General features: G+C 32.2%; 55 protein-coding genes (2 of these 55 cut by a window edge). 28 read left to right on the top strand and 27 right to left on the bottom strand.

Annotated elements, in window-relative coordinates; translation table 11 throughout:
- Positions 1 to 1,497: the 3' portion of a GumC family protein gene (locus tag H8K90_RS02080; RefSeq protein WP_186844282.1), read on the top strand. It extends 846 nt beyond the left edge of the window; the window shows 1,497 of its 2,343 coding nt (coding positions 847-2,343); its start codon lies beyond the left edge, outside the window; it ends in the stop codon at positions 1,495 to 1,497.
- An 8-nt stretch (positions 1,498 to 1,505) separates the two neighbouring features.
- On the opposite strand, the gene rpe is transcribed toward H8K90_RS02080, so the two are convergent.
- The 6 genes from rpe to rpsO form a co-directional block, all read right to left on the bottom strand.
- The gene (rpe, locus tag H8K90_RS02075; RefSeq protein ID WP_186844281.1) at positions 1,506 to 2,168 is read right to left on the bottom strand and encodes a ribulose-phosphate 3-epimerase; all 663 of its coding nucleotides are present in this window, start codon (positions 2,166 to 2,168) and stop codon (positions 1,506 to 1,508) included.
- A 191-nt stretch (positions 2,169 to 2,359) separates the two neighbouring features.
- A complete protein-coding gene (locus H8K90_RS02070; RefSeq protein WP_026755111.1) occupies positions 2,360 to 3,223 on the bottom strand; it encodes a sigma-70 family RNA polymerase sigma factor in 864 nt (287 codons plus the stop codon).
- Between the two features lie 92 nt (positions 3,224 to 3,315).
- Positions 3,316 to 3,690, bottom strand: coding sequence for a hypothetical protein (locus tag H8K90_RS02065; RefSeq protein WP_186844280.1), 375 nt, complete (start codon positions 3,688 to 3,690; stop codon positions 3,316 to 3,318).
- 44 nt (positions 3,691 to 3,734) lie between these two features.
- Positions 3,735 to 5,165, bottom strand: coding sequence for a glycosyltransferase (locus tag H8K90_RS02060; protein WP_186844279.1), 1,431 nt, complete (start codon positions 5,163 to 5,165; stop codon positions 3,735 to 3,737).
- A 241-nt stretch (positions 5,166 to 5,406) separates the two neighbouring features.
- A complete protein-coding gene (locus tag H8K90_RS02055; RefSeq protein ID WP_186844278.1) occupies positions 5,407 to 7,653 on the bottom strand; it encodes a polyribonucleotide nucleotidyltransferase in 2,247 nt (748 codons plus the stop codon).
- 253 nt (positions 7,654 to 7,906) lie between these two features.
- The gene (gene rpsO, locus H8K90_RS02050) at positions 7,907 to 8,176 is read right to left on the bottom strand and encodes a 30S ribosomal protein S15 (protein WP_169674765.1); all 270 of its coding nucleotides are present in this window, start codon (positions 8,174 to 8,176) and stop codon (positions 7,907 to 7,909) included.
- 190 nt (positions 8,177 to 8,366) lie between these two features.
- Here rpsO and H8K90_RS02045 point away from each other — a divergent pair, with 190 nt between their 5' ends.
- Both H8K90_RS02045 and H8K90_RS02040 read left to right on the top strand, forming a co-directional pair.
- Positions 8,367 to 9,473, top strand: coding sequence for a sensor histidine kinase (locus tag H8K90_RS02045; protein ID WP_186844277.1), 1,107 nt, complete (start codon positions 8,367 to 8,369; stop codon positions 9,471 to 9,473).
- A 74-nt stretch (positions 9,474 to 9,547) separates the two neighbouring features.
- A complete protein-coding gene (locus H8K90_RS02040) occupies positions 9,548 to 10,417 on the top strand; it encodes a hypothetical protein (RefSeq protein ID WP_186844276.1) in 870 nt (289 codons plus the stop codon).
- Positions 10,418 to 10,499: 82 nt separating this feature from the next.
- On the opposite strand, the gene accD is transcribed toward H8K90_RS02040, so the two are convergent.
- The 3 genes from accD to tamL all read right to left on the bottom strand — a co-directional run bounded on the left by accD (position 10,500) and on the right by tamL (position 15,366).
- Positions 10,500 to 11,360 carry an acetyl-CoA carboxylase, carboxyltransferase subunit beta gene (accD, locus tag H8K90_RS02035; protein ID WP_186844275.1) on the bottom strand — a complete coding sequence of 287 codons (861 nt, stop codon included), beginning with the start codon at positions 11,358 to 11,360 and terminating at the stop codon, positions 10,500 to 10,502.
- Between the two features lie 223 nt (positions 11,361 to 11,583).
- Positions 11,584 to 12,651, bottom strand: a complete 1,068-nt coding sequence (fbaA, locus tag H8K90_RS02030; protein WP_186844274.1) for a class II fructose-bisphosphate aldolase — start codon at positions 12,649 to 12,651, stop codon at positions 11,584 to 11,586.
- 123 nt (positions 12,652 to 12,774) lie between these two features.
- The gene (tamL, locus tag H8K90_RS02025; protein ID WP_246457482.1) at positions 12,775 to 15,366 is read right to left on the bottom strand and encodes a translocation and assembly module lipoprotein TamL; all 2,592 of its coding nucleotides are present in this window, start codon (positions 15,364 to 15,366) and stop codon (positions 12,775 to 12,777) included.
- Positions 15,367 to 15,513: 147 nt separating this feature from the next.
- Here tamL and H8K90_RS02020 point away from each other — a divergent pair, with 147 nt between their 5' ends.
- Positions 15,514 to 16,251, top strand: coding sequence for a TrmH family RNA methyltransferase (locus H8K90_RS02020; RefSeq protein WP_186844272.1), 738 nt, complete (start codon positions 15,514 to 15,516; stop codon positions 16,249 to 16,251).
- Here the strand turns inward: H8K90_RS02020 and porT are convergent.
- Entirely contained in the window at positions 16,238 to 16,954 is a 717-nt protein-coding gene (gene porT / locus H8K90_RS02015) for a type IX secretion/gliding motility protein PorT/SprT (protein ID WP_186844271.1), read from the bottom strand. The two genes, H8K90_RS02020 and porT, sit on opposite strands and share 14 nt — an antisense overlap.
- A 1-nt stretch (position 16,955) precedes the next feature.
- Complete coding sequence (gene ubiE / locus H8K90_RS02010) at positions 16,956 to 17,687, bottom strand: bifunctional demethylmenaquinone methyltransferase/2-methoxy-6-polyprenyl-1,4-benzoquinol methylase UbiE (protein ID WP_186844270.1); 732 nt, start codon at positions 17,685 to 17,687, stop codon at positions 16,956 to 16,958.
- A 189-nt stretch (positions 17,688 to 17,876) separates the two neighbouring features.
- On the opposite strand from ubiE, the gene trkA reads away from it, so the two are divergent.
- The 5 genes from trkA (at position 17,877) to H8K90_RS01985 (ending at position 21,831) form a co-directional block, all read left to right on the top strand.
- A complete protein-coding gene (trkA, locus tag H8K90_RS02005) occupies positions 17,877 to 19,226 on the top strand; it encodes a Trk system potassium transporter TrkA (RefSeq protein WP_186844269.1) in 1,350 nt (449 codons plus the stop codon).
- Between the two features lie 11 nt (positions 19,227 to 19,237).
- On the top strand, positions 19,238 to 20,731 hold the full coding sequence (locus H8K90_RS02000) for a TrkH family potassium uptake protein (RefSeq protein ID WP_186844268.1): 1,494 nt from the start codon (positions 19,238 to 19,240) through the stop codon (positions 20,729 to 20,731).
- A 163-nt stretch (positions 20,732 to 20,894) separates the two neighbouring features.
- Entirely contained in the window at positions 20,895 to 21,143 is a 249-nt protein-coding gene (locus tag H8K90_RS01995) for a hypothetical protein (protein ID WP_186844267.1), read from the top strand.
- Positions 21,144 to 21,276: 133 nt separating this feature from the next.
- Complete coding sequence (locus H8K90_RS01990; RefSeq protein ID WP_186844266.1) at positions 21,277 to 21,558, top strand: hypothetical protein; 282 nt, start codon at positions 21,277 to 21,279, stop codon at positions 21,556 to 21,558.
- Positions 21,559 to 21,570: 12 nt separating this feature from the next.
- Positions 21,571 to 21,831: a hypothetical protein gene (locus tag H8K90_RS01985; RefSeq protein ID WP_186844265.1), complete on the top strand. Its 261-nt coding sequence runs from the start codon at positions 21,571 to 21,573 to the stop codon at positions 21,829 to 21,831.
- 67 nt (positions 21,832 to 21,898) lie between these two features.
- Here H8K90_RS01985 and H8K90_RS01980 read toward each other — a convergent pair whose 3' ends face one another.
- Both H8K90_RS01980 and H8K90_RS01975 read right to left on the bottom strand, forming a co-directional pair.
- A complete protein-coding gene (locus H8K90_RS01980; protein WP_186844264.1) occupies positions 21,899 to 23,083 on the bottom strand; it encodes a pyridoxal phosphate-dependent aminotransferase in 1,185 nt (394 codons plus the stop codon).
- A gap of 31 nt (positions 23,084 to 23,114) precedes the next feature.
- A complete protein-coding gene (locus tag H8K90_RS01975) occupies positions 23,115 to 24,209 on the bottom strand; it encodes a fatty acid desaturase family protein (RefSeq protein WP_186844263.1) in 1,095 nt (364 codons plus the stop codon).
- A gap of 147 nt (positions 24,210 to 24,356) precedes the next feature.
- Here H8K90_RS01975 and rsmG point away from each other — a divergent pair, with 147 nt between their 5' ends.
- Entirely contained in the window at positions 24,357 to 24,983 is a 627-nt protein-coding gene (rsmG, locus tag H8K90_RS01970) for a 16S rRNA (guanine(527)-N(7))-methyltransferase RsmG (protein ID WP_186844262.1), read from the top strand.
- Between the two features lie 44 nt (positions 24,984 to 25,027).
- On the opposite strand, the gene H8K90_RS01965 is transcribed toward rsmG, so the two are convergent.
- On the bottom strand, positions 25,028 to 26,707 hold the full coding sequence (locus H8K90_RS01965) for a T9SS type A sorting domain-containing protein (RefSeq protein ID WP_186844261.1): 1,680 nt from the start codon (positions 26,705 to 26,707) through the stop codon (positions 25,028 to 25,030).
- Between the two features lie 146 nt (positions 26,708 to 26,853).
- The gene (pruA, locus tag H8K90_RS01960; RefSeq protein ID WP_186844260.1) at positions 26,854 to 28,479 is read right to left on the bottom strand and encodes an L-glutamate gamma-semialdehyde dehydrogenase; all 1,626 of its coding nucleotides are present in this window, start codon (positions 28,477 to 28,479) and stop codon (positions 26,854 to 26,856) included.
- 141 nt (positions 28,480 to 28,620) lie between these two features.
- On the opposite strand from pruA, the gene H8K90_RS01955 reads away from it, so the two are divergent.
- On the top strand, positions 28,621 to 29,628 hold the full coding sequence (locus H8K90_RS01955; RefSeq protein ID WP_186844259.1) for a DUF6695 family protein: 1,008 nt from the start codon (positions 28,621 to 28,623) through the stop codon (positions 29,626 to 29,628).
- A 32-nt stretch (positions 29,629 to 29,660) separates the two neighbouring features.
- Here the strand turns inward: H8K90_RS01955 and apaG are convergent, their stop codons facing one another.
- The 3 genes from apaG to H8K90_RS01940 form a co-directional block, all read right to left on the bottom strand.
- Positions 29,661 to 30,047, bottom strand: coding sequence for a Co2+/Mg2+ efflux protein ApaG (apaG, locus tag H8K90_RS01950; protein ID WP_186844258.1), 387 nt, complete (start codon positions 30,045 to 30,047; stop codon positions 29,661 to 29,663).
- A 74-nt stretch (positions 30,048 to 30,121) separates the two neighbouring features.
- Entirely contained in the window at positions 30,122 to 31,486 is a 1,365-nt protein-coding gene (locus tag H8K90_RS01945; protein ID WP_186844257.1) for a pyridoxal phosphate-dependent decarboxylase family protein, read from the bottom strand.
- 71 nt (positions 31,487 to 31,557) lie between these two features.
- The gene (locus H8K90_RS01940) at positions 31,558 to 32,808 is read right to left on the bottom strand and encodes a type IX secretion system plug protein (RefSeq protein WP_186844256.1); all 1,251 of its coding nucleotides are present in this window, start codon (positions 32,806 to 32,808) and stop codon (positions 31,558 to 31,560) included.
- Positions 32,809 to 32,972: 164 nt separating this feature from the next.
- On the opposite strand from H8K90_RS01940, the gene H8K90_RS01935 reads away from it, so the two are divergent.
- The 6 genes from H8K90_RS01935 to nqrF all read left to right on the top strand — a co-directional run bounded on the left by H8K90_RS01935 (position 32,973) and on the right by nqrF (position 39,091).
- Positions 32,973 to 34,322: a Na(+)-translocating NADH-quinone reductase subunit A gene (locus tag H8K90_RS01935; protein WP_186844255.1), complete on the top strand. Its 1,350-nt coding sequence runs from the start codon at positions 32,973 to 32,975 to the stop codon at positions 34,320 to 34,322.
- A complete protein-coding gene (locus H8K90_RS01930; protein WP_186844254.1) occupies positions 34,322 to 35,548 on the top strand; it encodes an NADH:ubiquinone reductase (Na(+)-transporting) subunit B in 1,227 nt (408 codons plus the stop codon). Before H8K90_RS01935 ends, H8K90_RS01930 begins: the two co-directional genes overlap by 1 nt.
- A 2-nt stretch (positions 35,549 to 35,550) precedes the next feature.
- Positions 35,551 to 36,300 (top strand): Na(+)-translocating NADH-quinone reductase subunit C, encoded by a 750-nt coding sequence (locus H8K90_RS01925; RefSeq protein WP_186844253.1) that lies wholly within the window; start codon positions 35,551 to 35,553, stop codon positions 36,298 to 36,300.
- A 3-nt stretch (positions 36,301 to 36,303) separates the two neighbouring features.
- Positions 36,304 to 36,936, top strand: coding sequence for an NADH:ubiquinone reductase (Na(+)-transporting) subunit D (locus tag H8K90_RS01920; RefSeq protein ID WP_186844252.1), 633 nt, complete (start codon positions 36,304 to 36,306; stop codon positions 36,934 to 36,936).
- A gap of 73 nt (positions 36,937 to 37,009) precedes the next feature.
- Positions 37,010 to 37,765: an NADH:ubiquinone reductase (Na(+)-transporting) subunit E gene (gene nqrE, locus H8K90_RS01915; RefSeq protein ID WP_186844251.1), complete on the top strand. Its 756-nt coding sequence runs from the start codon at positions 37,010 to 37,012 to the stop codon at positions 37,763 to 37,765.
- A 12-nt stretch (positions 37,766 to 37,777) separates the two neighbouring features.
- On the top strand, positions 37,778 to 39,091 hold the full coding sequence (nqrF, locus tag H8K90_RS01910) for an NADH:ubiquinone reductase (Na(+)-transporting) subunit F (RefSeq protein ID WP_186845239.1): 1,314 nt from the start codon (positions 37,778 to 37,780) through the stop codon (positions 39,089 to 39,091).
- A gap of 133 nt (positions 39,092 to 39,224) precedes the next feature.
- On the opposite strand, the gene H8K90_RS01905 is transcribed toward nqrF, so the two are convergent.
- Together H8K90_RS01905 and H8K90_RS01900 are read right to left on the bottom strand one after the other, a co-directional pair.
- Complete coding sequence (locus tag H8K90_RS01905) at positions 39,225 to 39,605, bottom strand: cupin domain-containing protein (protein WP_186844250.1); 381 nt, start codon at positions 39,603 to 39,605, stop codon at positions 39,225 to 39,227.
- Between the two features lie 3 nt (positions 39,606 to 39,608).
- Positions 39,609 to 42,764 (bottom strand): S41 family peptidase, encoded by a 3,156-nt coding sequence (locus H8K90_RS01900; RefSeq protein WP_186844249.1) that lies wholly within the window; start codon positions 42,762 to 42,764, stop codon positions 39,609 to 39,611.
- 149 nt (positions 42,765 to 42,913) lie between these two features.
- Here H8K90_RS01900 and H8K90_RS01895 point away from each other — a divergent pair, with 149 nt between their 5' ends.
- Genes H8K90_RS01895 through H8K90_RS01885 form a run of 3 tightly spaced genes read left to right on the top strand, consistent with a single transcriptional unit; the run spans position 42,914 to position 45,158 of the window.
- Positions 42,914 to 43,780 (top strand): DUF4846 domain-containing protein, encoded by an 867-nt coding sequence (locus H8K90_RS01895; protein ID WP_186844248.1) that lies wholly within the window; start codon positions 42,914 to 42,916, stop codon positions 43,778 to 43,780.
- 21 nt (positions 43,781 to 43,801) lie between these two features.
- Positions 43,802 to 44,179 carry a Na(+)-translocating NADH-quinone reductase subunit F gene (locus H8K90_RS01890; protein WP_186844247.1) on the top strand — a complete coding sequence of 126 codons (378 nt, stop codon included), beginning with the start codon at positions 43,802 to 43,804 and terminating at the stop codon, positions 44,177 to 44,179.
- A gap of 1 nt (position 44,180) precedes the next feature.
- Positions 44,181 to 45,158, top strand: coding sequence for an FAD:protein FMN transferase (locus tag H8K90_RS01885; RefSeq protein ID WP_186844246.1), 978 nt, complete (start codon positions 44,181 to 44,183; stop codon positions 45,156 to 45,158).
- A gap of 100 nt (positions 45,159 to 45,258) precedes the next feature.
- Here the strand turns inward: H8K90_RS01885 and H8K90_RS01880 are convergent, their stop codons facing one another.
- From H8K90_RS01880 to gpmI, 5 genes are all read right to left on the bottom strand, one after another.
- Positions 45,259 to 46,023, bottom strand: coding sequence for a class I SAM-dependent methyltransferase (locus tag H8K90_RS01880; RefSeq protein ID WP_186844245.1), 765 nt, complete (start codon positions 46,021 to 46,023; stop codon positions 45,259 to 45,261).
- A gap of 36 nt (positions 46,024 to 46,059) precedes the next feature.
- Entirely contained in the window at positions 46,060 to 46,440 is a 381-nt protein-coding gene (locus H8K90_RS01875) for a GxxExxY protein (protein ID WP_186844244.1), read from the bottom strand.
- 68 nt (positions 46,441 to 46,508) lie between these two features.
- Complete coding sequence (gene map / locus H8K90_RS01870) at positions 46,509 to 47,327, bottom strand: type I methionyl aminopeptidase (RefSeq protein ID WP_186844243.1); 819 nt, start codon at positions 47,325 to 47,327, stop codon at positions 46,509 to 46,511.
- 20 nt (positions 47,328 to 47,347) lie between these two features.
- Entirely contained in the window at positions 47,348 to 47,746 is a 399-nt protein-coding gene (locus H8K90_RS01865) for a BT0820 family HAD-type phosphatase (protein WP_186844242.1), read from the bottom strand.
- A 42-nt stretch (positions 47,747 to 47,788) separates the two neighbouring features.
- Positions 47,789 to 49,306 (bottom strand): 2,3-bisphosphoglycerate-independent phosphoglycerate mutase, encoded by a 1,518-nt coding sequence (gpmI, locus tag H8K90_RS01860; protein WP_186844241.1) that lies wholly within the window; start codon positions 49,304 to 49,306, stop codon positions 47,789 to 47,791.
- A 263-nt stretch (positions 49,307 to 49,569) separates the two neighbouring features.
- Here gpmI and H8K90_RS01855 point away from each other — a divergent pair, with 263 nt between their 5' ends.
- On the top strand, positions 49,570 to 49,965 hold the full coding sequence (locus H8K90_RS01855; RefSeq protein ID WP_186844240.1) for an ankyrin repeat domain-containing protein: 396 nt from the start codon (positions 49,570 to 49,572) through the stop codon (positions 49,963 to 49,965).
- A 42-nt stretch (positions 49,966 to 50,007) separates the two neighbouring features.
- Here the strand turns inward: H8K90_RS01855 and H8K90_RS01850 are convergent, their stop codons facing one another.
- Complete coding sequence (locus tag H8K90_RS01850; protein ID WP_186844239.1) at positions 50,008 to 50,781, bottom strand: M48 family metalloprotease; 774 nt, start codon at positions 50,779 to 50,781, stop codon at positions 50,008 to 50,010.
- 152 nt (positions 50,782 to 50,933) lie between these two features.
- Between H8K90_RS01850 and H8K90_RS01845 the strand changes: the two genes are divergently transcribed.
- Positions 50,934 to 51,359, top strand: coding sequence for a GNAT family N-acetyltransferase (locus H8K90_RS01845; protein WP_186844238.1), 426 nt, complete (start codon positions 50,934 to 50,936; stop codon positions 51,357 to 51,359).
- A gap of 1 nt (position 51,360) precedes the next feature.
- On the opposite strand, the gene pepE is transcribed toward H8K90_RS01845, so the two are convergent.
- On the bottom strand, positions 51,361 to 52,068 hold the full coding sequence (pepE, locus tag H8K90_RS01840) for a dipeptidase PepE (protein WP_186844237.1): 708 nt from the start codon (positions 52,066 to 52,068) through the stop codon (positions 51,361 to 51,363).
- Positions 52,069 to 52,198: 130 nt separating this feature from the next.
- On the opposite strand from pepE, the gene H8K90_RS01835 reads away from it, so the two are divergent.
- The 6 genes from H8K90_RS01835 to H8K90_RS01810 all read left to right on the top strand — a co-directional run.
- Complete coding sequence (locus H8K90_RS01835) at positions 52,199 to 53,017, top strand: carboxypeptidase-like regulatory domain-containing protein (protein WP_186844236.1); 819 nt, start codon at positions 52,199 to 52,201, stop codon at positions 53,015 to 53,017.
- Entirely contained in the window at positions 53,004 to 53,801 is a 798-nt protein-coding gene (locus H8K90_RS01830; protein WP_186844235.1) for a peptidase associated/transthyretin-like domain-containing protein, read from the top strand. The genes H8K90_RS01835 and H8K90_RS01830 overlap by 14 nt, the downstream gene beginning before the upstream one ends.
- 48 nt (positions 53,802 to 53,849) lie before the next feature.
- Positions 53,850 to 54,356 carry a DUF6702 family protein gene (locus tag H8K90_RS01825; RefSeq protein ID WP_186844234.1) on the top strand — a complete coding sequence of 169 codons (507 nt, stop codon included), beginning with the start codon at positions 53,850 to 53,852 and terminating at the stop codon, positions 54,354 to 54,356.
- Between the two features lie 150 nt (positions 54,357 to 54,506).
- Positions 54,507 to 56,804, top strand: coding sequence for a M1 family metallopeptidase (locus H8K90_RS01820; protein ID WP_186844233.1), 2,298 nt, complete (start codon positions 54,507 to 54,509; stop codon positions 56,802 to 56,804).
- A 94-nt stretch (positions 56,805 to 56,898) separates the two neighbouring features.
- On the top strand, positions 56,899 to 57,189 hold the full coding sequence (locus H8K90_RS01815) for a Sec-independent protein translocase subunit TatA/TatB (protein ID WP_186844232.1): 291 nt from the start codon (positions 56,899 to 56,901) through the stop codon (positions 57,187 to 57,189).
- Between the two features lie 115 nt (positions 57,190 to 57,304).
- Positions 57,305 to 57,671, top strand: partial view of a S8 family peptidase gene (locus tag H8K90_RS01810; RefSeq protein ID WP_186844231.1) — the beginning only. The gene runs 1,136 nt beyond the window's last position; 367 of the gene's 1,503 nt are visible here — the first part of the coding sequence; it begins with the start codon at positions 57,305 to 57,307; the stop codon falls past the right edge of the window.

The raw sequence follows: 57,671 nt of genomic DNA, 5'->3' as shown, positions 1-57,671 counted from the left end.
GACTCAGTAGAAATAGATAGAAAGGATTTTAAGCTAAAAAATAATCTTGTTGATTTAGCAGCTGATGCTGAACTAGGGCTTCAACAAAGAACTAAATCCGACGAAGAAGTTTTTCAGGTTGAGACGCAAATAGCTTTGGCAGAACTCATACAAGAAGCTTTAAATAATAATATTAGTAATGGACTGTTGCCATCTAATATAGGTTTAGATAATAGTGGTGTTAATGGATTAATAAATGCTTATAATACTGCCATATTAGAAAGGGATAAATTGGCAAGTAGTGCAGGTGAAAATAATCCTACTGTTTTAGTTGTAGAATCTAAAATAAATGATTTAAGAAAAAACCTCAAACAGTCACTAAATTCTTATAACCAACAGCTTAAAATTTCGCAAAAGCAATTAGAATCTAGAAATAGAAAATTTGTAGGACAAGTTGCTCAAATACCAGAAAAAGATAGATTGTTAAGAGCAATAGAACGTCAACAGAATATTAAAGAAAGCTTATATTTATTATTGCTTCAAAAAAGAGAAGAAGCTTCGATAAACTTGGCGATAACAGAACCATCAATTAAAGTTGTAGATTTTGCCATTTCCGGTTCAGGACCTATATCTCCAAAATCTAATATTGTATATGCAGGTGCAATTTTAGGAGGATTACTAATTCCGTTTGGAATTTTGTACCTCATTTTTATGTTAGATACCAAATTGCATAGCAAAGAAGATATTGTAAGTGTGAATGCTAATATTCCTGTTATTGGTGAAATTCCAAATATTAAAAAAGGAAACGAATCGATGTTTTCAGACCCTAATGATAGAACAGCTTTAGCAGAATCATTTAGGATTTTGAGTTCTAACGTTGATTATATTTTACCTGCAAAAGAGGATGACGGAAAAGCTAAAGTAATTTACTGCACCTCAACCATTAAAGGCGAAGGTAAAACCTATATAAGCCTTAATTTATCTTTAGCATTGTCAAGTATAAATAAGAAAGTATTATTGATTGGAGCCGATTTACGAAACCCGCAAATACATACACATATTCACCAAGATAAGCATAAACCTGGATTGTCTAATTATTTACATGATATAGATTATAATTGGAAAGATGCTTTAATAAGAGGGTTTGATAAGCATCCTAATCATCATATCATATTATCTGGAAGTATTCCTCCAAACCCAGCACATTTATTAACTAATGGGCGTTTCAAAAAGTTAATTGAAGAAGCCAAAACTGAATATGATTATATAGTTGTTGATACCGCACCAACGATTTTAGTAACTGATACAATGTTAATATCTCAATTAGCAGATGCCACTATATATTTAGCTCGAGCAAACTATACTGAGAAAAACTTGTTGAAATTCTCTAAGGAATTATCCGAGTCTGGTAAATTAAAAAATATGGCTTATGTAGTTAATAGCGTTGGAGCAAGTAAGTCTTATGGCTATAGTTATAATTATGGTTATAATTATGGTTATGGATCTAAATCTAATTAATTTAGAGTTTAAGAATTAGCAAGATTTTTTAAATTTTTTATAGTTGAAGTTGGATCTTCACTTTTAAAAACATGACTTCCGGCTACAAATGTATCAGCGCCAGCTTCAACAAGAGCTTTAATATTTTTGTCTGTTACACCTCCATCAATTTCAATTCTCGTGTCTAAGCCTTGCTCATCAATCATTTTACGAAGATTTTTAATACGCTTATAAGTAATTTCTTCAAATTTTTGGCCACCAAATCCTGGGTTTATAGACATTAATAAAACCATATAACACTCGGGTAAAATATCTTCGAGTACAGTTAATGGGGTTGTAATATTTAGTACAATACCAGCTTTACAACCTGCATCTTTAATTTGTCTTAAAGTTCTATGTAAATGAATAGTTGATTCGTAATGTACAGTAATAATATCAGCTCCAACTTTGGCAAATTCTTCAATATAACGTTCTGGCTTCTCAATCATTAAATGAACATCTAATGGCTTAGTTGCGTGTTTTTTAATGGCAGCAATAACTGGCATGCCGTATGATATATTTGGCACAAAATGGCCATCCATAACATCAATATGAAACCAGTCAGCATCACTATTATTAACCATTTCAGTATCACGTTGAAGGTTACCGAAATCGGCAGCTAACATTGAAGGTGCAATTAATTTTGAAGCCATTTTAAGATGTTGTTTTAATTTGCGCAAAGGTAATTAAAAAAAGAAGTTTCTATTCCTTTAGGAGGATAGAAGATATAAAAAAGTGAACCCACGGTAATCAGCCGTGGGTTCTTTCATCAATCAAAAAACGAACAGTTATGTTTTGTAACTGTTGTTACCTTTATTAGGTTGGTCGTTAAATATACAAAAAACTAACCTAAATATGTCTTTAATATTTTACTACGAGAAGTATGTTTTAACCTTCTAATAGCTTTTTCTTTAATTTGTCTTACACGCTCACGTGTTAAGTCGAATGTTTCTCCTATTTCTTCGAGGGTCATAGGGTGTTGATTTCCTAGACCAAAATATAAACGTATTACATCTGCTTCACGTGGAGTTAATGTCTCTAATGCACGCTCAATTTCAGTTCTTAGAGATTCGTGTAACAAATCTCTATCAGGATTTGGTGATTCTCCACTACGAAGTACATCGTATAAGTTAGAATCTTCCCCTTCAACTAAAGGAGCATCCATACTTACGTGACGACCAGAATTTTTCATAGACTCCTTAACATCGTTAATCGTCATGTCTAATTCTTTTGCAATTTCTTCTGCAGAAGGTGGACGCTCATGACTTTGCTCTAAAAAGGCAAAAGTCTTATTAATTTTATTAATAGATCCAATCTTATTTAGTGGTAAACGCACTATACGAGATTGTTCTGCTAATGCTTGTAATATAGATTGTCTAATCCACCATACAGCATAAGATATAAATTTAAAACCACGAGTCTCATCAAAACGCTGAGCTGCTTTAATTAAACCTAAATTACCTTCATTAATTAAATCTGGTAATGTTAATCCTTGGTTTTGATATTGTTTAGCTACAGAAACTACAAAACGTAGGTTCGCTTTTGTTAATTTCTCTAAGGCTAGTTGATCACCGGCTTTTATACGTTGAGCCAATTCAACTTCCTCGTCAGCAGTAATAAGATCTACCTTACCAATTTCTTGTAGGTATTTGTCTAATGAAGCAGTTTCTCTATTGGTTACCTGCTTGGTAATTTTAAGTTGTCTCATTTAATTTTGATTTGAGCAATGTTTCTAATACAACAACGTGTTGCTTTTATTATACGTATAGAAGTTTAGAAATGTTACAAAATCTTGAAAAATTAAATTTTTAATAGCTTAACAGAATCTAAATTAATGTCATCTATGATTTCATTAGTGAATTTATAGTGACCTCGAGTTGTAATTAATCTAAATCTATACGATTTAATTTGGCTCAATGTATTTAGAAACAACCATTTAGATTTTAGCAATCTAGGTTTTTGAGATTTTAAACTTAAATCAAAAATGTGTTTTCTGCCTTCTTTTTCTGCTACAATATCTGGAGTTACCTCAATTCTGCTGCCTTTTTTTATATAGGATTTAGGTGTTTCATAACCTTCAATATCTGCTTTTATATTGTCGTATCCAAGATTTTGAAGGTAAGAAATGGAATGATTTAACTCTTCAGCGTATTTGTCTTTATCTTGTGTTATCATAGTTAATAACTTACAAAAAAATTATGAAAAATCCAAATATTTAATTACTTATTATCAGTTAATTCACGTGTTAACCAACCTCTTCTATTTGCGGTAGCAATGGCATAAGGAGTAATCCAAAACAAAGCAAATGTGTATAAAATACTATATGAATAGGCCCAAATACCTTCTGTGGTTTTATATTGATTTGCAAAAAATAATACAGAAAATGTTGACGCTATTAAAATACTGACCAATGTAGAGCCTAAAAAGAGTAGTGGATGTACTAAAACAAAAAACAGCATAGAAATTAATAGAGGGTAACTCATTAATATCTTTAAGAACTGGCTTATAAATAATATACGTGTTCCTGACTTGCCTTTATCTCTAAAATCGGTAAAAACATATTTCGCCATTTCTAGATTCTCTCTAACATTACTTCGCCCCCAACGAATAAACATTTTATATAAACCTAAGTACTGATCTGGCACATTAGTATAGGCGACTGCATTTTTTTGAAATAAAACGTGTTTACCTTGTTTCAATATCATATTAGTCATGGCTCTGTCTTCTCCAATATCACTAGGTTGTCCCATAAATGTTTGATTAATCCATTGCGGTAAACATTCATGTACAGCTGTACTTCTATAGGCTGCAAGAGCACCTGGTGTACATAAAACCGAATTTAGATTACTTTCAGCAGAACGAACAAATTCAAAACTCATTACAAAGCTGACATCTAACATTTTAGGAAGCATTTCCTTTTTATTATTTAAAACTCTAATATTACCTGCAACTGCACCGCATTGGTCATCTTTAATAAATGGACTCAATAAGTTTCTTAGAGTATCTTCAGTAACGATAGAATCACTATCCACAGTTACATAAATATCTCCGTTACCTAAATTAAAACCACGATATAAGGCATGGCGTTTACCTTTGTTTTCTGGTTGTTGGTAAATTTCTAAGCGCTCACCAAGTTTGTTTTTGGCATCAAGCATCCAATTCCAAGTGTTGTCTTTACTACCGTCATCAATAGATATGATTTGTAATTTATCTGCTGGGTAATTACTGTTTGCTAAACTCATTAGTGTATCCCAAACTTGTTTTCCTTCGTTGTATGCTGGTACAATTACAGTACAAGTTGGTAGTTCTTTATCAGTAACGGAAGCTATAGGTTTGTATTTATAATAATTATAAGCTTTATATAGAAAAAAGGCCGTTTTAAATGCTAGTAAACCAGTAGCTATAATCATAAATGCATAACCGACACTAGTGCTTGTCTTGTTAGTACTGAATTGTTCAAAATCATTATGAAATACAGAAAGAAAATAAATACCAATTATGAGAAGTAAGAAGGAACTGAATAAAACAATTTTATTGTAAGGACTTTCAATTTTACTTTTACTGGTTAAAAAAAGATTAATGTTGTTAGTTATTTTTTTAGTTCTATTTTTAATTTTAGAAGAATTTGAAGGTGCTTTTTTTAATTTCATAAATCTATTTGTGATTAAATAATTAATTGATACTAGATTTACGTAAGCATTTTAAATTTAGACTTTTTTTGATTTTTATTTAACAGTTATTGATAATTTTTAGGCAATGAAAAAACATGTTGCAAAAATTGTAACTAGGCTGTTATACAATTTTTTATAGTACTTGTGTTCTTATAAATTATAAACAAAAAAAAGCCTAACAATTTTGTTAGGCTTTCTATTAAATTTAAGATTAAAAAAATTAATCTTCGCTTTTGTTTTCTCTAGGTTTACGATCATCACGTCTGTTATCACGTCCACGATTATCTCTTCCTCTATTATCACGTCCACGATTGTTATCTCTTGGTGGACGTTCTACATAACCTTCTGGTTTTGGTAAAATAGCTTTACGAGACACTTTCTCTTTACGAGTACGTTTGTCTATACCAAAGTATTTTACATCAAAAACATCTCCCATGTTTACAACATCGCTTACATTTTCAGTACGTTCCCAAGCTAATTCACTTACGTGTAAAAGAACTTCGTTACCAGGTGCTTCTGTATATTCTACAACGGCACCAAAATCTAACATTTTAATAACTTTTACTTCATAAATGCTTCCAACTTCTGGTTTAAATAATAAAGAATCTATTTTAGCTAAAACAGCATCAATACCTTTTTTGCCAACACCAAGAACCTCTACAATACCTTCTTCGGTAACTGGATCTTCGTTAATAACAATAGTAGTTTCAGTTTCTTTCTGTAATTCTTGTATTACTTTTCCACCAGGACCAATTAAAGCTCCGATAAATTCATTAGGAATACGTCTTGTCACCATTGTAGGCGCATGCTCTTTAACATCTGCATTTGGAGTAGCAATAGTATCTGTTAATTTTCCTAAGATATGTAAACGACCTTCTCGTGCTTGTTTTAGTGCATTTACTAAAATTTCATAAGAAAGACCTTTTACTTTAATATCCATTTGGCAAGCTGTAATACCATCTGCAGTACCTGTAACTTTAAAATCCATATCTCCTAAGTGATCTTCATCACCTAAAATATCAGATAATACAGCGTACTTTCCAGAATCTGCATCCGAGATTAATCCCATAGCAATACCAGAAACAGGTTTTGTTAGTTGTACACCAGCATCCATAAGTGCCATTGTACCTGCACAAACAGTTGCCATAGAAGAAGAACCATTAGATTCTAAAACTTCAGATACAACACGTACTGTATAAGGACAATCATCTGGTACCATACCTTTTAAAGCACGTTGTGCTAAATTACCATGACCTACTTCTCTACGAGACGTTCCGCGGATTGGTCTAGCTTCACCAGTTGAAAATGGAGGGAAATTATAATGTAAATAGAAACGTTCTTCACCTTCTTGAGAAGGCATGTCTATTTGGTTAGCATCTCTAGATGTTCCTAAAGTTACAGTTGCTAAAGCTTGTGTTTCTCCACGAGTAAAGATAGAAGAACCGTGTGTAGATGGCAAATAATCTACCTCACACCAAATTGGTCTAATCTCATCAGTCTTACGACCATCTAATCGTAACCCTTCATTTAAGGTTAAATCGCGAATAGCAGCTTTTTCAGCTTTGTAATAATATTTTGAAATTAAATCTCCGAATTCTTCTTGTTCTTCTTCAGAAAACGTTGCAATAATTTCTTCTTTAATTTCAGAGAAGGCATTACTTCTTTCATGTTTAGCAGATCCAGCTCTTGCAATTGCATACACTTTATCATAAGCCATATCATGAACCTTCTTTGCTAAATCTTCATCTGCTCTTTCTGGCTCATATTCGCGCGTTTCTTTCTTTCCAAATGCTTCAGCCAATCTTACTTGTGCAGCACATTGTACTTTTATAGCTTCGTGAGCAAACTTAATAGCTTCAGCCATTTCTTCTTCAGAAATTTCGTCCATCTCACCTTCTACCATCATTACAGAATCAGCAGAAGCACCAATCATCATATCGATATCAGATTCTTCTAATTGTGCTAGTGTTGGGTTAATGATAAATTCACCATTAATACGACCAACTCTTGCTTCTGAGATTGGGCATTCAAAAGGAAAATCTGATAACTGAATGGCTGCAGAAGCAGCTAAACCAGCCATAGCATCTGGCATAACATTATCATCATGAGACATTAATTGAATCATTACCTGAGTTTCAGAATGATAATCTTTTGGGAATAGTGGACGTAAAACTCTGTCTACTAAACGCATTGTTAATACTTCACCATCACTTGGTCTTGCCTCTCTTTTAAAGAAACCGCCAGGATAACGACCTGCTGCAGCAAATTTCTCTCTGTAATCTACTGTTAATGGTAAAAAGTCTACTGGACTTTGTTTGTAATTGGAAACAACTGTACATAACAGCATACATTTTCCAGATTGCACAACAACGCTACCATGCGCTTGTTTTGCTAATTTTCCGGTTTCGATAGAAATCTCTCTACCATCACCAAGGTCAATGACCTCTTTGTAAGTCTTTGGAATCATAAATTTTTTTAATTCGTGCTGATATGCAACGCATAATCAGTACTGTTAAACAATGGTCGCTGTGTTGTTGTGTGTAGTAGTTGTTGTGTGACCAATGAAAAACCGCTAGTCCTATACTTGTTTTAGGATCTCATGCTTAATTTCAATTTTGGTTTTTATACTCGTCCAAAATCGAGTTGTTATTTATCACTTTGGCTTTGCTCAGTGAACAGAACAAAAAACCACGCTGTTAGGCGTGGTCTTTTTATTAAGGTTATTTTCTTAATCCTAATTCTTTAACTATGGCACGATATCTTAAGATATCTTTCTTAGTTAAATAGTCTAATAAAGCTCTACGCTTACCAACTAATTTCACCAATGAACGCTCAGTATTAAAATCTTTACGATTGTTTTTTAAGTGTTCTGTTAAGTGGTTAATTCTGTAAGTAAATAGTGCAATCTGTCCTTCTGCAGAACCAGTATCCTTTGCACTTTTGCCATGTTTTTTAAAGATGGCCTCTTTTTCTTTTTGATCTAAATACATGCTAATATTATTGTAAATGATTTTTATGTACACGAAAGGTTTTCTTTCGAGCGGCAAATATAGTCTTTTTTTGTGATTTGAGATTTTTTTTGTAACTTTTTGAGGTAGATTATTAAAATTGTAATGTTTTAATAATTAATCCCCATACTAACCTGTAGCTTTCAATAATTAACCCTGTTAAATTATATGTATGAAAGTCTCAAATCTTCAACGAAATTTTTTTAATGCAAACGATGTCTTAGAACGCATCTTTAATAATACATACAATGGTATTGCAATTGTAAACTTAGATGGTGATTGGTTAAAAGTAAATGAAAGTGTCTGTGACATTTTTGGTTACACAAGATGGGAGCTCTTTAATATGGATATTAATAACATTATCTATATTGAAGATCTTGGTGTGCATGAAAAAAAATATGACAAGCTAATCCAAGGTGAAATAGATAAATACCGCGTAAAACAACGGTATTTTCATAAAGATGGTTCCATAATTTGGGTTTTAATATATGTTTCCTTGGTCTATTTTAAAGAAGGCAGACCACATATGATTTGGCAATTCTCCGATATTACAAATAGGCAAAAAAATCAGGATAAGTTAAAAGCCATGCTTAGTGTAGCAGAAGATCAAAATGAGAGGTTAAACGCCTTTGCAAATATAGTAACACACAATTTAAGAACCCATTCGGGTAATCTATCGGCAATAGCTGATTTCTTAGAAGATGATTTTTCTGAAATAAGTAATAATGATTACTTTTTACTTTTAAAAAAGGCGATAGTTAATCTTCAAGAAACTGTTTCGCATTTAACTGAGGTTGCCAAAATAAAAGTGATTGAAGATTCTAAAATGGAATCTCTTAATTTATACGACTTTGTTGAAAAAGCTATGTATAATATTATTGCTATGGCTCAAAATGCGGAAGCTACAATCTATAATGAAATTGATGAAAACCATTGCGTTAAGGCCATTCCTGCTTATTTAGATAGTATTGTGCTTAACTTTTTAACAAATGCTATTAAATATAAATCTGAAAAAAGAACACCTATAATAGAATTGTCCTCACAAATTGAAGGTGACTATGTCGTTTTTAAAGTGAAGGATAATGGATTAGGGATTGATATGAAAAAATTTGGTGACAAAATTTTTCAGATGTATAAGACATTTCACAATAACGAAGACTCTATAGGTGTAGGTCTATTTATAACCAGAAACCATATTGAATCAATTGGCGGAAAAGTTCTGATATCTAGCGAGGTAGATGTTGGTACTGAGTTTTCAATATACTTTAAGAAAGCATAAGTTGTTTTTCATGATTTTAAACCTTTTGTAAATCTGTTGGTCTTAACAATATATTAACAGTAAAAAAAGTAATCATGAAGAATTTCAATTTATTAAAAAAAGGAATTTTAGGCCTTGTGGTTTTAGGTTTAACTTTCACATCTTGTAGTAAGGATGAAACTACTGAGCAAGAAAACCAATTAGAAGATACCCAAGAAGTACAGCGTTCTGCTGAAATCGACCAAATTGATAATGTATTAGGTGATCTTATTATCGATGCTTATGAAGAACAAGAATTAACTGCAGGTAGAAGTACTAAATTAGAAGGCAATTCAAACACTGTGGATTATTCTAAAGACATACCTGATTGTGTAACGATAACAGTTGTTGCTGAACAAGGCTACCGACAAGTCACTTTAGATTTTGGTACAGATGGTTGTGTAGTTAATGGACACTTATTAAAAGGTCAAATTGTATTTGATTATACAAGAGATCCTGAAGCGCAACAGATTATGATTAATTATAATTTGGTAGATTTTTATTTTGATGCTAAAAATATCATTGCTAGTCGTTCTATTCTTAAAGAACTATCTAATGTCAATGGAAACCCACAATTTACTCACGATTTAAGTATTACTGTCATTTGGCCAAATGGTGTACAAGCATCTAGAGAAGGTACTCGAATAAGAGAGTGGGTAGAAGGTTTTGGTTCAGGTATTTTTAGTGATAATGTGTTTGAAGTAACAGGAAATTGGACTGCAACTTTTGTTAATGGCAATACACATACTTACGAGGTATTAACTCCATTACGTAGAGAAGTAATTTGCACCTATTTTGTTAGTGGAACTTTTAATGTACAGCGCACTAACTTTGGTGGTGTATTTGATTATGGTGAGGGAGATTGCGATAACCAAGCATCATTTACCTTTAATAACGGACAAGAAATAACAATTACACTCAATTAGTAATTGTTAGTTTATGGTTGATTGGAGAAAAGCGAGCACTTCGGCTACTTTGCGAGCGTAACCGAAGTTGTCTTGCTTTTTTTTATGCTCTTAATGGTTGATTTGTAATTAAATCAATATATAAATTCACTTTTTTCTTTAAATCTTTACGATGGGTTATAAAATCTAAAAACCCATGTTCTAGTAAAAACTCAGACGTCTGAAACCCTTCAGGTAATTCCTTACCAGTAGTATCTCTTACAATTCTTGGACCGGCAAAACCTATTAATGCTCCTGGTTCTGATATATTAATATCTCCTAACATAGCAAATGATGCTGTAGTTCCTCCTGTTGTGGGATCTGTACATAAAGAAATATAAGGAATACCAGCATCTGCTAATTGAGCTAATTTTACAGAAGTTTTTGCCAATTGCATTAAAGATAATGCTGCTTCCATCATACGAGCACCACCAGATTTACTAATAATCATAAATGGTGTTTTCTTTTTTAGAGCATATTCTGCGGCTCTAGCAATTTTCTCACCAACAACACTTCCCATAGAACCACCAATAAAACTAAAATCCATACATGCAACAACTAAATCTTTACCATTAGATTTACCAACGGCAGTGCGCACTGCATCTTTAAGGTTTGTTTTTGCCTGTGCTGCCTTTAGGCGCTCAGGATATTTTTTTGTGTCTACAAATTTTAGTGGATCTTTAGAAGTTAGGTTTGCATCTAATTCCTTAAATTTATTATCATCAAATAAAATTTGAAAATACTCATTACTTCCAATTCTTACGTGGTAACCATCTTCAGGACTTACATAAAAATTTTGTTCAAGTTCTTTAGTGTCTATAATTTTTCCTGTAGGAGATTTATACCAAAGTCCTTTGGGAGTATCTTTCTTTTCTTCAGTTGAGGTCTGAATACCTTTATCTTTTCTTTTGAACCAAGCTGTCATATAAAATTATATTTTTTTGGATTCGCGATTAAAGTTAGTAAACTTTTTAATCGATATTTTAGTTAGTTGTAGTGCAAATGTATAACATATAAAATTACTACATTCTATCTTAAACTCAAAAATCTACATTTAAAGCCTAAGAGGTATCGTTAAAAATAAAACCCATTAGAACAAAAAATGTTCTAATGGGTTGATTTTATACTTTTTATATAAGGATGCGATACTATAGCGTATCTACATTATTTAAATCTTCAAATGCTTTCTTAAGTCTCTCAACAAAGGCATCTTCTCCTTTACGTAACCAAACACGAGGATCATAATACTTTTTGTTAGGCACATCTTCTCCATCTGGATTTCCTATTTGAGTTTGTAAATAATCCTTTTTTTCCTGTACATAATCTCTAACTCCACTCAAAAAGGCATATTGCATATCTGTATCAATATTCATTTTAATAACACCATAGCTAATACCTTCTCTAATTTCTTCTACCGTAGAACCAGATCCACCATGGAATACAAAATCGATATGATTGTGGCCAACACCATATTTTTTAGAAATATAGTCTTGAGAATTCTTTAAGATTTTTGGTGTTAATTTTACATTACCAGGTCTATAAACACCATGAACATTTCCAAAAGCTGCAGCAATTGTAAATTGATCGCTTACTTTGCTTAATTCTTCATAAGCATAAGCTACTTCTTCTGGTTGTGTATATAATTTAGAAGCATCAACATCACTGTTATCTACACCATCTTCTTCACCACCTGTAATACCAAGCTCAATTTCTAAAGTCATACCCATTTTGCTCATACGCTCTAGGTAAGTCTTACAAATTTCTATGTTTTCTTCGATTGGTTCTTCAGATAAATCAATCATGTGAGAACTATATAGAGGCTTTCCAGTTTCTTTAAAATGCTGTTCACTAGCATCTAATAAACCATCAATCCAAGGCAATAATTTTTTAGCACAATGATCTGTATGTAAAATTACTGGCACTCCATAAGCTTCAGCCATTTGGTGTACATGTTTTGCTCCAGCAATAGCACCATTAATAGCTCCTATTTGATTTTCGTTACCTAATCCTTTGCCAGCATTAAATTGTGCTCCACCATTTGAAAATTGAATAATAACAGGTGCGTTTAATGCTTTAGCGGTTTCTAAAACACCATTTATAGTGTTAGAACCAATAACATTTACAGCTGGTAAGGCAAAGCCTTTCTCTTTAGCTAATTTAAAAATATCTTGAACTTCTCTACCTGTAGCAACACCAGGTTTAATATTATGACTCATAGTTTTATGGTTGAAAATTAGTTATCAAAAATACATAATTTTGAAGATAAAGAGGGTTGGTTTAGAAGATAAATATCATTTAAAATACCGAAAACGATATAGTTATAAGAGAGGAAATATTAATTAAAAAGGATAATTAATACCAATATTATAAACTGCATTTCTGAAGTTATAATTTTTAAACCAACGATTGCCTTCGCTTTGTGATGGGTCGTAGGTTTTAAAGCCAGTATCAAAACGTAACACAAAAAAATCGAAATCGTATCTTATTCCAAAACCAGAACCTACGGCAATATTTTTTAGAGAATTAAAACCTGTAAACGTAGCAGCTTCATCTTCGACATTGTCTAATACATTCCAAATATTACCAGCATCTACAAAAAGAGCACCTCTAAAATCACCAAATAGACTAAAACGTTGTTCTGCACTCAAATGAATTTTAAAGTTAGCTTCATTAAACTCATTAATGGTATTAGAGCTTCCTGGTCCTAAGTTATAAGCTGTCCACGCTCTATTGTCATTGGGTCCACCTGCAAAGAAACTTTTAGCAAAAGGAATACTGTTAGAGTTACCATAAGGAATGGCGATACCAGTATACGCTCTAAATGCAAATACGTTTCTCCTCCCTAAATCAAAATACTTAATATAGTCCATTTCGGTTTTAAAGTATTGTGAAAATGCTACACCAAAAACTTCATAGTTGCCATCACTATTTTTATCTGACCCAATCACTTTAGAGAGATTAGATAATAGATTACCTGCTAATTCTACACGCCACTTAAAAATTGAAAAATTATTGTCAAATATATTTTGACGCTTATCCTTCTTATAATCAAAACTGGTTGAGAATATAAGGTTGTTTTCGGTTAATCGCTCTTTACGTTCTTCGATATTATTTACAGTTGCAAAATCATCATCGCTTGAGGTTAAACTAGTATTACCTGCTAAAACTTCATCAATAAATGTGTCTGCCGGTAAAAATCTATTTGTGAGATTGTCGTCTCTTAAACTTTCATCATCAGCAATATAATTAATGTCTCTTGCGATAGAATTTAATCTACTAAAAGAGTTGGTGTAAACACCAAAATAGTTACTGGTGTTTAGGTTTTTTACAAATTGAATATTAAAAAGATCTAACTTATTGGTAACTGTTCGAGATGGAAACCAATTGTAACTAACAATACCAGATAAAGTCTGCTTATCTAGTCCAATATTTTGCTGACTTGTAGCAGCTAAATTTATCGCTGTACTAGGTGACATGTATTTTGGAATAATTTTATCTGTGTTAAAAGGCGTAAATAAACGAGGTATTGTTAACCGAACATTGCCTCCAAATTCATTAATGTCAAAAAAGGCTGTTGCGTCATCTGTTCTGTTTTTTGATGCTCCAATTGCTGCAATACCGGTTATTTCTAAAGTTTCAGCTCCTCTAAAAACATTTCTAATTTTTAGACCTGTACTGAATGAAAAACCTATGGTTTGTATATTACTTTGATTGATTTCTGGATCAAAACTTAAAACATATTTTTTCTCAGGTTCTAAATAAATATTTGCCGTTAATGTAGTGTCTTCTTTGTTTTCTATATAATCAATACTCGGAAATCTAAACATTTGCAAATCATTAAGGTAACGCGATGTTCTACTACGAGCTAAATCACTGTATGTGTCACCTTTGTTAATAAAAACAGCATCAGTTAGTGCCTTGGGTCTAAACTTTAATTTGTCTTTACTGTAGAGGTTGTAGTTTTTGTAAATGGTAGTATCTGAGATGATTTTAAATTGATTATCAAAGCTTTCATCTGTATAAATATTGACATCTTTAATTTTATAGGTTTTAAAAGGCTCTGTAGTCGTTGAATCTTCACCTCTTACGGTACGATTAGCAATAATTAATTCTGTGTTCACCTTTTTGTTTGTATCTATGGTGTCGGTTACAAACCGAATGTATTCTTGACCAAAATAATAGAAACCAGCATTTCGTAAATAGGTGGTTATACGATCGCGTTCATTCTCATAATTTTGCTCATCGTATTGTTCTCCTTTTTTAAGCAAAGACGCTTTACTAAAGGTGTCGTAAAGTGAGTCTATAGCTGCACTAGCAATTATAGGTGTTATAGAATCTAGTGTGTAAGCCTTGTTTTTAGTAACTTTATAAGTTACCTGAGCACGTTTATTACTATCCTTTTCTACTTCAAACTCCACTTCATTATCAAACCAACCTTTACTGTAATAGTATTTTCTTAAGTTATTAACTGTTTTAACTGTTTTTTCTTCATTAAAAATAGTTGGAGCTTCACCTGTACGTTTAAGCCAACTATTCCTTTTTCGTCTAGACTCTACGGCTAAATCAAATTGTTTTTTAGACAATAAAGCAATTCTACGTTTTACCTTTAACGAATCACTTAATACATCGGCTTTGATAATGGAGTCTATATTTGGTTCTGCCCAATTATATATGTGAAGTCTTAAAGGAAATGATAAAAAGCCACGCATCCCAGAATTGGTCTTTTGTATTATAATATTGTTAATACGTTCATTGTTATTTACTTTATCATCTTCAACAATGGTGTTTTTTGTAATAAGATGTTCACCTTCTTTGACGCGTTTTACGACATTACAAGAACTAAGAGATAACACAAACAATGCTACACTAAAAATGTAGCAAAGTGATTTGTAGTTTTTGTTTAATAATGAAATGCGATATGGCAAACTCAAAAGTTCTCTCGTTTTTTTTGATAATGTTTTATAAAACAAAAATAATACCATTTATGTCTATATATGAATACACTCAAATAAAATTGACTGATAATAAAGGTAAAAAGGCTTACTTTGTAATTCTTAAACAAATGTAAAGACATTTTAATGTTATCAAAGAACCAAATAAAGTTAATTAAAAGTTTAGGCCTAAAAAAGAATAGACAACAATTAGGTTTATTTATAGTTGAAGGTATAAAAGGTATAAATGAATTTTTAAATTCAGATTTTAAACTAGACAAATTGTTTACCACCAATTTAATTTTTGAAGCTTCCGTTGACCAAATTATTGAAATATCTGAGGCAGAACTTAAAAAAATTTCAGCTCTTAAAAGTCCTAATACAGCATTAGCAATTTTTAAAATTCCTGCACCAGCTCTACCAAAAAATGAAGGTTTAATTGTGGCATTAGATGCTATTAGCGACCCTGGAAATTTAGGGACAATAATACGTCTTTGCGATTGGTATGGTGTTAAAGACTTAGTTTGTAGTTCTAATACTGTAGATTGTTATAACTCAAAAGTTGTACAAGCTACAATGGGTTCTCTAGCACGTATTAATGTGACGTATTTAGATTTAGAAAGTTATTTAGAGTCTAATAAAATGGATGTCTTTGGCACGTTTATGGACGGTGAAAATATTTATAAAGCTCAGCTGCCAAAAGAAGGAATTATTATATTGGGTAACGAAGCTAACGGTATTTCAGATAGTATAAAATCTAAAGTTAGTCGACAAATAACAATACCTCAATTTGGAGACAATAAAACTACAGAAAGTCTTAATGTTGCCAATGCCACTGCAATAATTTTAAGCGAATTTAGTAGAAGAACTATTACTGAAAAGTAAAGTTAATAAAAACTCCACGAGTTTGCATTTTGGCAATATTACCAGTCCATGGACTATTTGGATCAGAATCTCTAACGATTTCGTCGTTAATAGCAAAAACGCCACGGATTGAAGGTGTGAATTTAAAATGTAGTAAGTAAAAATCTATACCAAAACCGAGTTCGTAGAAATAGGTGTTTTTTCTCATTCTAAACTGCCCAGCACTATTATCATCTGGGTTGTTTTCATTACTAGAAAGGTTTAAAGCAACCGAAACTCCACCAACAATAAAAGGCTTAAAATTATTAATTCTTTTTGTAGATGCTTTTAATAATAATGGTAAGTGCACATATGTAGATTTAACTTCTCTCAGTAAATCAGAATCGTTAAACTCCATGCCATTAAAGTAGCTTTCGTCATATTGTAAATTTCTTGTTGTAAAAAATACACCAGGTTCAAATCTTAGATTAAGAAAATTATTAATTCGCATATCTCCGACCAACCCTAAATGAAATCCAAAGGTATTATCAACAAGAATATCTTTTAAATCCTCTTCATAATTAAACTTAAAATCATATTGGTTAAAACCAATAAAATAGCCCCAAGACAAAAACTGTTCGTCTTTAGGGTCTGGATTATTTGCTACCTTTTCTTTAGTAAATAGTTGAGCAGTAGCATTTTGAAATGCTAATGAAAATGCTAAAATGAATAGTAATCGTTTCATATTATGCTTTAGATGCAGTATAAATTGTTGCCACTCCCATAGTTTGCGGCTTATCTACGACATTAATAAACCCAATTTTTCTTAAAATATTGTTTAAAGCTTCACCATAAGGAAAAACAGAAGCAGATTCACTCAAGTATTTGTATGCAACTCTATCTTTAGAGAAGAGTTTGCCTATAGTTGGTAGAATAAATTTTGAATAGGTTTTATAACCAAATTTATATATTGGATTTGTTGGTACAGAGGTTTCTAATATTACAAAAATACCATTTGGCTTTAGTACTCTTAAGATTTCAGAAAGGCCTTTTTCTAAATTTTCAAAATTTCGTACTCCAAAGGCAACTGTAATAGCATCAAAAGTATTATCCTCAAAAGGTAAATCTTCAGAATCACCAATCACCATTGAGATTATACCATCTAAATTTTTATTATTAATTTTTTGTCTTCCAACTTCTAGCATACCATCGCTTATATCTAATCCAATGATTTCTTTAGCGCTTGTAGAAGTAAGACTAATAGCTAAGTCGCCTGTCCCTGTGGCGATATCTAAGATGTTCGCGGGATTTTTTTCTCCAACAAGTTTTACCACCTTATTTCTCCATTTAACATCTATACCAAAAGAAATAACCCGATTTAGGCCATCATATTCTTTAGAAATGGTATCGAACATTTTAGTAACCTGATCTTTTTTCGATTGATCACTGTCCTTATATGGATTTACTTTTTTAGCCATTAAAAATTTTTAGCAAATATATGGATAAGTAACAAGTCCTTAAAGTTGAAAAGTATATAAAGTTGAGATTTGAACTTGTTTGCTTGTAAATTTCAGTTTTGCCAACAACTTTAAATAGTTTAAGGGCTTACCAAGCTATAACTTAGAATACTTCTTACTATATTTGCATGTTTATTTCAATAAATAATAATGAAAATAATTATCGCAGGTGCAGGAGAGGTAGGGTTTCATTTAGCCAAATTATTATCCTACGAGTCGCAAGAGATAACACTTATAGACACAAAGAAAGATAGTTTAGCCTATGCTGGCGAACATCTAGACATTAAAACCATAAAAGGTGACGCAACGTCTATAACTATATTAAAAGAAGCACGTATAGATACAGCAGCACTTTTTATTGCTGTAACATCTTCAGAAACTACAAATATTACGGCTGGTGTAATAGCCAAGCAGTTAGGTGCAAAACGTACTATTGCGCGTATTTCTAATACAGAATTTATAGACAATAAAGAAGCCGTAGGATTCTCAAAATTTGGAATTGACGAGTTAATTTCACCAGAATCTTTAGCGGCTTCAGAAATAGAATTATTGTTAAACCAATATGGATTTAATGATACTTATGAGTTTGAAGATGGCGCATTAACCATGTTAGGTTTGCGTTTGTCTAGAACAGCAACTTTTGTCGGTAAAACGGTGAAGGAAGCGGCTGATATCTATCCAGAATTACATTTTATCCCAATTGCAATACAGCGTTACGCAACCCAATATACCATTATACCAAGAGGAGATACTCAGTTTAAAGAAGGTGATAAAGTAGTTTTTATGACTTCTAAAGGAGGTGATGTAGAATTATTTGAATTATCAGGTAAAGTTAAGAGTCAAATAAAAAATGTAATGATTCTTGGTGGTAGTAAAATTGGGTATAAAACTGCTAGAGATTTATGCCAAAGTAAGTTTAATGTAAAATTAGTTGAAAGTAAAAGGCCTGTTGCAGAAGATCTTGCCGATCGTTTACCAAATGCTTTGGTAATTTGTGGAGATGGACGAAACGTTGAGATTTTAGATGAAGAAAATATCTCTGACATGGATGCTTTTATTTCTGTTACAGGGAATTCTGAAACTAATATTATGTCTTGCCTTTTAGCGAAATCTAAAGGTGTAAAGAAAACTATCGCTTTAGTAGAAAATATGGATTACTACCAATTGTCGCAATCTATTGGTATTGATACTCTTATTAATAAAAAGCTACTTGCCGCAAATAATATTTTTAGATACATAAGAAAAGGAGAAGTAGTAGCAATGACTAAGCTTACAAATATGAATGCCGAACTTTTGGAGTTTGTAGTAAAATCTAACTCTAAAATCACAAATAAATTGATTAAGGATTTAAATTTTCCGAGATCAGCTATTTTTGGTGGTGTAATTAGAGGAGAAAAAGGTATGATTCCTCTAGGAAGCTTTAAAATTGAAGCTGGTGATCGAGTTGTAGTATGTTGTTTACCACGTTCAATTTCAGAAGTTGAAGCATTTTTCTCATAGTTTTATAGAAGATGAAGCTTAATTATAAAATCATATTTCATTTTTTTGGATTGCTATTGTTATTCAATGGTGGTTTTATGATGGTAGCTACACTAATTAGTTTAATCTATAAAGACGGTGTTACCTTAAATTTATTCTTAGCTGGTTTAGCAACATTACTTTTGGGTGCCATAGCTATGTTTGGTACTAAAAAACATAGAAAAGAAATGAATAAGCGCGAAGGCTACATTGTTGTAGCTTTTGGATGGGTCGTGATGTCTCTTACAGGTACACTGCCTTATTTGGCAACTGACGCTATTCCTTCATTTACAAACGCATTTTTTGAGACCATGTCTGGTTATACCACTACAGGTGCAAGTATTTTAAATGATATTGAGATCCTGCCGGAAGGTGTATTGTTTTGGCGTAGTATGACGCATTGGATAGGTGGTATGGGAATTATTGTTTTAGCTATTGCCATTTTACCATTGTTAGGTGTTGGTGGCATGCAGTTGTTTGCTGCTGAAGCTCCTGGTCCTGGAGGCGATAAATTACATCCGAGAATAACAGATACAGCAAAACGTTTATGGTTAATATATTTTGGATATACCGTCGCTGAAACTATTTTACTTCAGGTTGCTGGCATGTCTTTTTTTGATGCTATTAATCATGCACTAAGTACATTGTCAACAGGTGGTTTTTCTACTAAAAATGCCAGTGTTGCCCATTGGAATGATAATCCTGCAATACAATACATAATTATATTTTTTATGTTTTTAGCAGGAACAAATTTTGTTCTGAGCTATTATCTTTTTAAAGGAAATGTTGTAAAAATTATTAAGGATGATGAATTTAAACTCTACTTTAAATTTATTGTCATTTTTACACTTGTAGCATCATTATTAATTTATTTTAAAGCGGATGTATCTCAATCTTCAATATTACATCCAATGGTATTAGGTGAAGCTGAAAGTGCCATTAGACATGCATTGTTTCAGGTGTTGGCTATAGTAACTACAACAGGGTTTGTTTCAGCAGATTATACATTGTGGACACCGTTTTTAACAGTTTTCTTTTTTGGATTAATGTTTTTGGGTGGTTCTGCAGGAAGTACCTCTGGAGGTGTAAAAGTAGTCCGTCACTTAATTCTAATTAAAAACGGTTTCTTAGAATTTAAACGTGCTTTGCATCCAAATGCCATTTTACCAGTACGTTACAATACAAAATCAATTTCTAAAGACATTGTATTTAATATCCTTGGATTTTTTATTTTATACATGTTATCTTTTATCATAGGTGCTTTAGTGTTTTCTATGTTCAATATAGATTTTGAATCTGCTATCGGACTTTCAGCTTCTAGTTTAGGAAATGTTGGACCTGCTTTAGGGGATTTTGGACCAGTTAATAATTATGCTGCATTGCCATCTTTAGGAAAATGGTGGGCTGCATTTTTAATGCTTATTGGACGATTAGAATTATTCACTGTACTCATATTATTGACTCCATTTTTCTGGAGAAACAGATAAATTTTCGACTTTTTTTATTTTTTTTTCAAATTTAGCTAGCCTATATTTTTACTAGTGTTTTTTGAAATTGACACCCTCAATCCCACGCTATAGTTGTAACACAGGCTGTAACATTTTTAATTCTTGGGCGTCATATCTATGTAACCAATTAAAAATATCAATCATGGAATTATTATTAAATCAAGAATTAGAATTTGTACCAGAACCCGCTAAGGTGTCTCATTTTACAAACAATGGCTTATTAAATTCTAATTACAAATCAGTTGTGAAGCATAACTACAGTAAGTCAACTACAAAATCTGTATTTGGAATTAGACAAAGACTAAAATCTTCACAATTTAAAATGGTAGATCATACAGCAGCAATTTTAAAACTATCTGTATTTGCCATAGCTTTAATAGCTATTTTCTAAGTAGTAGAAACTATTTAATTTTTCTGACCTCTAACTGACACTTTTTATATGTGTCTTTTATATAACCAACAATGCATTCATTTTGTGTTGATGTTGAATCTTATATCCTATTTTAATCTAAAACCTAGAAATTATGCCTTCTAATTCAATGAACGTTATTAATTTTAATAGAAAACAATTGCCTCAACGAGATAAGTTTGTTAATAGGCTTGGAGGTTATAATGCGGATAAGAGAACAGAATATAATTTTCCTAAAGCTACCGCAAAACAACTCAAAGAAATTGGAAAACGATTAAAAGAAGAACATAAGATAAGAATGCTTAAAATTGCGCTATTGACTGTTATATTATTTATAGGTCTTGTTTGTGTGTGGATTTATGTTGCTGACGGAATGGTTCAATTTGTAACCTATTAAATACCTAATTCTATGCCACTAGGTGAATCAATGAGAAGTACTTTAAAGAGTAACAAGAGCATAATGCTCGATAAATCTAAACGATTTAGAAAAACCTTAGGTGGTTATGATAAAAACAGAAAAATAGAGTTTAATTTACCTAAAGCAACACCAGAGCAATTGAAGGAAATTAGGCAAAAGCTTAAAAAGGAAAATCAAAACCTTTGGATAAAGATTCTTAGCATTACAGCTATACTAATTGTAGGTTTGGTTTGGATGCTTAAAGCGTCATAAACAAAAAAGCTATAACGGAATAAATCACGTTATAGCTTTTTTTAATAAAGGCGATTGATGTATTATATTAAGATAACGCTTCTTTAATACGTTTAATTGCCTCTTTAATGTTCTCTTGAGATGCAGCATAAGAAATTCTTATACAATCTGGGTTTCCAAATGCTTCACCAGTTACTGTAGCTACTAAAGCTTCTTCAAGTAAAAATAAAGACATGTCTGTAGCATTATTAATGGTTTTTCCTTTTATAGTTTTACCAAAATAAGCAGACACATTAGGAAATACATAAAATGCTCCTTCTGGTTCATTGGCTTTAAAGCCGTCTATTTCACTAATTAAATCTAAAATAAGTTTACGACGTACTTTAAATTCATCAACCATGTATTGTATACTAAATGCTGGTGCCTCTAGCGCTGTAATTACGGCACGTTGTGCTATACAATTTGCTCCACTAGTAACTTGACCTTGCATTTTATTGCAAGCTCTAGCTATAAAATCTGGTGCACCTATATAACCAATTCTCCAGCCCGTCATAGCAAAAGCTTTAGAAACTCCGTTTACAGTAATGGTTCGGTCGAACATATCATCAAATTGTGCCATACTAAAATGACCTCCAATAAAATTTATATGTTCATATATTTCATCTGAAACCACATAAATATTCGGATGTTTTTGTAGTACATCTGCTAATGCTCTTAACTCATCTTTACTATAAACAGATCCACTTGGGTTACAAGGAGAACTGTACCAGATCATCTTTGTTTTAGGTGTAATTGCAGCTTCAAGTTGCGCTGCTGTCATTTTAAAGTCGTTTTCTATAGAAGTTTTAACCTCTACTGGTACACCATTGTTTAGCTTTACAATGTCTGCATAACTTACCCAATATGGGCACGGTAAAATAACTTCATCACCTTTATTTAACATTGCGGAAGCAACATTGAACAAAGCTTGTTTAGCTCCTGTAGAAACTACAATTTGTGGTAATGTATATTCTAGGTTATTATCGCGTTTAAACTTATTGATAATAGCCTCTTTTAATTCTACATAACCATCAACAGGTGTGTAACTATTGTAGTTTTCATTGATGGCTTGTATTGCAGCATTTTTTATAAAATCTGGAGTATTAAAATCTGGTTCACCCAAACTTAATCCAATAATATCTTTTCCCTCTGCTCTAAGTTCTCTGGCTTTTGCAGCCATGGCTAGGGTAGCTGATGTCGATAGATTATTAATTCTATCCGAAAGTTGGTTCATTGTACTTATTTATTTTAATCTGCTGATTGTTTTAAGCCATATTTGGCTTCATGCCTAATACTTTTAATTGCCTGTAGTGCTCTGCAATAGCTGTCCAAATAGAATTGTATTCGTTATAAGGTAAGCTAAATTCATGCGCTGTTTCTCTTACTATCTTAGCAATGTTTTTATAATGTACATGACTTATGTTAGAGAATAAATGGTGTTCTACCTGTCTATTTAAACCGCCTGTATAAAATTCTACTATCCAACTTTTTGGAGAGAAATTTGAAGTTGTAAATAACTGGTGAATAGCCCAAGTGTTTTTCATATTTCCATCTTCGTCCGGTAAAGGCATTTCGGTATTAGGCATAACATGTGCTAATTGAAAAATAATACTTAAGATAATACCAGCAGTATAATGCATTATTAGAAACCCTATTAATACTTGCCACCAGGCATAACCAAGTGCTAAAGGTAAAACGACCCAAATAGAATAATAAATTATTTTACCAATAATTAACTTAGTCCATTGTGTAGCAGGATTAGGGAATTCGCCATAAGATAGTTTTCTTTTTAGGTATTGGTAAGTTTGTTTAAAATCTGTTGTAATAGCCCAGTTAACGGTTAATAAACCATATAGTAAAAAAGCGTAATATTTTTGATATTGATGAATTTTTAACCATTTAGAATGTTTAGAAAAACGAATAATTCTACCAGCATCTATATCTTCGTCGTGTCCTTGAATATTGGTGTAAGTATGGTGCAGTACGTTGTGCTGAACTTTCCAATTATAATCATTACCAGCTAAAATATGGATACTGCTTCCCATGAGTTTGTTAACCCATTTTTTACTAGAGAATGAGCCATGATTTGCGTCGTGCATAACATTCATTCCTACACCAGCCATTCCTATACCAATAACCATCATACAAATAATTTGTAACCATGTAGGAACATTTACCGTTAATAATAATACTAATGGTCCAAGTAACAATGTAAACATTATTACAGCCTTAGTATATAGTTTCCAGTTTCCTGTTTTTTTAATATTATTTTCTTTGAAGTAATTGTTAACGCGTTTATTTAAAGTCTTGAAGAACTTAGCAGAATCTTTTCTTGAAAATTTTAATGTTTGTTGTGCCATTAATCTTATGTTTTAAGGGTATAACGTATGGGATTTAAATACATTATAATAATAGCGTCAAAGATAGTTAATAATTAAAATCGAACATAAAAGAATACAATAAATAATACATATTAAATTTAAGTATTTTTGAAAAAAAATAAAGTTATGGAATTAATCCTTAAATATTTTCCAAATTTAACCGAAACTCAAATTAATCAATTTGAAGCTTTAGAAGGATTATATAAAGAATGGAATGCTAAAATAAATGTAGTATCTCGTAAAGATATCGATGAGTTATATCTAAGGCATGTGCTTCATTCTTTAGCTATTGCCAAAGTGATAGAGTTTACTGATAATTCTTCAATTTTAGACGTTGGTACAGGTGGAGGATTCCCTGGAGTTCCGTTAGCTATTTTATATCCAAATTGTAAATTTCATTTAGTAGATAGTATTAATAAAAAACTAAAAGTTATTAATGCTGTTTGTGAAGCCATCGAATTAACAAATGTTAAAACTACGCATAGTAGAGTAGAAGCTATTGACGAGACTTTTGATTTTATTGTCAGCAGAGCTGTAACTGCAATGCCAGAATTTACAAAATGGGTGAAAGGTAAAATTGCAAAAAAGCAACAAAACGAATTAAAAAATGGTATTCTATATTTAAAAGGAGGTGATTTAACCGAAGAGTTAAAACAATATACCAACGTTAAAGCATTTTTACTTTCAGATTATTTTGAAGAAGACTTTTTTGAAACTAAAAAAGTAATTTATCTTCCATTAAAGCATAAGTAAAAAAGAAAGATTTCTTAAATTAAATAGTCTTACTTTTTTAGAACTTAATTTGCAAAAAACTTAGTTACAAAAGTCCTGTTATTTTCACTTGCGATACTTAATATGTAAAGGCCAGAGGCTAGATCTACAGGAATCGTAGTACGATTATTTAAAGTTGTATTTGTATCAAAAACTGTTTTGCCTGTTACATCAATAACGCTAACATTGGCATTTGTATTAATATTAGAAAGTAGTACTAATTCTCTGTTTTGTATTGGATTTTTTTCTAATTGAAATGCCATAAGGTTTTCATTAGAAATCCCTAAAGGAGGTGTTAATATTTCCATCAAAGCAAAGGCAACATTTCCTGCTGTTAATTGCACATGCGGCTCATTGTCATCTGGTACATATATATTGTCAAATGGCGTAATATCAGTGGTTAGGTTTATGTTGTGATGCCAATTAATTTCATTATCGGTAAACTCTATGGCTAACGCACTTATAGATGGTATAAAATTAAATTTATCAATATTGAGAGCGTTTGTAAAATCTTCAGCGATACCACCAGCACCACCTATACCTCCAGTTATTCCAGATAAATCAAATAGTCCGCCTGGTGCTGAATCTATACCATCAGAATACGAAAACGCCTCACTGTTTGCTACTGAGCCGTCAATTTCAGTGCTAAATAATTGAATTGAAATACTACTAGCTGTATTTGTCGTACCAGCGGCAGGTGTAAAATTGACTTCTATATTTATATCAGCTGTGAATATTCCTATGGGTACATTTAAAGTGGTGTTCATTACTGAATATCCATTCGTAACAGTTGGTCCAGTATTGCCTACAGCAAAGTATGAATTATTAATGCCACTGCCATTAATTATAGATACATTACGTGTCGTTTCTGGAAATCCAGATGGTGTTAACGAATTAATATTCGTTTCAAATACTGTTCTAAAAGGATGGGCTATTGGCAAGGTTAGCGTTGGGTTAAAAGTAACTAAATCTACACCAGATAAATGAGCTTCTAAATGATCTGTCAATAGTTGTTTTGCCGCTGGTGAGTTTAGCAAACCATTAATTATTGGCTGTATTTCTGCCACTGCACTAGTTTCATTATAGGCTAAAAAGTTCAATTGATGTTGTAAGCCAATAGGTACGTTAGCACCATAATGAGGTGAATCAAAAGAAATATAAAGCCTCGTATCTGCATCTAAACTCTGATTTTCCATATAGTTTAGGGCGTACCGAGCTATTATTCCTCCCATACTCGGTCCAATAATTACATTTTGCTCTGGGCTATTAGCGGCTTTATCTGTATTAATAATATTAATTAATTCTACCAATACCATTGCATTACGTTCCATAAAATCTGCGCCGCCATCGATGGTGGCTCCATCAGCCATTCTTATATATGTAGGAAAATTTAATACAACAACATCAAAACCTTCAGCACGTAATAGATCTGCTAAGTTTTGCGAGCCAGAAGTTCCTGTGAAATTTAAGAGATTATATATGCTAGTAATATTTCTTGAATCTCCAGGGTCAAAGCCATCAATTAAAAAAATGGGTTTGTCTAAAATGTTATCTGCACTAAGAAAAATTTGATATTCTCCTTCACCAGGATAACTCGTCAATTCACCATATGCAGACAGATCTGTAGTAAAAGTGGAAGTAAAAGTTGTTTGTGCTATTAAAAGAAATGGAAAAAGCAATAGTAGTAAAACGTAGTTTTTTTTCATGGCTGTAGAATTTTAATTAATAGAATTAAAAGATACAAACTTTAGTTTCTATATTGATTTTTTTTAACGTCAATTCCCTTAAAAACAAAAAAAATCCTTAAAAGCATAGTGCTAATAAGGATTTAATTATCAATTAATTATAGGTTTTAACCTAAAAAAGGATATCTGTAGTCTGTTGGAGTTACAAAGGTTTCCTTAATTAATCTTGGAGATACCCAACGTAACAAATTTTGTGCACTACCAGCTTTGTCGTTTGTACCAGAAGCTCGTGCTCCACCAAATGGTTGTTGACCAACAACGGCACCAGTTGGCTTGTCATTAATATAAAAGTTTCCTGCTGAGTTTTGTAAAGCCTTAGTAGCTTCTTCAACTGCATAACGATCAGTTGATAAAATTGCACCTGTTAAAGCATATTCGCTAGTTTCATCAACAAGTTTTAAAGTTTCAGAATAAGCATCATCTTCGTAAACATATATTGTAATCACTGGACCAAAAAGTTCAGTACACATCGTTGTATATTTAGGACTAGTTGTTACAATTACAGTAGGTTCTATAAAGTAACCTTTTGATTTATCGTAATTACCACCAGCAATTATTTCGGCATCACTATCTGCTTTAGCACCATCGATATATTTTGCCAATTTATCAAAAGAACCTTCGTGTATAACAGCAGTAATAAAATTGCTCATATCTTCTGGAGATCCCATTTTAAAAGACTTAATATCTTCTAATAAATATTGCTTCACATCTGTCCAAATACCTTTAGGAATATAAGCTCTTGAAGCTGCACTACATTTTTGTCCTTGAAACTCAAAAGCTCCACGAGCAATAGCTGTAGCAACTTGTTTTGCATTTGCTGATTTGTGTGCTACTATAAAATCTTTTCCACCTGTTTCACCAACAATTCTTGGGTAGGTTTTGTAGTTATGAATATTCTCACCGATTTGTTTCCACAGTTCTTTAAAAATAAATGTAGAACCAGTGAAATGTAAACCAGAAAAATCTGGGCTAGCTAATACTGTATTTGTAATCATTACAGGGTCACCAAAAACAACATTAATAACACCAGCTGGTACTCCGGCTTCTTTAAAAACGTCCATAATGATTTTAGCAGAATACACTTGGCTGTCACTTGGTTTCCATACAACAACATTACCCATTAACGCCATACATGCTGGTAAGTTTCCTGCGATAGCCGTAAAGTTAAATGGTGTTACAGCATAAGTAAAACCTTCAAGAGGTCTGTATTCTACTCTGTTCCATGCATCACTTGTACTTTCTGGTTGTTCCATGTAAATGTCCGTCATAAACTGAACATTAAAGCGTAAGAAATCTATAAACTCACAAGCTGCATCAATTTCTGCTTGGTGAATAGTTTTAGATTGTGCAATCATTGTTGCTGCGTTGATCTTTGCTCTATAAGGGCCTGCGATTAATTCAGCAGCCTTTAAGAAAATACCTGCACGTTGTTCCCATGGCATTTGAGACCATTCTTTACGAGCTTCTAAAGCAGTTGCAATTGCAGCATCTACATGTTTTTGCTCAGCTATATGGTATTCACCTACAATATGTTGGTGATCGTGTGGTGGAGACATAGTCCTGGTATTACCAGTTTTTACATCTTCACCATTTATGTACATTGGGACTTCAACCTTACTGTTAAACATTGCTTTATATGTTTCAGATACAGCTTTACGTTCAGGTGATCCAGGTGCGTAAGATTTTACTGGCTCATTAACTGCTACAGGTACATTAAAGAATCCTTTTCCCATAATATATATTGTTTTTTAGTTTGAATTTTGAAAGTGCAAAGGTACAATATTTATGATATCTTATTAATTTGAAACGTTATAGTTATGTGAAGAGAGAAAGATAATTTTTGTAAGTTGCTGCTTTTAATTTTTTATTCTTTTATGTTGAAAAACGATGCTTTTATTTTAACACTTGCGTATCCAGAAACTATTGTCTCTCATGCAGAAGAGTGGTACTCTAAATATTTAAGGTTTTTGTTTGTTGGAAGTAGAAAACATGTTAGAGCTGGTCATGCAGCATTAGTTTTAATCGATAAGAAAACAGGAGTTTTAGAATATCATGACTTTGGAAGGTATATTACTCCATCTCCAAATGGACGTGTAAGAGGAAGGGAAACTGATTTTGAATTAAACTTTCCACTAAAAGCAGAAATTGAAAATGATTCTATTAAAAACTTAAATGAAATTTTAAAATTTTTGGCTACACATCCAAAACTGACCCATGGTGATGGAAATTTATATGCTTCGGTTTGTAATGTAGTAAATTATGATTTGGCTAGAACACACATCACCAAAATGCAACATCGCGATTTTATCAGGTATGCTGCATTTATAAAAGATGCTTGTAATTGTGCGCGTTTTGTTACTGATACTTTAATTGCTTCGGTTACAAATACCATTCTAAAAAAGAAATTGCAAAATTCTAAATGGTTTACTCCAAGTACTATTGGTAATGTTGTAATCGCTGATACAGAAAATTTTGTTTACTTAGTTTCTGAACAAGGTGAAATTAAGGAGTTTAATTCTACAGTTAGTAGAGAGAATAGACGTTTGTTTTTAGATGTGTTAAAAGGATATAATCCTAGTTTAGTAGGTACATTAAAGCCAAAGCATAATACTGTTAAAATTGAGCATGCTCAATGGTTGGGTGGAATTGCCGCAGGTGCATGGTTTGAGATTTATAGTTTAAGTAATGAAACCGAATATAGATTTAGAAGAATTTCTCCTTATGGGAATATAGATTGTGATAGTATTTATAAAGTAGAAAAAACGGGTTTTGATATAAATTCTGAATATCAGTTTGTGCATTATTCAAACTGTCGATTCTTTCACATTGAACAAGGTGTTGAGCAATACAGATTTAATTTTATAAAAGATTTTGAAAAATAAAGAGATTCCTAATTCTTCGGAATAGCATTATCTTAGTTAAGTGCAAAAGGAGCACTTAACTTAAATGAAGGTATGTAGACTTTAAACTTACTAGCCTTGGTAAAATTCACCATGTTATAGTGACCGCTCATGGCACCAAAAGGCGAAGATAATAAGCAACCAGAATTATAAGTATGAGATTCACCTGGTTTTAAAACAGGTTTTTTTCCAATAACACCTTCACCTTCAATAATTTCTACATTATTTAAAGCATCTAGGATTTTCCAGTGTCTAGTATTAAGCTGCACAGAATCTTTACTTTGGTTTTCAATAGTTACTTTGTAACCAAAAGCAAAGTGCACTTTATAATTTTTATAAAATGTGCCTTCGAAATTGGTTTCTACCGAAATTTTAATTCCGCTTGTAACTTGTTGTACCATTGATTTTTGTAAAAAACGTATGCTAAAATAACATAATTTTTGAATGTAGCTTAATTTTAACGTTAAGAAGCAGCTTAATTTAACAGTTCATTAGAAACAAAGGTTTCTAAGGTCTTAAAAAACGCTAAAATATCTTCTTTCTCTAAAAGGCTATTTATGGTCACCATTCTCACAAATTCTTGATTATTAAATTTTCCGAAACCAACCATAAGTTCAGAGTTCTCATATAAAGCTGTACATAACTCATTAGCAGGAATGCCTTTATAATTAAAACACACTGAGATAGAATCATTAAAACTATATAAGGTATAATCTTTATGGTTGTTTATATAGTCTCGTGCTAAATTTGCCATTTCAAACTGCTTATCTACAATTGTTTCTAAGCCGTTTGTGCCAACCGATTTCCAAAGTGTCCAAATTTTTAAAGCATCATTTCGTCGCCCGCATTGCATTGACGTTTTTCCTAAATTAAAATCATCACCATCTGTCTGGTATAAATAATCAGCTTCATTAGAAAATGAATGATGTAATTGTGCTTTGTGTTGAGTAACAATAATTGAACAACTTAAAGGTGTGCCCAACATTTTATGGGCATTTACACTAAATGAGTCCGAATGTTCTAACCCTTTTATTAAGTGTTTGTATTTTGAACTAAAAATGACTCCACCGCAATAAGCTCCATCTACATGTAGCCAAAGCTTATATTTTTTGCACACTTTACTAATGTTGTCTACATTATCAAAAGCTCCGAGTACAGTTGTGCCAGCTGTAGCATTAACAAAAAAAGGCTCAAAACCTTCGTTTATATCTTTACTTACTAATTCTTCTAAATGGTCAGCGAGCATTTCGCCTTTTGAGTTAGTGTTTACTAGTCTTACTTGGTTTCTGCCAATACCAGTTAATGCAGCATTTTTAGAAATAGAATAGTGCGATTCTTTTGAAGTGTATAAAGTCATTTGCTTAGATAGTCCTTCTGCTCTAATAGCTTCGTTTTTATGGTCTCTTGCCATAATAAGTGCCATCATATTGCTCATCGATCCACCTGGCGCAAATGTACCATCACTATCATTTTTATAACCAGCTAATTTACATATTGCTTTTAACACCTGCTTTTCAATGCCAACTTGAGGGCCAGCAACTTTATAAGTGTACATACTGTTATTAAGCATTACAGCCAACAAATCTCCAAGTGCCGCTTTACCAACTCTACCTCCAAATAATTGATTAAAAAATGATTTTGAAGCTGTTTTAGGTGTGCTTTTTATTACAGTTTTTAAAGTGTTTTTAAGCTGTTTATCAATAATTCCTTCTTTGTGTAATGATAAATCTAATTGATTATATAATTCTGAAGTTGGAATTGGTTTTGCTACAGGCTGATTGATTTCTGCTTCAAAAAGAGTGTCGCATAATTCAGAAAATAGAGCTATATCATATTGCATTTTTTAAAACATTTAAAATGAATTTGAAGATAAAAGAAATTTAGTCTTTAGGGGTTATTTTTCCTTACAGTTTAGTTAGATATATTTACTGAAGACGTTTCGCCATAACCGATAAGGCGATCAAAACGAGCACCTAAGTCTCTGTAATAAACTAAAACTTTATAGTTGTTTTCGGTTTGCCAAAAGTTGCCACTAATAACTCCTTCACTTAACTCTTTAGTTGCTTTATCTACAACAACATATTTGTAATTATAAAACCCTTGTTTTAATCGCAAAATACATTCGTAGCGTTTGCTTTCAGGATTAAATATCATTTTGGTTAAATCTTCAATAGCAAAAGCATTGAAGTTACCATATACATGAATGTCTTTGTCCTTTAGTTCTTCGTGCGATAAAGAGAAATGAACCATTGTGTAGTCTGCTTCAATATCTAAATCCGTTTGGTCTATTGCTGTAACTAAAAAGTTTCCGTTTATGTCTGGATTGTAGGTGTAGGGTTGGTTTTTTCGTGGTACATTAGTAAATAAATAGCTATGATATATGTCTTTTAAATCTATAAATTGAACACCTAAACTTGAGGATCTAACATCTTTAGTTTCAAAATAAATATATTCGTTCCCTCCCCAAAATGCAGATTCGGTGTCATAACGATAGATGAGTTTGTTGCCTAGTGTATATTGTGGTTTTAAATCTGAAATAGCAGTATTTAAATTATTATTCTGAATAATTAGGGTTTTAATAGTTTGTAAAGGGTTATTAAAATTGACACTATTTGTAGAAATTTCTATATCAATAGATTGTTTTTCTGCAATGACTTTAACATCTCTAGAGCGTTTTACGGATGTGCCAACATTAACAAGATCTTCGTAAATCATAAACTTTCTACTAAACATCAATTCATCATAATCATCATAAATAGAAATCATGTAGTTACCACTTTTTAATAAAGCACGTGTTTGTTGGTTTGGTATCGTTAATTCGTAGTGCGAATATATTTGGTAAGTATTGAATGAGTTTTTGTAAGTTAAAATCCTTTGGTTGTCTAATCCTTTTAAATACTCAGATTTTACTAAAGTTGAAGGAGTCCAATCAAAATTAAAATGTTCTATAACATAATAAAAGTCTTCTTCATTACCATTTAAAGCATCAAATTCTAATTGAAGAGGTTCTCCAAGTTTTAAAACTGGCAGTTGTCCTTGCGTTGTATTACTTTTAAAAGTGATAGTTTTTATAAAGTCTGGAGGGCTAACCTCTGCCACTTGGCACAGTATTAATGATGGTGTAAGTAAAAGTAATATAAGGTTGTAAAAGTTCTTTTTCATTACAAAATTTATGTAGTGCATAAAGATAATCAAAATCTGTGCCTTAAAGCAATTGGTTATTTATAATCATTATAAATAAAAAATGTTGACTTTAATTTGAAAATATAATTGGTCATTAATTCGTAAATTTGCACGGATTTTTAGATAACTAATCTTTAATACATATGTCAAAAGACATCAGAATTAAAAAGGGTTTAGATATAAAGCTCGTCGGAGAAGCCGAAAAAGCTACGGAAAATGCTATTGTTAGTAATTTCTATTCTATAAGACCCGAAGATTTCCACAGTATTATCCCAAAACTTGTTGCAAAAGAAGGTGCGCGTGTAAAAGCGGGTGAAACTTTGTTTTACAATAAAGATAATGAAGCAATGAAGTTTGTTTCTCCAGTTTCTGGTGAAGTAACTGAAGTGCAGCGTGGACCTAGACGTCGTATCGACGCAATTAAAATAACTGCAGATAAAGAGCAAGCACATGTAGATCATGGAAAGTTTGATCTATCATCTGACGCAGAGAAAGTAAAGGCACATTTACTAGCATCTGGTTGTTGGGCATTTATTAAACAACGTCCTTATGATGTTGTTGCAAATTCAGATAAATCGCCAAAAGCTATTTTTGTATCTGGTTATGCAAGTGCACCTTTAGCAGCTGATTTAGATTATACACTAGCTGGTAAAGAAGCAGAGTTGCAAGCAGCTGTTACTGCATTGTCTAAATTAACGGACGGAGGAGTACATGTTTCTGTTGGAAGTTATAATTCTCCATTGGCTAAGCTAGATAACACAACCACTTATAATGTTTCTGGGCCACACCCTTCAGGTAATGTTGGTACTTTAATTAACAAAGTGAGTCCTGTAAACAAAGGAGAAGTTGTGTGGACGGTTAATGCACAAGACTTAGTAATTATAGGAGAACTATTATTAACAGGTAAGTTTAATGCCGAGCGTATTGTTGCCCTTGCTGGTTCTTCAGTAAAAAAACCACGTTATTTTAAAACGTTGATTGGTGCTGAAGTTTCAACTATGGTTTACGATAATGGTGTAGAACAAAATGGAAATGATCGTATTATCTCTGGAAATGTCCTTACAGGAAAGCATGTTCAACCAGATGGTTTTTTAGATTATTATAGTAACGTTATTACTGTAATTCCTGAAGGTGATGACTATGAATTTTTTGGATGGAACAAACCAGTTTTTAATAAGATTTCTACTTCTAGAGCTTTAACTTTTTCTTGGTTAAGCCCAAAAAAGAAATACGATTTAAATACAAATACAAATGGTGAACACCGTGCATTTGTAACTACAGGAACTTACGAAGAAGTATTTCCTTTAGATATATATCCTATGCAAATTCTAAAAGCTTGTATGTATCAAGATTTAGATGAAATGGAAGCTTTAGGTATGTACGAAGTTGCACCAGAGGATTTTGCATTGACAGAATTTGTTTGTGTGTCTAAACAACCACATCAAAAAATTATAAGAGAAGGATTAGACTTAATGCTTAAAGAGATAGGATAATGGGTTTAAAACAAAATTTACACAATTTTAGACAAAAGAATAAGGATAAAAAATGGTTGCCAGCATTTTCGGCAATACATACATTTTTATTTTTGCCTAATGAGACCACACATAATGGTACTCATATAAAAGTTGCTGATGATTTAAAGCGTACAATGAACACTGTTATAATGGCAATGATTCCTTGTTTAATCTTTGGTATGTTCAACGCAGGTTATCAACACCACTTGGCTTTTGGTGAAATAACGCAAGCTACAGGCGGTTTCTTTAGTTCAGAATTTTGGACATTAGATAACTTTTCTGTTGGATTTTGGAAGGTGATTCCATTAGTAATAGTGTCTTACGTGGTTGGTTTAGCTATTGAAATACTATTTGCTATAAAAAATAGCCATGAAGTTGAAGAAGGTTATTTGGTTACAGGTATGTTAGTACCGCTTATTGTTCCAATTGATACACCTTTATGGATGTTAGCTGTTGCGGTTGCTTTTGGAGTTGTAATTGGTAAAGAGGTATTTGGAGGAACAGGAATGAATATTCTTAATCCAGCATTAACTATTCGTGCATTTTTATTCTTTGCCTATCCAACATGGATGTCTGGTGATAAAGTATGGGTACACGGAGCAGTTGAACAAGATCAACTAATTGCAGCAGGTCAAAATGTAGACGCCATTTCTGGTGAAACAATCTTAGGAAGCTTAGCACAAAATAAAGAAGCGGGTTACGAAATCATGGATATGTTTTATGGTTTAATTCCTGGTTCAGTGGGTGAAACTTCAACACTATTAATTTTATTAGGTGGTTTATTCTTAATCTTCACTAAAATTGGTAGTTGGAGGATAATGTTATCATCTGTAATAGGTGCTTTAGTTATGGGCTTAATCTTTAACGGTGTAGTTAGCTCTGGATGGATTACAGAATCGAGTAAGTTTTACGGATTAATGAGTACAGAATTTTGGCATCATTTACTAATTGGTGGTTTTGCTTTTGGTACTGTATTTATGGCTACAGATCCTGTAACAGCGTCGCAAACAAATAAGGGCAAATGGATATATGGTTTCTTAGTAGGGTTTATTTCTATTATGATTCGTGTATTTAATCCTGCATATCCAGAAGGTGTAATGTTAGCAATTCTATTAATGAATGTATTTGCGCCAACAATTGACCATTATGTGGTACAAGGAAATGTAAAGAAAAGAATGAAACGTGTAAAAGCTAAAGTTGCGTAATCATGGAACAAAGAACAGATAAAAATTCATATACTATAATTTTTGCCATTGGTATGGTGTTAATTGTGGGTGCTTTACTAGCGTTTTTAGCATCATCTTTAAAACCGATGATTACTGAAAATGAGCGTTTAGAGAAACAACAGAATATCCTATATGCAATGGGAGTGAATGCAAATGAAGGTACAAGTGCAAATTTTGTTTCTACTGAAGACGCACCTAAACTTTTTGGGGACTACATTAAAAAACAATTAGTTGTAGAAGGAAAGACGGCAACAGAAGATGACCAGGCATATTTAATAGATGTAAAGAAAGAACAAGCAAAAGCTAAGAATGGCGAAACAAGACGTTTGCCCTTATTTGTTGGCGAGAAAGATGGAAAAACATTTTATATCGCACCAATTAGAGGTAAAGGACTTTGGGATGCTATTTGGGGTTATGTTGCTTTGGATAAAAATATGGTTGTACAAGGAGCTTATTTTGACCATAAAGGTGAAACACCAGGTTTAGGTGCAAACATTAAGCAACGCTATTTTATGGACGACTTTATTGGTGAGCATTTATTGTCAGAAGGAGGTGCTTTTAAGGGTATCACTGTGGCTAAAGGAAATGCGGATCCAAAGAACGAAGATAAAACAGATAATGAAGTGGATGCAATTGCGGGTGCTACGATAACAGGAGATGGTGTTACAGCAATGATTAAAAAAGATTTAAAATTGTATTTACCTTACTTTCAAACTTTAAAAGGAAACTAAGACATGGGAAAAGACAGTAGATTAATATTAGACCCATTAGCAGATAACAATCCAATTACAATTCAGGTATTAGGTATTTGTTCTGCTTTAGCTATTACAGCAGAGTTAGAAGCATCAATAGTGATGTCTATCTCAGTATTGTTTGTACTTGGTGTTGGTAATGTTGTTATTTCTTTAATGCGAAATATCATTCCTTCAAAAATTAGAATTATTGTGCAGCTTATTGTTGTGGCAACATTAGTAATTATTGTGGATTTGGTACTAAAAGCCTTTGCCTACGAACTCAGTAAAACATTATCCGTATTCGTTGGATTAATTATAACAAACTGTATCATTATGGGACGTTTTGAGGCTTTTGCTTTAGGTAATAGCCCATGGAGATCATTTTTAGATGGTATTGGTAATGCTTTAGGATATGGTGTAATACTTATTATAGTAGGATTCTTTAGAGAATTACTAGGTTCTGGTACTTTACTAGGTTTTCCTGTATTAGGTGATCCTATTGAAAAAACAGGATTATATGCTTTAGGATATGAGAATAACGGATTTATGTTATTATCACCTATGGCACTTATTGTTGTAGGAATCATTATTTGGATACAACGTACAAAGAATAAAGCTTTAATAGAAGATTAAAATTTGGTTGCAAGTTGCTAATTGTTAGCAAATAAGCTGACAATAAACAACAAACAACAAACAACTAAAATATATGGAACATTTAGAATTATTTTTTAAATCAATATTTATAGATAATATGGTATTTGCAACATTCTTAGGAATGTGTTCTTACCTTGCTGTATCTAAAAAAGTATCTACTGCCGTTGGTCTTGGTGCTGCTGTAATATTTGTTTTAGCAATTACAGTACCTTTAAACTGGTTGTTAGATCAGTACATTTTACAACCTGGTGCTTTATCATGGTTAGGTGAAGAATATGCAGGCTATGACTTAAGCTTCTTATCATTCATTATGTTTATTGCAACTATTGCAACTATGGTACAATTAGTTGAAATAATAGTTGAAAAATTTTCACCATCGCTCTATAACTCTTTAGGTATATTTTTACCTCTAATTGCTGTAAACTGTGCCATTTTGGGTGGGTCGTTATTTATGCAATCTAGAGAAATTGAAACTTTAGGCTTAGCCTTAAACTACGGAATTGGTTCTGGTATAGGATGGTTCTTAGCGATTTTAGCCATTGCTGCTATTCGTGAAAAAATTAGATATAGTAATGTACCACCAGCTTTAAGAGGATTAGGTATTACATTTATTATTACGGGCTTAATGGCAATCGGATTTATGAGTTTTGGAGGAATGCTAACTGGAGGAGATGAAGAAGGAGAGCCAACGTCTGAGCCTACTACTGTTAACCAAGTAATAAAGGAAGACATTAAAAAAGAAGAAACTGAAAATAAAACAGTGGGTGCTGAGCGTAGTCTAAGCATAGCTGATAATACAAACAAGTAATTGATTAGTATGATGATATTAGCCGCAAGTACAATCGGAACTATAGTAGCAACAGTAGCAGCCTTTTTATTGGTAACGCTTTTGTTGGTATCTCTTTTATTATTTGTAAAACAGAAACTGTCGCCATCTGGTCCAGTAAAGATTAAGATAAATGGTGAAAAAGAAATTGAAGTAGCCTCTGGTGGGACCTTATTAACAACCTTAGGTGCACAAAAAATATTCTTACCATCTGCTTGTGGTGGAGGTGGAACTTGTATTCAATGTGAGTGTCACGTATTGTCTGGTGGTGGTGAAGCTTTACCTACCGAAACTCCTCATTTTTCTAGAAAAGAATTAGAGCATGGTGCACGTTTGTCGTGCCAAGTAAAAGTGAAGCAGGATATGGAAATTACCATTCCTGAAGAAGTTTTTGGTATTAAGAAATGGGAAGCAACAGTAGTGTCTAACTATAATGTAGCAACATTTATTAAGGAATTTGTAGTTGAAATTCCTGAAGATATGAACTATAAAGCTGGTGGATATATACAAATTGAAATACCTGAATGTGAAGTAAAGTATTCTGATATGGATATTACAGCACATCCTGAAGATCATCCAGGTGAACCAAATAAATTTGAAGCTGATTGGGATAAGTTTAACTTAAGACCATTGGTGATGAAGAATACAGAGCTCGTAGAGCGTGCGTATTCTATGGCTTCTTATCCTGCAGAAGGAAGACGAATTATGTTAAATGTACGTGTTGCAACTCCTCCTTTTGATCGTGCCAAAGGTGGCTGGATGGATGTTAATCCTGGTATCGCTTCATCTTATATATTTAATCAAAAGGTTGGTGATAAAGTAACTATTTCTGGACCTTATGGTGAGTTTTTTATCAATGAATCTGACTCAGAAATGTTATATGTTGGTGGTGGTGCTGGTATGGCTCCGATGCGCTCGCATTTGTACCAACTGTTCAGAACATTAAAAACAGGTCGTAAAGTAACATATTGGTATGGAGGACGTTCTAGAGCAGAATTATTCTATATACATTACTTTAGAGCCTTAGAAAAGGATTTCCCGAACTTTAAATTCTACTTGGCATTATCAGAACCATTAGAAAGTGATAATTGGAAAATTAAAAAAGATATTAATGACGAAGAAGGTGATGGTTTTGTAGGTTTTATACATAATTGTGTAATAGAAAACTATTTAAATCATCACGAAGCACCAGAAGATATAGAATTATACTTCTGTGGGCCTCCATTAATGAACCAAGCTGTTCAGAAAATGGGTGAGGATTTCGGTATCCCAGATGAGCATATTAGATTTGATGACTTTGGTGGTTAATCGCTAAGCGATATTTGGCAAATGATTTGTCATTGCGAGCTGTCAGGCTGAGCGTAGTCGAAGTCAAAGTGTGGCAATCTCTTAGTCGAAAATCAAAACATATTAAAACCAGTACTTAAAAAGTGCTGGTTTTTTATTTATACTCCATAATTAAAAAAACAGCAGTTGTTTCTCCAATATTTAAAACTTCATGCGATGTAACCTTATCATTGCTAAATCCATAACCAGTTGGCACATCGACCTCTCTGGTTCCTGTAGTATCTGTAATTTTAAATTTACCACCTGCAATTGTGTAACCATAGTGTGGATTATGGTAATGTTTCTCGTGCCCAACACCTGGTTCGAAAGTACATTTAAGGACTCTTAATTCTTTGTTGTCTTCTAATACTTCGCAAACGGATTGGCCTTTCCAGCCAGCTTCAAGAGGATCTGGAAGCTTATTGCTTTTTTCACAACTAAACAAAATGGAGCAAAATAGTAAAAAAGCACAGACACTTTTGAAGAATTTAATCATAGATTATTGCTTTAAACTATTCATTATTTCTTCAATAGCTTTATCTAATTGTGGTTGGTTGCCTGTTAGCCTGTCCTTAAAGTCTTCTTTTATATAAATGTCTGGTTTAACACCTGTAAACTCTAAATTGTCTCCACTCAAGGTATAGCAGCCCCAAGATGGTAAGCGATAGAAAGAACCATCAACTAAACCTGCACCAGAAGTGAAAATAATCCAACGGTAAGTTTCTGTACCAATTACTTTACCTAAACCTAGTTCTTTAAACCCAGCTGAGGTGACTTCTGCATCACTAAGCGTTTGCTCATTAACAAGTATAATAATTGGTTTTGCTGCTGGACCAAAATTTGGTTGTGGTGCCAATTTACCTTCTCTATATTTCCATTTAGAATACGGTTTTTGAGATAAAAATTGTAAAACGGCATCATGCACATTACCACCTGTATTATTTCTTAAATCTAATATTAAGGCATCTTTTTTATAAGTTTCAGAAACCATTTCTCTCATAAAATTATTGAGTTCTCCACCACCCATGTTTTTCATGTGTATATAGGCAATTGTGTTATTGCTTTTATTATCTACATAAGACTGATTTGTTGCAACCCATTCATCATACAATAAACCTCTTAAAGCTCCAGAAGATGTAGGGTGAATGTTAACTGTAATGTCTTTACCATTTCTATTAAAGATTAATTGCATTTCTCTATCAATAGATGGTTCAGAGAAATAAGATTCTCTATTTGTATTGTTATTTACTTTTTGTCCGTTAACGTGAGTTAGAATATCACCAACTTTTATATCTTTTCCTGTTACATCGGATGGGCTTTTAGAAACTACACGTTTTACTTTATATGGATTGTCTTTAGAAAAAACAATTCCTATTGCAGATGTTCGACTACCATAATAAGTAGAATCTTCATTTCCGAAGGAGTTAAAGCCAAAATGAGATGTATTTAGCTCACCTAACATGTCATTAAAAAGTTGTCTTAATTGAGAACGTTTGGTTAAGTAGGGTAAAAATTTAGCATACTTGTCTCTTAGTTTTTGCCAGTCTTCTCCATGAAATTTTTCATCATAGAAATTAGATTCAAAACCAGCCCAAGCCTCATGGAACATTTGATTGAATTCACTAACTAAATTTTTTCGAAACGTTGCTTCTGTTTCAATTTTAGTTAATTTATTATTTGATAAATTCATGCTATTAATTGAACCATTAATCATAGCATAATGCTTTCCTTTTGCACTTACTAATTGACCAGATCTAGCAGGTTTTTTATCTACTATTTCTGTTTTGTTGTTCTCAAATGGTTTTATTATGGTTCTCCATAGATTTCGATTTCCTTCATCATGATTTGAGATATAATACACATAGGTTGTTTCATCATCTGTAATTAAATAGGTATTATTTTGCGACCCAAAACCTGGACTAATACGTTCTATACGATCCATTAACTCTTCTTTATTAATAATTACAGAAATGGTTGCTTCTGACTTTTCATCTTTCTTTTCTGCTTTATCTTTATCCTTTTTGTCTTCTTTTTCATCTTCTTTAAAAAGGTCGTTAAACTTGTCCGTCTTAAAAGGAGCATCATATTTGTCTAAAGCCATTCTATAAATATGGGTGTTACCATTTCCTCTAGGGAAATTTGGCTGTGTTAAATTAGACTCAAAGTAAATATACTTGCCATCCGAAGACCAAGTAGGGTTCCCTTCACTAACACCTGTATTTGTTAGATTAATGATTTCTTTTGATGGGATGTGATAAGTGAAAATATCTAATTCAAAATTGCGGTAAGCATTATAGAGAATATAATTATTGTCTGGTGAAAATTGAGGTGTTGGTGGATACAAAGCCCAAAATTCATCTTTAACTATTGTAGTGCTTTTTAGAGTACTTAAATCTAATAATCTAAGCTCATCTCTTCCACTTATATATGCCGCATTTTTCATTTTATGATCTAAGACAATATTTACATTATTACGAGCTTCAGAAGTATGGCGTTTTTCTTGTCCTTTTCCATCAGCAGCGATAGAAAATAAATTTGTATATCCTGAAGCTGTTTGGTTGTAAAGTAGTGTACGATTATCCTTTAACCACTTTACCTCAATAACACGCTCGTTAGGATTAGTGTTTAGCTTTTTAATAAATTCTCCTTTAATGTCTGACACAAATAATTCGCCACGTGAAACAAATGCTATTTTTTTATTGTCTGATGAGACATCAAAATAGCTGATGTTATTTTTTGTTTTAAAGTCTTGAGATTTATAAAGTGTATTGTTTTGATTAATTATTACGTTGAGTTTCTTAGTTTTATTACTTGCTACATCATATAAAAAGATTTGATAATCATTGGTGAAAACCACCTTATTGCCTTGACTGCTAACTTGAGGCCAACCTATTGAACTTTTAAAATTGGTTAGTGCTGTTTTTTTATCATCTACAAAGGTGTAAAGATTATACTCGCCATTGGCTTGGTCTGATGCAAAAAATAGTTTACCCATACCATCTATTGTTGCCCACATGTCTTTACCATTATAGCTGGTATATTCTTTATAAGTTTTAGTGGATGGATTGTAAGATTTAATATCTGGATTATAATCTCCTTTATAGCGTTTGCGATGTGTAAAGTTTTTACTCTCCCAACTTTCGTTAAAGAAGATTTCCCCAGTCTTTGGATGACTTACTACATTATGGACATTATTAAAATAGTGTTCAAATAATCTAGTAGGAGTATTACCATTAATAGCTACTTTATAACCACTAAAACGATTATAACGGGATGATGTAAAAAAAATGTTTTTAGAATCCCAAGACCAGCTATCTACATCATCAGAAGCATCATGAAACGTGAGCTGTTTAATATCTCCACCATTAATTGGCATTACATAAACATCTTTGTTGCCGTATTGTGTTGCGGTAAAGGCAAGCCATTTTCCATCAGGTGAGATACGAGGTAATGTTTCTTCTCCTCTCATGGCTGTTAAGCGTAATGCTTCTCCACCAGTAGATGAAACCTTCCATAGGTCTCCATCATAACTAAAAACAATTGTTTGTCCATCTGGAGATAATGTTGGATCAGAAGTAAAGTAAGCTTCTTGTGCTTTAACTGTACTATTTGATAATAATAGACTAATAATTAGTAAGAGATAATTTAGCTTCATGATGAAAGAGTATTATGGTTTTGTAATATAGATATGTTCTTAAAAAGTAAGTATCTAAAGTTTTATAAATAAAATGATTATAGTCACTAAAGTTACACAATTTTGATTCTTTTTATAAGAAAATCAATATGTAATGCGTTTACATAAATATGAAGAAAAGATTACTTATTTTATTACTATGCTCTGTACTTATACTTTTAGCGTTTCAATTAAAACCAATAAAAAGGGTAGTAGAAACGACTGTTGCAGTAATAGAAACCCCAAGCTTAATTAATAAAGATAGTTTAACAATACAATCTAGAGTTAATGTTCCGGTTGGTTACAAACGTGCAGATTACTCAAAAGGAAGTTTTGAGGAGTATTTAAGAAATTATAAGTTGAAACCTTTTGGAAGCAAAATCATAAACTATGACAATTCTGAATATTTTTGGCAAGGAGGACATATAGGGATTTTAGAGATACCTGTGCCTAAAAATGGTTTACAACAATGTGCAGATGCTCTAATTAGAATACGTAGCGAATATCTTTGGGATAATAATAGAAAGGATGAAATAGGATTTAAATTTACTTCTGGGCACTATTGCTCTTGGACAAAATATGCTGAAGGTTACAGACCAAAAATTAAAGGCAATAAAGTAACGTTTCATAAAACCGCTATTGCTAATGCTTCTAAAGATAATTTTTATAAATACCTCAATTTAATCTACATGTATTCTGGTACATTGTCTTTATTTAATGAGTTAAAATCTATTAAAGCTAAAGATTTAAAAATTGGTGATATGCTAATAAAAGGAGGTTCACCTGGACATATTGTAATGATTGCAGATGAAATTGTAAATGACAATGGTGAAAAATTATTTTTATTGTTTCAAGGAAATACACCAGCACAAAGTGTTCACTTAGTAAAGAATCTTGAGGATGCTTCCATATCTCCTTGGTATCAATTAGAAGATGATGCCGTAATTCCAGTTTCAAATTACACTTTCAGTAGTGCCAAATTTGTGCGTTTTAAATAAGCTTCTTTGTATCTTTGCATAATGAGTAAACCATTATCACCTCAAGAAATCCATAACCTTGCCATGAACCATGTTGGCAAAGACTTGGAAGCTCGTGGTTTTGAATTTGTTGCTATTAATAGTACGTTAAAGCGCCACCCTCAATTTGTATGTATTGATAAAAATAATCAATATTTTTTTGTAGTGGTTAGAGCAGTTATCCTTCCAGAGAATCCTAATAATTATGATGTCGTATGGATGGAAACTTTTAAAAAACATGCGTATGAAAAAGATGCCAAAGTATTATATGCTGGTGTTGGTGTTGGTAATCCTAATGGTGAAGATTTACCCATTTATTTAAATGAAGACTATCTTATTGAGTATAATGGTATCCAGGTCATAGAAATGAATTTGAATTGATATGAAGAAGTCAGTAGTTTTTGTAATTTTTATTGCGCTATTTTCATGTAAGCAAGAGCCCAAAAACATAAAACTTTCGGGTCCAATATTTGGTACGGGATATAATATTCAATATTATTCAGAGGATAATACTAACTACCAAAAACAATTTGATAGTCTATTTAATGTTGTCAATCAGTCGCTTTCGACCTACCTTCCAGAGTCAGATATTTCTAAACTAAATAGAAATGAAATCACCAAAGTAGATGAGCATTTTAAAAATGTTTTTAAAGCTTCTAAAATTATCTACAGACAAACAGAAGGAGTGTTTGACCCAACAATTGGTAACGTGGTAAATGCATGGAATTTTGGGGCTGAGAAAAATAAATTTCTTACAGATAGTACAACTATAGATAGTTTAATGCGATATGTTGGATTTAATAGAGTTGGTCTTGTAGATGGTGATATCCAAAAAAACAAAGCATCTTATTTAGAATTTAATGCAATTGCCAAAGGCTATGGTATCGATGTTATAGCTAACTATTTACAATCTAAAGGGATTGATAATTATTTGGTAGATATAGGTGGAGATATGCGTGTTGCAGGCATAAATTTAGAAAGTAAAAAAGGTTGGACCGTAGGTATTGATGATCCAAATTTTGATGGTACACAATCTTACTCTAAAGTAGTAACATTAAAAGATGAAGCATTAGCCACATCTGGAACGTATAGAAAGTTTAAAACAGATGATAATGGTAATCGTTACGCACATATTATAAATACTAAAACGGGTTACCCTTCCAAAACTAATATTCTAAGTGTTTCTGTAATCGCTGAGGATTGTATGACAGCAGATGGTTTTGCAACAGCATTTCAAGCTATGGGCATTAAAAAGGTGGAAGAATTCTTAGAAAGACATCAGGAATTAAAAGTTTATTTTATCTATGAAGATGATAATAAGACACTTAAGACTTTAACACTAAATAATTTCCCAGAATAGTGATTTTTTGTGTGACCTATGCTAAAGTTTAGGGTCTTATAATTGCTATTAATCAATATTCAAAAAAAGTTGGGCCTTGTTCGTTTTGGTTCAGCTTTTTTTATTTGAATACTACTGGAATTATTTCGCCTTTTGCTAGTCTAAATTTATCTACATCATCCGTAGTTAATTGGGAGGTATAATCTACTTCTTCAACTTTAAAACCTATTGAACGAAGTTTATCAAAATAGTCAAGTCCATAAACCCTAACGTGGTCGTACTGACCAAAAATTTTGGCGCGTTCTGCTTTGTCAGTTATAGAATTATCTTCAAAAGTTTCGGCTCGAGTTAAATCTTGTGGGATTTGAAATATACCATAACCACCTGGCTTCATTACTCTATACAATTCTTGCATTGCCTTTGTATCATCTGGTATATGTTCTAAGACATGATTGCATAGAATGACATCGTAACTATTATCCTCAAAAGGCAAGTCGCAAATATCAGCCTTAACATCTGCAATTGGAGATAATAAATCCGTAGTGGTATAATCTAAATTTTTAAGTTTTCTAAAACGTTTTAAAAAACACTGCTCTGGTGCGAAGTGAAGTAGTTTTTTTTCGGCCGTAAAGAAGTCTGTTTCGTTTTTAAGATATAGCCATAATAATCTATGGCGTTCTAAAGAAAGGGTAGAAGGTGAGAGAATGTTTTCGCGCTGCTTTACATAGCCATAAGACAGGAAAGATCTAAAACTTTTACCATCTATTGGATCAGTATATTTATTTCCTTTCAAAAAGAATGCAAGAATAGGACGTATGAGATAACTAAGCCTAATTAATAAAGGTCTTGGTATTATATTTAGAATTAGTTTGAAAAGTTTTTTCAAGTTTTTTAAGTTGTTTCACAGAGAATTCACAAAGATTCACTGAGGTGCATTAATAAATCTTTTAATTCCGTTTTTTAAAAGCTTAGTATTAAAGTTTAATAGTAAACCTAATGGATAATTTCCTAGTTTCATATAAGTCAAAATTTGAGCAGTATGGACATCAGTAAAACGCTCAGCAGTTTTTAATTCAAGCACTATTTTGTTTTCGACAAGCAGATCTATTCTATAACCATGATCTAATTTTATATCTTTATAAACAATAGGCACCGAAACTTCTCTTTTAACACAATAGCCTATAGATTTTAGCTCATAAAGTAAACATTCCTGATATGCAGATTCTAGCAAGCCAGGACCAAGTGCTTTGTGCACTTCAATAGCAGATCCAATAATATTTTCTGTAATCTTATCGTAAATCATTTTTTAAATTGAAACTAAAAACGCTCTGTGGATCTCTGTGAAAACTTTGAGGGTCTCTGCGTAATAACTTAAAGCACTAGAGCTTCCTTACGAAAAGCATTCTCCTCATCAGATACAATCCCTAAAGCTTCATGCACATAAGCAAAGGTTGAAAGAATCTCTGGTTTACCGTCTACTATTGCAACATCATGCTCAAAATGCACACTTGGTTTTCCATCTTGAGTTACAATGGTCCAACCATCTTTTAATTGTTTCACTTTATGCGTTCCCATGTTTATCATCGGCTCAATGGCAACAACCATACCTTCAATAAACTTTTTACCTCTTCCGCGTCTTCCGTAGTTCGGCATTTCTGGGTCTTCGTGCATTTTACGTCCTAAGCCATGTCCTACTAGCTCTCTTACAACACCATAACCTTCTTTTTCACAGTATTGTTGAATTGCATAACCTACATCTCCAACTCTATTTCCTAGTTTTAATTCTTTGATACCTACATAAAGAGACTCTTTAGTAATCTGAATTAGTTTTTTAGTCTCTTCAGCTACATTGCCAATTTCAAAAGTATAAGCATGATCTCCGTAGAAACCATTCATAAACGAACCGCAATCTATTGAGACAATGTCTCCATCTTTTAATGGGATATCTGTTGGTAATCCATGTACAACGGCTTCATTTACACTACACAATAATGTTGAAGGGCAGTCGTAAAGTCCTTTAAAACCTGGCAAAGCTCCATGATCTCTAATAAACTCTTCAGCAATAGTATCTAAATGATTTGTTGTTACACCTTCTTTAACCTCTTTTGCCAACATACCTAAAGTTTTAGATACAATAAGAGCACTTTGGCGCATCAATTCAATTTCTTCTAATGTCTTTACAATAATCATTTTTTAATTATTTATACGAATTAAAATTGCCACCATTTTTTCTGAGTACTTTTTATATCTGGTGTTTCATTGGTAATAAGTTGGTAAACTTCTCCCCAACCTAGAATACCTCCAATATTTCGATCATCTATAAATATGTCTGCATGGATTTTACGGCTTCTTGTATAGTCGAATTTTTCTTCCGGAAAACTTGCATTAACAGCATAAAATTCGATGCCGTTTTCTTTACAAAAATCTACAGCTTCTTGCAGTTTAGAGCCACTTCGGTAGGTCCATAAAATTAATCTATGGCCATCTTGTTGTAATCGTTTTAAGGTTTCAAAAGCAAAAATACGTGTTTTACCTATTTTTGGGTACCCATCTTCTACAATCGTACCATCGAAATCTACTGCTATTATTAATCTATCTTGAAAATTCATGCTATTAATCAATTCTGAGGCAAAGGTACAATATTAAGCGTTTTATACAAGACTGTGTTGTGTCATTGCTTTTGGCTGAGGGATACCAATTAACTTTAAAATTGTAGGTGCAATATCCCCTAAAATTCCGTCTTTTATTTCTTTTAAATCTTTGTCTATTAAAATTATAGGAACGGGATTTGTTGTGTGCGCAGTATTTGGCGTGCCATCTGGATTTATCATAGTTTCACAATTACCATGATCTGCAATTAAAATTGTAGTATAATCATTTTCTAAAGCTGTTGTAACAACAGCTTTAACACATTGATCTACAGCCTCACATGCTTTTATAGCAGCTTCCATAACACCAGTATGCCCAACCATATCTCCATTAGCAAAATTTAAGCAAACAAAATCAACATCTCCTTTTTCTAACTCTGGAATTAAAGCATCTTTTAGTTCGTAAGCGCTCATTTCTGGTTTTAAATCGTATGTAGCTACTTTTGGTGAGTTTCTAAGAATACGTGTTTCTCCATTAAAAGGAGCTTCTTGCCCGCCAGAAAAGAAAAACGTAACATGAGGATATTTTTCAGTTTCGGCAATACGTATTTGTTTCTTATTATGTTTCTCTAAAACCTCTCCCAAAGTTTCCTTTAAATTATCTTTATTGAAAACGACATTGATACCTTTAAAGTTTTCATCATAATTTGTTAGAGTCACATAGTGAAGATTTAACTTATGCATATTATACTCATGAAAATCTGTTTGAGATAAAGCTTCAGTTAATTGACGACCACGATCAGTTCTAAAATTAAAAAATATAACAACATCATCATCTTTTATAGTTGCTACAGGATTATCGTTATTGTCTGTTACAATTAGAGGTTTTATAAACTCATCTGTAATGCCTTCTTCATATTTGTAGTTAATTGTTTTTAAAACGTTTTGAGTTTTTTCACCTTCACCATTTACTAATGCGTCATATGCTAGTTTAACACGCTCCCAACGTTTATCTCTATCCATAGCATAATATCTGCCAGTTACAGATGCTAATTTTCCTGATGTTTTGTTAAGGTGTTCTTCTAGTGCAGAAATAAATCCGTAACCAGATTTTGGGTCAACATCTCTGCCATCCGTAAATGCATGTACAAAAACATTATTTAAACCAAAATCATTAGTTGCATTTAGTAAACCAAATAGGTGATTGATATGAGAATGTACACCGCCATCACTTACCAAACCTAATAGGTGAACATTTTTATTATTGGTTTTGGCATATTCAAAAGCGTCTCTTAAAACCTGTTCCTCTTGGAGTGTTTTGTTTTTTACAGCTAAATTAATTTTCACCAAGTCTTGATAAACTATACGACCTGCGCCTAAATTCATGTGTCCAACTTCACTATTTCCCATTTGCCCCTCTGGTAACCCAACATGGAGTCCATCTGTTCTTAAACTAGCACTTGGGTAATTAGTGTATAGAGAATCTATAAATGGAGTGTTGGCATTGTCTATAGCAGAAACTTTAGGGTCGGGTGATTTTCCCCAACCGTCTAAAATCATTAAAATAACTTTTTTGTTCATTTCTAAATTTTTAGAATTTCAAAGATAACATATACAGCTCTATGACAAATCTATAGGATAAAAAAATTTAAGACATTATCGCTATTTTAAACTTATGTAACCAATTGATAAAGTAGGTCTTATGTTTTGTGAAAGTGTTAACATATTTGTTTTCAAAGCGTTAAAAAAATGTTATATAACTTTTTTTAGTGTAACACTTTAAAAGATATGTCGTCTATTTAGTATATCAAAAAACAAATCAATTAAATTAAAAATCTTTCATCATGAAAAAATCGGTAGTAGTATTAGCCTTAGCATTGAGCTTTTCAATTAGTAATTTAAATGCATCAAACGAAATTTTTACTTCTAATGAAAAAGAAGCAATTGTTAAAACAGTAGAGGTAAGTCCTTTATGTAAAGCTGTTGCAACAGGAAATCTTGAAGAAGTAAATAAGCTTATTAAAGCAGGTGCAGATGTTAATGCCAAATCTAATGGCATGATGCCAATACATTATGCAGCAAAATACAATCGTGTAGAAATTATAAAAGCTTTAATTACGGCAGGCTCTGAAGTCCACAAAACATGTGACTTAGGTTATACAGCTCTTGGTCATGCAAAAAAATCGAAGGCTAAAGATGCAGAACAATTTTTAAAGCGATTTAAAAAGAAAACTGTCTAGGAGTAGACAATTATTTGAGTTAGTTAGTTAGAAAAAGCGTCCTTAGGACGCTTTTTTGTTTCTATAATTTCTAATAGCTTCTTTTATTTTCTCAATTCTATTTTCAGGATCTGGATGAGAACTTTGAAACTCAGGAACTCGATTGGGACCTGCAGCAGCTTTTAAAATTTCCATTACACCAATCATTTCTTCTGGATTGTAACCTGCATCTAACATAAATTTAACTCCAAGTTCGTCACTTTCTAATTCATCACCACGACCATTCTTTAAAAGTGATCCATTGCCAATTTGTTGTGCAACTCCACCCATATCAATAGCAGAACTTCCCATTGCTAAAGTTTTCCAAAAGTTAGCGTTTGTAATACGCTCATTAGAATGCTTACCAAGTACATGACCAATTTCATGGCCGAGAACTCCTGCAAGTTGATCTTCATTTTCAAGTCTAGCAAATAATGCTTGGGTTATAAATATTTGACCGCCAGGTAATGCAAAAGCATTAATTGTGTTTTCGTCTGCTAACAAATGAAATTCATATTTATAAGGTGTTTGTTTAGCAATACTGTTATTTATAAGTTTATTGCCAACATTATCTACAAAAGCTTGATATTCTGTGTTTGGGTGTAAGCCACCATGCTGTTGTGCCATACCAGGTGCACTTTGCAGACCAATGGCTATCTCCTCTTGTGGTGATAATGATATTGCCTGTTTTTTTCCTGTATAAGGATTAACCTCTTCTTGGCTGCACTTTCTTAAAAACGCAAATGCAGCTATAGCTACAAATATTAATATACGGACTTTAAAATTACCTCTTCTCATAATGAATGTATTAATGGCTTCAATTTACAAAAGTTTGACACAAAATATATTGAAAAGTCATTGGTTTTAATCAAAAGATTCTCATTTTTTTAAAATTTATCGTTATGAAGAACAGTTTAAAAGATTTACTTTTATTACTTTAAATACTAAGTATGAATTATCAAATTCAAATTATTTCAAATGATGATTTAGATCAAATTATCCCTTTACTTTACGTGCTCAATGAAGGTAAAGTAAGCACAGAATTACTTAAATCGCGTTTTAATGAAATGAAAATTCAAAACTACGAATGTGCCGTTATATATGATGGTGATGATTTAGTTGGCGTTTCTGGTATGTGGTTCTGCACAAGGCATTACATGGGTAAATCTGTAGAATTAGACCATGTCTATATTAAACCAGAATACAGAGGAAATGGTCTAGGTAAGCAATTTATGGCTTGGATATATAATTATGTAATTGGTAAAGGTTGTAATTCTGTAGAATTAAATACTTACGTACATAATTATCCTTCGCATAAATTTTATTATAATGAGGGATTTGAGATTTTAGGATATCACTTTCTTAAGAAATTATAGTCTACTTTAAAAAACCTAAGTCAGAATTGGTTTCTATTTCATAAGGAGATTTATTGTATTCAAAAATTCTAGCATCTAAAGTTCCTTTTAATGTGAGCGTATCGTTTTTAAAATCTATCCAACTTCCTTCACGCAATCCAATTACAGGCTGAGTATTATATGCATGAAATTCTTTAATACGTGTTTCTCTAGTTTCTCCCATATGTGTACTACCTTCAATCGGGTCTAAATAATGAGGGTTTATATTAAAAGGCACCAAACCCAAAGTTTTAAAACTTGGAGGATAAACTATTGGCATATCGTTAGTGGTATTCATTGTTAAACCACAAATGTTGCTTCCAGCACTTGTGCCTAAATAGGGAATACCATCATTAATTGCATCTTTTATAGAAGATAATACATCATTTTTATACAATTGAGAAACTAAAACAAAGGTGTTACCTCCACCAACAAATATACCTTGGGCATTTAAGATAGCTTCTTTTGGATTTTTATATTCGTGTATACCTTTTACTGTTTTGCCTATCTTGCTAAATGCTTTAGATGCAACTGAAGTGTAATCATCATGAGAAATACCACCAGGCCTTGCGTAAGGAATAAAAAGGATTTCGTTAGCGGATTTAAAATGAAGTTTTAATTCATCTAAAAGATACTCTAAATAACCACTTCCGTGAATAGTAGATGTACTAGCAATTATTATCGATTTCAAATTTTAGAGTTTTAATTATATCTAATTACAAAGAAAGCCAAACTTTTTTAAACTTATATTTTATCATTTAACAAAGATTTCTATGAATATTAAATAATATATCCGAAATTTATTACAAGAATTAAAAAGCATGAAAAAAATAGTACTCGCAATATTTAGTCTCTTTACATTATTGGCTTTTGGTCAAGATGATAATAGAATTTCTGTTGATGGAAGAATCGTAGTCTCCACGGATGATAGAGAAGGTGTAACAGTCTATAACACGTCCTCAAATAAAGGTACAACGACAGATGAAAATGGAGAATTCGTTATAAAAGTTGCAGTTAATGATATTATAGAGTTTGGGGCACTACAGTTTAAAGATTTTAGTGTTACAATTACAGAAGATATAATTAAATCTAAACGATTAACGGTTATATTGGTAGAAGAGGTAAACAAATTAGATGAAGTTGTATTATTACCATTTGGACTAACAGGAAACTTAAATGCTGATTTAGAAAATGTAAGAACTTATAACGTAAGTTTAGACGCCATATATTTTGGTCTAGATCATATTGAAGATTTTGAGTTTACCGCAGATTATAAATCTAAGATAGATAATCCTTCTTTTGATGATTATCACCCAAGAGTAGATAATATGATTAATATTGTAAACCTTGCCGGATTTTTAGTCAGTCAGGTTGTAGATCTAGATAAAGATAAATCAGCTATCAATGCAGAAAAAGAAATAAAGAAAACACCTTTTAAAGAAGCTTTAGATAACTATAGCATTAATTATATACATTCAAATTTTAAAATTCCATTAGACAAAGTTGAAGCATTTACAGATTATGTAGAAGAACAAGGTGTTGATGATAAATTGTTAGAAAAAGATAAAGAAATGCAGTTTTTAGAGCGTATTACACAGTTGAGCAAATCTTTCTTAAAATTGCAGAGTGAAAAAGATTAATGCCATTTCTCTACTCATTGCTGTAGCGATGACTTTTGTTGTAAATGCCCAACGTAAAGACCTAAAAGGTCAGGTCATTGCAGATGATGAGGTAGAAGGTCTACATATACAAAACAGAACAGCAGCAAAATATACGATATCTAACGAAGATGGAAGTTTTGTGATTCCTGCAAAAGCTACGGATACATTGATTATTTCTGGTGTAAAATACCAAACCCAAGAGTTAGTAATTACCCAATCTAATTTTGATTTAGGAAACTTTAGTGTTGTGCTTATAGAAAATTTAAATGAGTTAGATGAAGTGCGAGTCGGCAAAATATTAACAGGAAGCCTAGAATCTGATCTCGAAAACTCAGACGCCAAAACCGAAATCAATTTTTATGATTTAGGAATTCCAGGTTATAAAGGGAAGCCACTTACTCAAAATGAACGTAAACTTCATGATGCAGACGCTGGTCCAATGGGTTATATTGGTTTAGGTGCAGGAGTTAATTTGCATAAACTTTTAAATAAAATTAGTGGCAGAACAAAAAAATTAAAAGCAATTGTTGCATTAGATAACGAGGAGAAGTGCATTTCAAGATTAAGAAGAGAATATGAAAAGACCATTTTTAGAACAGATACTTTAGCGGAAAATTTAAAAAATGAATACTTCTATTTTTGCCAAGAAGATGAAGGTTTTAAGGCATTATGTGAAGAAAATAATGATCTAAAAGCTATAGAGTTTTTGCAGAGAAAGTTAAAAGCCTATAATAAAAATAGAGAATCCGTAACTAAAGATTAACTTTGGAATACTTTTTGGATTAAACGCTAAAATATTCGTAGAAGATACATGAGAGCTTTATACACAATACTTACTTTTATATTACTTACTCTATTTACAGCTACCACTAATAAACATGAGTATTATGTTAGTGTAACAGAAATACAGTATTCAGAAGAAGAAAAATCGCTTCAAATAATTAGTCAAATTTTTATTGATGATTTTGAAAAACTATTACGAGAGCGTTATGACGAACACATAGTTCTATCACCAGATAATAATAAGGAACTTATTGAGAAATACATGAAGCGTTATATTGCTGATAAGCTAAAAATTATGGTAAATTCTGAATCTGTAAATTTTAAGTTCATAGGAAAGGAATATAAAGAGGATATTACCTATTGTTATCTAGAAATTGAAAACATTTCTAATATACAATCAATAGAGGTTAAAAATACACTTCTATTCGACGTTCTACCAGAACAACAAAACATTGTACGGCTAAAACTTTTAGATAAAAATAGAAGTTTTTTATTACTTCCAGACAATGATAAATGCATGTTAAACTTTAATTAAAAATATGTTAAAGACATCTTAATTAGTTATTTTAGGCATCATTTTTTAATATCAATAATTCAATTTAAACATCTTTGCTAGCTATTAATGGTTTTATTCTATAAAGCAAGATGTTTTTAAGACCTTTTTAAAACAATAATAAATTAACTCATGAAAATTTTTAAGTATTTCTTATTCGCTTTGCTATTTATTTCTGCAAGCTCATTTGCTCAAAACGAAGAAAAGCAAGAGCGTAAACCTGGTCACACTAACCAAAACAAATTCAAGCAATTGTATGATGAATTTGCAACGCCAAATATGTTTAGAACTGGTTCTGGTGCTCCTGGTCCTGCATATTACCAACAACAAGCAGATTACAAAATGGATATAGAAATCGATGATGAAAATGCAAGATTGTTTGGTAACGAAACCATTACTTATACCAATAACTCACCAGATGAACTAACATACCTATGGGTGCAGTTAGATCAAAACATGCGTGCTGAAGATTCTAAAACTCCGCTAATTAGTGGATCAGGAATTTCACCTGCAACTTCATCTTCTAGAGCAGTTAGTTCTTATTTAAAAGAACCCTTAGACAGAGGTTTTAATATAGAGCATGTAAGAGATGTTAATGGTAAAGATTTACCATACATGATTAACCGTACTATGATGCGTGTTGAATTACCAAAGGCGATGAAAACAGGCGATAAATTTTCATTTAAAATAAAATGGAATTATAACATCAATAACCACGTTACAGAAGGTGGTCGTTCTGGTTATGAGTATTTTGAAGAAAACGATAATAAAATATATGTTATAGCTCAGTTTTACCCTCGTATGGCTGTTTATAATGACGTCGAAGGATGGCAAAACTCTCAGTTTTGGGGACGAGATGAGTTCGCTTTACCATTTGGAGATTTTGATGTAAATATTACAGTGCCAGCCGATCATATTTTAGATGGTACAGGATATTTAACAAATAGAGAAGAGGTTTTTACAAAAGAGATGATGAAGCGTTACAAGCAAGCTAAAAAATCTTACGATAAACCAGTTATGATTGTTACACAAGCTGAGGCTGAAAAAACAGAAAAGACTAAAAGTAAAAAGAAAAAAACATGGAAACTATCTGCTCAGATGGTACGTGATTTTGGTTTTGCAACGTCTCGTAAATTTCTTTGGGATATGATGGCTGTAAAAATTGGCGATAAAGATGTTATGGCAGTTTCTATGTATTCTAAAGAAGGAAACCCATTATGGGAACAATGGTCTACTAAAGCAGTAGCGAGTACATTAAAATCGTATTCTCGTATGACGTTTGATTATCCTTATCATAAAGCAATCTCTGTACACGCACCAATGGGCATGGAATATCCTATGATTTGCTATAACTTTGGTCGTCCAGATAAAGATGGTAATTATTCAGATAGAACTAAATATGGGATGATTAGTGTTATCATTCATGAGGTAGGACATAATTTCTTTCCAATGATTGTAAATAGTGATGAGCGTCAATGGACTTGGATGGATGAAGGTTTAAATACATTTGTTCAATATGTAGCAGAACAAGACTTTGGTGAGTGGTATCCAAAAGCACTTTCAAAAGGACATGATAAGTATCCTTCTCGCAGAGGACCTGCTAAAAACATAGTAAGGTATATGGGAGGTAATCAAGATTTTATTGCTCCTATAATGACAAAAGGATTAAACACCTATCAGTTTGGTAGTAATGCCTATAGTAAACCTGCAACAGGTTTAAATATACTAAGAGAAACTATTATGGGTCGCGATCTTTTTGACTACTCTTTTAGAGAATATGCTAATCGTTGGATGTTTAAACACCCAACACCAGAAGATTTTTTCCGTACAATGGAAGATGCATCTGCCGTTGATTTAGATTGGTTCTGGAGAGGATGGTTTTACACTACGGATTATACAGATATAGGTATCAAAGAAGTGAAGAAATTTGCAGTAACTAATACTCCTAATGAAAATGGGAAAAAATTAGCAGAACGCTATAATAGAGATCCAAATAGCCTAGTGTATTTTATTGAAGAAGGTGAAGAAGGTTATGATGATGCATCAAAAAATAATGCATCCATTGAAGATTTGCCAACAGTAAAAGAATACATAATGGATAATTTTACAGCAGAAGAGAGAAAGACAATGAAAAAATCGCCTAAATATTTTTATCAAGTAACTTTTGATAAACCAGGTGGATTGGTAATGCCTCTTATTGTAGAATATACATATGAAGATGGTACTAAAGAAAAAATTACATATCCAGCACAAGTGTGGAGACTTAATGATAAAGAGGTAAGCAAGGCTATTGCTAGTGATAAAAAAATCGTTTCTATTATGGTAGACCCAGATTTAGAAACGGCAGATGTAGATACATCTAATAATTCTTGGCCTAGTGAGGTTAAAGAAAGTGATTTCAATAAATTTAAGAATAAAGTAAAAAATTAAATAGTATAGATTATATTTTTAAGCCGACTTTAACGAGTCGGCTTTTTTATTTTAATTAGTGGTTTTATTCATAAAGTCACTATATATTTGCAAAGTGATACAGCTAGCAACAATATTATTTATCGGAGGTACCGAAATTGTGTTTATACTATTTATTGTAGTATTGGTTTTTGGTGCAGATAAACTACCTGAAGTAGCAAGAGGCCTTGGAAAAGGTATGCGACAATTAAAAGATGCTACCAATGATATTAAACACGAAGTTACTAAAAGTGCAAAAGAAAGTAATATCATAGATACAGAGGCAGCTAAAGATATTCAGCAAGAAATAAATTCAATAAAAGACGACCTCGAAGATTTTACAGGATCTGTAAAAAGAAAGATGTAATTTTTATATCATCAATATTTAATACTTTAAATTGATGAATTCATAAAAAACATTAAGGTTAAATAGTGATAATTTAATATATTTAGAAAAACATTAACCATCTAAATTTTATTAAATGAAAAAACTGCATTTTAGAGTGTTGTTATTACTATTAATAACGATTAGCTCTTGTACACAAGACGATCATTTTACAGAACCATCATCTCAAGACGTACAATTTCCTAAAGACCCAATAAGTATTGAAGAAATTAATTCTAAAATTAGAGAAAGTATTAAGAATACAGGTGATTTTAATTGGGCAGACGTAAATGAACATTTTCTGTGGAGTGCCTTGATGCATGGCCAAAATGTATTAACAATAGGCTACGGTAATCCTGGACAAAGTTTTAGCGAAGTGGAAGACCCAGAATTAACTGCAAAAAAAGGAACTATAGTAAATACTGTGCTCCAAAGTGAAAACATAAGCAAGGAAGATCTTAAAC

This window comes from Winogradskyella echinorum (genome assembly GCF_014297365.1).
In the GTDB taxonomy this organism is placed as follows: Bacteria; Bacteroidota; Bacteroidia; order Flavobacteriales; family Flavobacteriaceae; genus Winogradskyella; species Winogradskyella echinorum.
Note: the sequence above shows the minus strand (reverse complement) of the source record. Positions and strands in the feature narration are given on the sequence as shown.

What these genes read in the sequence shown, in the direction of transcription:
- rpe (WP_186844281.1), bottom strand. Translation starts at nt 2,168, where the DNA reads ATGGCTTCAAAATTAATTGCACCTTCAATGTTAGCTGCCGATTTCGGT.
- H8K90_RS02070 (WP_026755111.1), bottom strand. Translation starts at nt 3,223, where the DNA reads ATGAGACAACTTAAAATTACCAAGCAGGTAACCAATAGAGAAACTGCT.
- H8K90_RS02065 (WP_186844280.1), bottom strand. Translation starts at nt 3,690, where the DNA reads ATGATAACACAAGATAAAGACAAATACGCTGAAGAGTTAAATCATTCC.
- H8K90_RS02060 (WP_186844279.1), bottom strand. Translation starts at nt 5,165, where the DNA reads ATGAAATTAAAAAAAGCACCTTCAAATTCTTCTAAAATTAAAAATAGA.
- H8K90_RS02055 (WP_186844278.1), bottom strand. Translation starts at nt 7,653, where the DNA reads ATGATTCCAAAGACTTACAAAGAGGTCATTGACCTTGGTGATGGTAGA.
- rpsO (WP_169674765.1), bottom strand. Translation starts at nt 8,176, where the DNA reads ATGTATTTAGATCAAAAAGAAAAAGAGGCCATCTTTAAAAAACATGGC.
- H8K90_RS02045 (WP_186844277.1), top strand. Translation starts at nt 8,367, where the DNA reads ATGAAAGTCTCAAATCTTCAACGAAATTTTTTTAATGCAAACGATGTC.
- H8K90_RS02040 (WP_186844276.1), top strand. Translation starts at nt 9,548, where the DNA reads ATGAAGAATTTCAATTTATTAAAAAAAGGAATTTTAGGCCTTGTGGTT.
- accD (WP_186844275.1), bottom strand. Translation starts at nt 11,360, where the DNA reads ATGACAGCTTGGTTCAAAAGAAAAGATAAAGGTATTCAGACCTCAACT.
- fbaA (WP_186844274.1), bottom strand. Translation starts at nt 12,651, where the DNA reads ATGAGTCATAATATTAAACCTGGTGTTGCTACAGGTAGAGAAGTTCAA.
- H8K90_RS02020 (WP_186844272.1), top strand. Translation starts at nt 15,514, where the DNA reads ATGTTATCAAAGAACCAAATAAAGTTAATTAAAAGTTTAGGCCTAAAA.
- porT (WP_186844271.1), bottom strand. Translation starts at nt 16,954, where the DNA reads ATGAAACGATTACTATTCATTTTAGCATTTTCATTAGCATTTCAAAAT.
- ubiE (WP_186844270.1), bottom strand. Translation starts at nt 17,687, where the DNA reads ATGGCTAAAAAAGTAAATCCATATAAGGACAGTGATCAATCGAAAAAA.
- trkA (WP_186844269.1), top strand. Translation starts at nt 17,877, where the DNA reads ATGAAAATAATTATCGCAGGTGCAGGAGAGGTAGGGTTTCATTTAGCC.
- H8K90_RS02000 (WP_186844268.1), top strand. Translation starts at nt 19,238, where the DNA reads ATGAAGCTTAATTATAAAATCATATTTCATTTTTTTGGATTGCTATTG.
- H8K90_RS01995 (WP_186844267.1), top strand. Translation starts at nt 20,895, where the DNA reads ATGGAATTATTATTAAATCAAGAATTAGAATTTGTACCAGAACCCGCT.
- H8K90_RS01990 (WP_186844266.1), top strand. Translation starts at nt 21,277, where the DNA reads ATGCCTTCTAATTCAATGAACGTTATTAATTTTAATAGAAAACAATTG.
- H8K90_RS01985 (WP_186844265.1), top strand. Translation starts at nt 21,571, where the DNA reads ATGCCACTAGGTGAATCAATGAGAAGTACTTTAAAGAGTAACAAGAGC.
- H8K90_RS01980 (WP_186844264.1), bottom strand. Translation starts at nt 23,083, where the DNA reads ATGAACCAACTTTCGGATAGAATTAATAATCTATCGACATCAGCTACC.
- H8K90_RS01975 (WP_186844263.1), bottom strand. Translation starts at nt 24,209, where the DNA reads ATGGCACAACAAACATTAAAATTTTCAAGAAAAGATTCTGCTAAGTTC.
- rsmG (WP_186844262.1), top strand. Translation starts at nt 24,357, where the DNA reads ATGGAATTAATCCTTAAATATTTTCCAAATTTAACCGAAACTCAAATT.
- H8K90_RS01965 (WP_186844261.1), bottom strand. Translation starts at nt 26,707, where the DNA reads ATGAAAAAAAACTACGTTTTACTACTATTGCTTTTTCCATTTCTTTTA.
- pruA (WP_186844260.1), bottom strand. Translation starts at nt 28,479, where the DNA reads ATGGGAAAAGGATTCTTTAATGTACCTGTAGCAGTTAATGAGCCAGTA.
- H8K90_RS01955 (WP_186844259.1), top strand. Translation starts at nt 28,621, where the DNA reads ATGTTGAAAAACGATGCTTTTATTTTAACACTTGCGTATCCAGAAACT.
- apaG (WP_186844258.1), bottom strand. Translation starts at nt 30,047, where the DNA reads ATGGTACAACAAGTTACAAGCGGAATTAAAATTTCGGTAGAAACCAAT.
- H8K90_RS01945 (WP_186844257.1), bottom strand. Translation starts at nt 31,486, where the DNA reads ATGCAATATGATATAGCTCTATTTTCTGAATTATGCGACACTCTTTTT.
- H8K90_RS01940 (WP_186844256.1), bottom strand. Translation starts at nt 32,808, where the DNA reads ATGAAAAAGAACTTTTACAACCTTATATTACTTTTACTTACACCATCA.
- H8K90_RS01935 (WP_186844255.1), top strand. Translation starts at nt 32,973, where the DNA reads ATGTCAAAAGACATCAGAATTAAAAAGGGTTTAGATATAAAGCTCGTC.
- H8K90_RS01930 (WP_186844254.1), top strand. Translation starts at nt 34,322, where the DNA reads ATGGGTTTAAAACAAAATTTACACAATTTTAGACAAAAGAATAAGGAT.
- H8K90_RS01925 (WP_186844253.1), top strand. Translation starts at nt 35,551, where the DNA reads ATGGAACAAAGAACAGATAAAAATTCATATACTATAATTTTTGCCATT.
- H8K90_RS01920 (WP_186844252.1), top strand. Translation starts at nt 36,304, where the DNA reads ATGGGAAAAGACAGTAGATTAATATTAGACCCATTAGCAGATAACAAT.
- nqrE (WP_186844251.1), top strand. Translation starts at nt 37,010, where the DNA reads ATGGAACATTTAGAATTATTTTTTAAATCAATATTTATAGATAATATG.
- nqrF (WP_186845239.1), top strand. Translation starts at nt 37,778, where the DNA reads ATGATATTAGCCGCAAGTACAATCGGAACTATAGTAGCAACAGTAGCA.
- H8K90_RS01905 (WP_186844250.1), bottom strand. Translation starts at nt 39,605, where the DNA reads ATGATTAAATTCTTCAAAAGTGTCTGTGCTTTTTTACTATTTTGCTCC.
- H8K90_RS01900 (WP_186844249.1), bottom strand. Translation starts at nt 42,764, where the DNA reads ATGAAGCTAAATTATCTCTTACTAATTATTAGTCTATTATTATCAAAT.
- H8K90_RS01895 (WP_186844248.1), top strand. Translation starts at nt 42,914, where the DNA reads ATGAAGAAAAGATTACTTATTTTATTACTATGCTCTGTACTTATACTT.
- H8K90_RS01890 (WP_186844247.1), top strand. Translation starts at nt 43,802, where the DNA reads ATGAGTAAACCATTATCACCTCAAGAAATCCATAACCTTGCCATGAAC.
- H8K90_RS01885 (WP_186844246.1), top strand. Translation starts at nt 44,181, where the DNA reads ATGAAGAAGTCAGTAGTTTTTGTAATTTTTATTGCGCTATTTTCATGT.
- H8K90_RS01875 (WP_186844244.1), bottom strand. Translation starts at nt 46,440, where the DNA reads ATGATTTACGATAAGATTACAGAAAATATTATTGGATCTGCTATTGAA.
- map (WP_186844243.1), bottom strand. Translation starts at nt 47,327, where the DNA reads ATGATTATTGTAAAGACATTAGAAGAAATTGAATTGATGCGCCAAAGT.
- H8K90_RS01865 (WP_186844242.1), bottom strand. Translation starts at nt 47,746, where the DNA reads ATGAATTTTCAAGATAGATTAATAATAGCAGTAGATTTCGATGGTACG.
- gpmI (WP_186844241.1), bottom strand. Translation starts at nt 49,306, where the DNA reads ATGAACAAAAAAGTTATTTTAATGATTTTAGACGGTTGGGGAAAATCA.
- H8K90_RS01855 (WP_186844240.1), top strand. Translation starts at nt 49,570, where the DNA reads ATGAAAAAATCGGTAGTAGTATTAGCCTTAGCATTGAGCTTTTCAATT.
- H8K90_RS01850 (WP_186844239.1), bottom strand. Translation starts at nt 50,781, where the DNA reads ATGAGAAGAGGTAATTTTAAAGTCCGTATATTAATATTTGTAGCTATA.
- H8K90_RS01845 (WP_186844238.1), top strand. Translation starts at nt 50,934, where the DNA reads ATGAATTATCAAATTCAAATTATTTCAAATGATGATTTAGATCAAATT.
- H8K90_RS01835 (WP_186844236.1), top strand. Translation starts at nt 52,199, where the DNA reads ATGAAAAAAATAGTACTCGCAATATTTAGTCTCTTTACATTATTGGCT.
- H8K90_RS01825 (WP_186844234.1), top strand. Translation starts at nt 53,850, where the DNA reads ATGAGAGCTTTATACACAATACTTACTTTTATATTACTTACTCTATTT.
- H8K90_RS01820 (WP_186844233.1), top strand. Translation starts at nt 54,507, where the DNA reads ATGAAAATTTTTAAGTATTTCTTATTCGCTTTGCTATTTATTTCTGCA.